Consider the following 48215-nt stretch of genomic DNA (forward strand, 5'->3'; position numbering starts at 1 on the left):
GAACGCCGTGTTGGGGTCTCCCTTTTTTCGCCGTGCTGGGGGGCCCTTCTTTGGGTTCGTCTTTTGGGGGGCGAGCACCCCCGGCCCGGGGGGCCGTGCGCACTGCCCCTCCGCACGCCGACGCGATCCCGCGTTGTGGTCGAGTGGGCGGAGAGCGGCAGAGGGCGGAGCGGGCTGGCACGTGCACCCCAGTCCCGCGCCACCCGCCAACCCAGCTCCGTCCGCCACCCTCGCTCCGCCCGACACCGCAGCTCCGCTCGCCAACCAAGCGCCACCCGCCAACCCAGCTCCGCCCGTTACCGCTGCGCCGCCCGCCAACCCTGCGCCGCCCGCCGCCCCAGCTCCGCTCGCCAACCCAGCTCCGCCCGTTACTGCCGCTCCGCCCGCCAACCCTGCGCCGCCCGCCGCCCCAGCTCCGCTCGCCAACCCCGCGCCGCCTCGCTGCTCCCTCTCCGCTTCGCTAGCGCGCGGCGAACTGGGCTGCCGAGGGGGGCTGCTTCTGGCAGCGTGTGCGCATGCGTAGCTACCATCTCCCTCCGGTCGTCCCCGTTGTCGCTCTCGTTCTCATGCCTTTCCTGCCCTTCGTCAACTCCTCCGGGCTTTGGCTCGGGTTGCCGAAGATGATGGTTTGGGGCGCCTTCTGGTGTCTCATGTTCACCCCGGCCTTGCTGCTCTCCGAACGGCTCATGGCGCGCAGCGGCGAGGAGGATTGACGATGATCCTCGCCTTTACTCTCGTCGGCATCGTGCTGATCGGCGTGCTCGGCTTCGTGGGGCGGCGTCGGCCTGCTGCGGATCTTGCGGAATGGACTGTCGGCGGCCGGAAGTTCGGCGCGTTGACCATGTGGTTCCTGCAGGCCGGTGAGGTCTTCACGACCTTCACCTTCCTCGGCATGGCCGGGTTGGCGTTCTCCGGCGGCGTGGCCGCGATGTATGCGCTTCCCTACGTGCCGATCGCTTACGTGGTCCTGTTTTTCCTCGCCAAGCGGATCTGGCGGATGGGCAAGGAGCGCGGCTACCTGACCCAGGGCGACTTCCTCGAGGACCGGTTCTCCAGCCGCGCGCTCGGCACGGTGTCGGCGATCCTCGGCGTCGTGTTCGTGCTGCCGTACCTGCAGTTGCAGATTACCGGGCTCGGGCTGATCGTCCGGCTGGTGACCGGCGATCACGCGTCGGGCACGCTCAGCATGATCGCGGGCAGCGTGCTGGTGGTGGCGTTCGTGCTGTGGGCCGGGTTGCGCGGCGTGGCGGCGACGTCGTATTTCAAGGACGCGATCATGCTCGTCGTCCTCGTGGTGCTCATCATCGCGGTGCCCGCGCATTTCGCCGGCGGCGTGTCGGGAGTGTTCCACAAGATCGACCAGCTGCATCCGGAGAAGCTGTTCGTGCACGCCGGGGCCAACGACCACACGTGGTTCATCACGAGCATGCTGGTCAGCGCGATCGGCGTCGGACTGATGACGCTGCCGCACACCTGGCCCGCGCTGATGTCGGCGCGCGATCCGAAGGTGCTGCGCCGCAACTACACCTGGATGCCGGTCTACGAGCTGTGCCTGCTGCTGCCGATGATCATCGGCTTCGCGGCGATCCTGGTGGTGCCCAAGGGAAGCGACCCGAACGGCGTGCTGCTGACGCTGAGCAAGGACGCGCTGCCGGGCTGGGTCACCGGGCTCGTGGTCGTCGCCGCGACGGCCACCGCGATGGTGCCGGCGGCCGGCATCCTGATCGGCATTTCCTCGTTGGTGGCCCGCAACATCGCCCGGGTGCGCAGCGAACGCAAGCAGTTCTGGATCAACCACGGGACGGTCGTGGTGGCCAGCGCGCTCGCCCTGGTGCTCGGCATCTTCCGGCCGGACCTGCTGGCGAACCTGCTGCTGCTCACCTATTCCGGGTCGGTGCAGCTGGCCCCGGCGAACCTGCTGGGCTTCCTGAAGAAGGTCCCGGTCGGCAAGGCTCCGGTGTTCGCCGGGTTGCTGGCGGGCGAGGTCGTGGTGATCTGGCTGACCTTTGTGGACGCCAAACTCGTCGGAACGGTGAACGTCGGGCTGGTCGGGCTGGCGGTCAACGTGGTCGTGCTCGCGATCGCGGCACTGATCGAACGGGCCGTGACCCGGTCCGGAGACGTTGTGCGGACAGGAGAACCGGTATGACGCGGACCCTTTTCACCGGCGGCACGGTGTTCGACGGGACGGGCAGCGCGCCCGCGCCGGCGGACGTCGCGGTCGAGGACGGCCGGATCGTCGGGGTCGGCACCGGCCTCGACGGCGACCGCGCGGTGGACTGCACCGGTGCGATGCTGCTGCCCGGGATGTTCGACTGCCACGTGCACGTCACGGTGTCCGATCTCGGGTTGCTGCAGCGGGTGCAGAAGCCGTTCTCGTACCAGTTCTACGAGGCGGCCCGGAACCTGTGGACCACGCTGAAACTCGGCATCACCACCGTGCGCGACGCCGCCGGGGCCGACCTCGGCATCAAACAGGCGGTCGCGGACGGCCTGATTCCCGGGCCCCGCCTGGAAATCGCGATCGGCCTGATCAGCCCGACCGGCGGGCACGGCGACGGATGGATGCCGTCCGGGCATTGCGTTCCGCTGTCGCTCCCGCACCCCGGCCGGCCGGCCGAGCGCGCTGGCCGACGGCCCGGACGAGATGCGCCGAGTCGCGCGCACTCTGCTGCGGGCCGGGGCCGACGTGCTGAAGGTCTGCACCACCGGCGGGGTGCTCTCGCCGCGGGACGATCCCCGGCATTCGCAGTTCACGCCTGAGGAACTGGACGTCCTGGTCGCCGAAGCGACCATGCAGGGGCGGGCGGTGATGGCCCACGCGCAGGGCTCGGAGGGGATCAAGAACGCCGTCCGCGCCGGGATCCGGTCGATCGAACACGGCATCTACCTCGACGACGAGGCGATCGAGCTGATGCTCGCGCGCGGCACCTGGCTCGTCCCGACGCTGGTGGCGCCGGTCAACGTCATCCGCGCGGCGGCCGCGGGCGCGGCGTTGCCGGACGCGGTGGTGCAGAAGGCGAAAGAGGTCGCGGAGGTGCACCTGGATTCGGTGCGCCGGGCAGTCGCGGCCGGGGTCCGGATCGCGATGGGCACCGACAGCGGCGTCGGCCCGCACGGGACGAACCTCGAAGAGCTGGAGCTGATGCGCTCCGCCGGGATGAGTCCGGCGGACGTGCTGGTCGCCGCCACGTCGTCGGCCGCCAGGCTGCTGGGCAAGGACGCCGAACTGGGCCGTTTGGCTCCGGGGTACCGAGCGGACCTAGTGGTCGTTTCGGGCGATATATACGATTTCCCGGCCTTGGCGGGGAACGTCCGGGAAGTGTGGCAGGACGGAGCACGCGCGGTTTGAGGTGGCGGTTTCCTGGTCACGGCATACTGTGCGCCGTGATCATGAAAACCGAGGAACGCCACGCGTCCTGGCTCGAGCTCTTCTTCGACCTGGTCGCTGTCGCCGGCGTCGCCCAGCTTTCGCACCTCGTGCGCGGAACGACCTCCTGGAGCGACGCCGGCCTGTACGTCGTGTGCTTCCTCGCGTTCTGGACCGCGTGGATGTGCTTCACCGTCTACGGCAACGTCACCGGTACCGCCGCCCGCACCATGCCGGTGCTGCTCGCGATGGCCGGGCTGGTCTTCATGGCCGGTTCGGTGCATGACCTCGGCGAGCACGCGCAGGGCTTCGCGATCGCTTACGTGGCGGTGCGCGCGCTCGCGAGCCGGGTCTGGGAAGGCCGGGAAAACACGCGGATCATCGTCGAATGGCCGGTCGTGCACGCCGGCCTGGGCGTCGTGCCGTGGGTCGTCTCGTTCTGGGTCGACGCGCCGTGGAAGTACGCGCTGTGGGCGCTCGGGCTGGGGATCGACCTGGTGGCCGGGCTGACCATGTCGGGAGAGCAGGTCGCGGCGAGGGTGGCGGAGCGGGCGGCCCAGTCCAAGAAACCGATGCCGGGACTGGCTTTCGCGCATTTGGACCTCGTGCATTTCGGCGAGCGGCTGGGGCTTTTCACGATCATCGTGCTGGGCGAGGGCGTTCTGACGGTCACCGACGCGATGACGGAGATCCCGGACTGGGACTGGTCGTTGCTCTCGACCGTTCTCGGGGTTTTGGCGCTGCTGGCGGCTTTGTGGGGAGCGGCGCTGTACCAGGGGTTCGGCGGGATTCCCTATTTGTCCCAGCCCGCTTGGGGTCCCCGGCTCTTGCTGCCGATGCATTGTCTGGTGGCGGGATTGCTGGCCGCGTCGGCGGCGGGGTTCGGGGATGTCGTCGAGTCTGTCGCGCACGGGCACGTCGCCGCGGGGACGCGGTGGTTGCTGTGCGGGTGCGTCGTGGCGTTCACCGCGGTGGGGGTGGTCGCGCGGGTGGCTTCCGGGAGGTGGACGCGGTGGGATTTCGTCGCGGTGCTCGCCGGGGCGGGGATTCCGGCTGTCCTCGGCACGGTCGGCGGGGAGCTGACTCCGGCGCGGTTCTTGTGGTTGCTGCTCTTGGCGATTGTCCCGGGCTTGGTGCGGGAGTTTCCGTGGCGGAAGCGGGCCGCCGCTCCGGCCGCGTTACGGCCGTGAGGGGAACCCTGAGGGAATCAGAGTCCCTGAGGGTTCCCCTCACGGCTTTCAGACGCTGGCGAGGAGATCCTTCAGCGCGGCAGCGAATTTGGCCGGATTGCGTTGCGGCGCCAGGTGCGCGCCCGGAGTCTCGGTGAACGGCAGCCCCAGTTCGAGCGCGAGGATTTTGGCGGGCTGGTAGTGGTACCAGCCTCGGCTGCCTTCCCCGGCGACCGGCATGATCTCGGTGTTCGTCCGGCGCAGCGCGCGCAAGTCCGGCAGATAGTCGAAGAACTCGGTCAGCTCGCGGTCGAACAGCCGGAGCCAGTCGCTCTCGTTCGGCAGCCGCAGGTGCGGCAGATCCGGCAGGGCGGCGCCGGCGATGCCGTCCGCGAACCGCGTGACCGCGCCCATGAGATCGCCCGAGCGGGCCAGCCGGACCTGCGCCGCGGCGGCTTCCAGAATCCCGGCGGCGTCCGGCATCAGCTGGATCGCGGGCGGTTCGTGCGCGACGAACGCGGCCACCCGGTCCGGATACCGCGCGACGAGATCGAGCCCGATCAGCGCACCGGCACTGGTGCCGAACACCGAAACCGGCCCGCTCCCGCCGACGTGGTCGAGGACGGCGAGCGCGTCGTCCGCCTGCCGGGACACCGGGACGGGCCCGGTCGTCGTGTCCGTGCTGGCGAAATGCCCGCGACGGTCGTAGGCGACCACGGTGAAATCCGTGCGCAGGAGCTTGACCAGCGCCCGGAACGAGTCCGCCGCCCCGGTCCCGCCGGGGACCAGCAACAGCAGCGGTCCCTCGCCGGTCGTGCGGACGGCCAGTTCGCCGCCCTCGACCGGACAACGATGCTCGGCAGTCTCCGCATCACCCGCGATCATGCCGAGAAGTCAAGCACAACCCGAGTCACCCGACGGCTCCCGGGACGCCGGTTTTTGTCGGTGGTGGGTGCGAGACTCCGGTGATGACGAGTTGGGATGAGTTCAGTGCCGCCGCCCCGTCGCTGGCCTCGCGCGTACGAGCCCGTTTCGCCGCCGCGGACTCGCACGTACTGGCCACCCTCCGGCGCGACGGTTCGCCGCGGGTGAGCGGCTCGGAGATCGACTTCCGCGACGGCGAGGCGTACGTCGGGTCGATGCTCGACGCGCTCAAGGCCCGCGACCTCCAGCGCGACAATCGCTTCGCCCTGCACGCCTTCCCCGGCATCGAGGAAGGCGGCGACGCGAAAATCGCCGGCCGCGCGGTGGAGATCACCGATCCGGCGGAGGTAGCGCGGATTCAGGAGGGACAGGAGAGCCACCTGTTCCGGCTGGACCTGCGGGAGGCGGTGGTGACGTGGGTGGAGGAGAACACGCTGTGGATCGAATCGTGGCACCCGGGAAGCTGGGTGCGCTTCGCGAGGCCGGACAACGGTCCCGCGGTGCGGACGGAGCTGGAGCTGGGGTGAGGGGGGCGATCGGGTGAGGCGGGTCGGCCGGGTCGCGGGGTGAGGCGAGGCGTGGTCGCGGGGTGAGGCGAGGCGTGGTCGCGGGGGAAGGCGAGGCGCGGTCGCGGGGGAAGGGAGCGCTGGGCTGCCGGAATAGCGTTGGGCAGCTGGTGTGGCGTTGGGCTGCCGGAGTGGTGCTGGGCAGCGGAGTGGCGTTGGGTTGCCGGAATAGCACTGGGCAGCGGAGTAGCGCTGGGTTGCCGGAATAGCACTGGGCAGCGGAGTGGCGCTGGGCAGCCGGAATAGCGCGGGGCAGCCGGAGCACGGGCTGGAGGGAGGAGGCAGCGGGAACGGCGATCCGGGAAGCTCGAGAGCGGCCTGGCTGAGATGAGGGGCCGTCGGAGGGTGCACCGGAGAAGCGTGGAGCGACCGGGCGCGAAGCCCCTAGCCTGGGCTGATGAAACTCACGTCCACCGTGCTCGACGCGCCCGGACCCCGGGCGCTGGCCGAGTTCTACCGGGAGCTGCTCGGGTGGCCGATCGGCGCTGACGAACCGGAGCGGGTCACCTTGCGCCCGCCCAGCGGCGGGCCGGGGTTGTCGTTCCAGCTGGAGGCGCAGTACGTGCCGCCGGTGTGGCCAGCCGGTCCCGGGGAACAGCAGATGCAGCTGCACCTGGACTTCGAGGTCGACGGTCGCGCGGCGCTGGAGGCCGCGGTCGCGAAGGCGGTCGCCGCGGGGGCTCGGGTGGCGGAGTTCCAGCCGCAGCGGGACGTGCGGGTGTTGCTGGACCCAGCCGGGCATCCGTTCTGCTTCTGGACTGACGACCGGCCCTGACGAAGCCCGGCAAAAACTGGCCCGGGCCGGAGAAGACCCGGGCCAGCAGTTCAGATCCGTTCGAGAATCGTCGCCGTAGCCATCGCGCCGCCCGCGCACATCGACACCAGCGCTGTGGTCTTGTCCTGGCGCTCCAGCTCATGCAACGCCGTCGTCAACAGCCGAGCCCCGGTGCTTCCCACCGGGTGCCCCAGCGCGATCGCCCCGCCATTGACGTTCACCCGCGACTCGTCCGGATTGTGCGTGCGCTGCCACGAAAGCACGACCGACGCGAACGCCTCGTTCACCTCGAACAGGTCGACGTCGCCGATCTTCATCCCGGCCGCGTCGAGAACCCGCGTCGTGGCCTGGACCGGACCGTCCAAGTGATAGTACGGCTCCGCTCCGACCAGCGCCTGCCGCCGGATTCGCGCACGCGGGCGCAGGCCCAGCGAACGGGCCAAAGAAGCGTCCATAATCAACACGGCCGCGGCGCCGTCGGAGATTTGGGACGACGAACCGGCCGTGTGGATTCCGTCCGGTACCACCGGCTTCAGCCGCGCCAGACCCTCCATTGTGGTCTCTCGCAACCCCTGGTCCCGGTCCACCACACCGGCTTCCGTGGTGACCGGCACGATTTCCCGGGAGAAATGTCCGGCGGCCCAAGCCGCCGCGGCATTGGTCTGCGACCGCACTCCGAAAGCGTCGACGTCTTCGCGCGTGATGCCTCGCCGGGCCGCGATCCGTTCTGCCGCACCGTATTGGTCTGGCATGTCGATCGACCACGCGTCCGGTTTGGGGGAGCCGACGCCCTCGCCGCGGTTCGCGCCGAGCGGCACCCGGCTCATCGCCTCGGCCCCGCACGCCACGCCGACACTGATCGCGTCCGCCGCGATCAATCCGGCGACCAGGTGCGCGGCTTGTTGCGCCGAACCGCATTGCGCGTCGATCGTCGTGGCCCCGGTCGATTCCGGCAGGCCCGCGTGCAGCCACGCGGTGCGGGTCAGGTTGCCGCACTGCTCGCCCGCCTGCGTGACCGCTCCGCCGATCACCTGCTCCACCTGGGCCGGGTCGATGCCGGCCCGGTCGACCACGCCGCGCACGGCCGCGCCCAGCAGTTCGGCCGCGTGCAGGCCGGACAGCCAGCCGCCGCGCTTGCCGATCGGCGTGCGTGCCGCGGCCACGATCACCGGTTCGCCCACGAGTGTCCCCTTCCCGAGCTCCGTACCCTCGCAAAACTAGAACACGTTCCTATTCAGCACAAGCAGGCCCACGAAAAAGCGGAAGTCGATCACACAAGTCTGAGCAAGCGCTCACCTGCGTCAACCGGATCTGGAACGGTAAAGTAAACAGGTTTCACTCAAGTGGGTTCCGCTGGTTAACACCGTATGCTCTACTGGGGTCATAGAACGCGTTGCAGTTGGGTATCACCGCCGATCCCGCGCAGGAGGCCAAGCCGTGGCAGCCCCGCTTTTGCCCGCCGGTTTCGACTTCACCGATCCGGACCTCTACGCCAGCCGGCTGCCCCTGGAGGAGTTCGCCGAACTCCGCCGCACGGCGCCCGTCTGGTGGAACCCGCAGCCGCACAACACCGCCGGATTCGGCGACGACGGCTACTGGGTCGTCACGCGACACGCCGACGTCAAAGCGGTCTCGCGCGACAGCGAGCTCTATTCGTCAGGCGAGAAGACCGCGATCATCCGGTTCGACGACCAGATGACCCAGGAAGGCCTCGACGCCAACCGGCTGGTCCTGCTGAACATGGACGCGCCGCAGCACACCAAGCTCCGCCGCATCGTGTCGAAGGGGTTCACCCCGCGCTCGATCTCGAAGCTCGAGGACACTTTGCGCGACCGCGCCGAGCGGATCGTGTCCGAGGCCAGGAAAAAGGGCTCCGGCGATTTCGTCCTCGACGTCGCGTGCGAGCTGCCGCTGCAGGCGATCGCCGAGCTGATCGGCGTGCCGCAGGAGGACCGGCTCAAGATCTTCGACTGGTCCAACCAGATGATCGCCTACGACGATCCCGAGTACGACGTCGAGCCGCTCGCCGCCTCCGCCGAGATCGTCGGCTACGCCTGGAACATGGCCGAGGACCGCCGCCGCTGCCCGATGGACGACATCGTCACGAAGCTCGTCCAGGCCGACGTCGACGGAGAATCGCTCGGCTCCGACGAGTTCGCCTTCTTCGTGATCCTGCTGGCCGTCGCGGGCAACGAGACCACCCGCAACGCCATCACACACGGCATGAAGGCGTTCCTCGACCACCCGGACCAGTGGGACCTCTTCAAGGAGCAGCGCCCGAAGACCGCGCCGGACGAGATCGTCCGCTGGGCGACGCCGGTCGTCGCGTTCCAGCGCACCGCGACCCGCGACACCGAACTGGGCGGCGCGCGGATCCGCAAGGGCGACCGCGTCGGGATGTTCTACAGCTCGGCCAACTTCGACCCCGAGGTGTTCGACGAGCCCGGCAAGTTCGACATCACGCGCGAGGACAACCAGCACGTCGGCTTCGGCGGCACCGGTTCGCACTACTGCATCGGCGCGAACCTGGCCAGGCTGGAGATCGACCTGATCTTCAACGCGATCGCCGACGTGATGCCGGACATCGCCGAGGCCGCCCCGCCCGAGCGGCTGCGGTCCAGCTGGCTCAACGGGATCAAGCACTACCAGGTCCGCTACGCCTGAGCGGACGAAACGCCCGGGTACCCGACCTGATCGGCAAGGGGCACGGCACACCGGCATGATGGCCCCGTGCGCACAACGGTTGACGTGGAATTCGGCGTCCGGGTGACGAAACCCGGTCTCGCCGCGATCTCGGTCGCCGCCGTGCGCGCGGACGCCGGGGAACTGACGGTGTCCGACGCCGGTTCCGCGCGCACCGCCGAGTTCGAACACGGCACCCGTGCGGAGGTCTACGACCTCGCCGAGGGCGAGCATCGCGTCGCCTATCACGGCGAACGCGTGCTGCACCGCGGCAACGCCGAACCCGTCACGCTCGCCGATGTCGCGCGCTACACGCGGCCCAGCCGGTACTGCCCGTCCGACCGGATGGGCGGGTTGCTGCCGCTGGGCATCGGGGACCTGGCCACTTCGCGGGAGCGAGTGCAGGCGATCGTCGACCACGTACACCGCAGGCTCGCGTACGTCGTCGGCTCCGGCAGTCCGACCCACGACGCCATCGACACGCTTCTCGCCGGCGAAGGCGTGTGCCGCGACTTCGCGCACGTATGCGTCGCGCTGTGCCGACTCGTGGATGTCCCCGCGCGCTACACCTCGGTGTACGCGCCGGGTTTGCAGCCGATGGACTTCCACGCCGTCTTCGAAGCAGGCATCGACGGCCGCTGGTACGTCTTCGACGCCACCCGGTTGGCCCCGCGCCAGAGCATGCTCCGCATCGCGACCGGACGCGACGCCGCCGACACCCCGTTCCTCGCGACGCTGGGGTGCGAGCTCGACTTCCTCGGCGCGACCGTCTTCGCTACGACCGACGAGCCGCTGCCGCGTGACGACGGGCACGCCCCGGTCGTACTGGCCTGAATGCGTGTCTTTTGCGACAAACAGTGCGTCCGCTGGGTAGACAGTGACAGTGAAGCGTTCCCGCAAGACCCCTGGGCCGAGCAGATGGGCCCGCGCGCGTGCCCGGTATCGATGGCTGGACCACATCGCCCGCGCCACCAACCGGTACATCGACTACGGCGGTTACCACTACGTCGCGTCGATCACCTACTTCAGCCTGCTCTCGCTGGTGCCGATCCTGATGCTGTCGTCGTCGGCGGCCGGGTTCGTGCTCGCGACGCAGCCGCATCTGCTCGACGCGCTGGTACGCGGCATTTCCGGTTCCCTGCCCGGCCCGATCGGCACGCAGGTGTCGTCGATCCTGACCGGGTTCGTGGAACAGCGCACCGGGGTCGGGGTCGCCGGTCTGGTCGTGGGCCTGTACTCCGGCTGGAACTGGATGAACGCGCTGCGGGACGCGCTCACCGCGATGTACGGGCAGAACCGGTCCGAGGGGCCGCTGCTGCGCACGATCCTGATGGACGTCCTGGCGTTGCTCGGCCTCGCCGCGGCGCTGCTGGTGTCGTTCGGGATCTCGGTGTCCGGCACGGCGGTCGGCCGCTCGCTGCTGGGGCTGGTCGGCGTCGAGGACACGAGCTGGGGGCACAACCTGCTGTCGTTCGTCTCGGTGCCGCTGGCGCTGCTGGCCGACTGGATGGTGTTCCTGTGGGTGCTCACCCGGCTGCCGCGCGAACGCGTCGGCTGGCGCAGCGCGATGCGCGGAGCGGTCGCGGCGGCGGTGGGGTTCGAACTGCTCAAGCTGGCCGGCGGGTTCTACCTGAACTTGATCAGCAAATCGCCGTCCGGGGTGGCGTTCGGTTCGGTGATCGGTCTGCTGTTCTTCATCTCGCTGATCGCGCGGATGCTCGTGTACATCACCGCCTGGACCGCCACCGCCCGCGACGCCCCGCGCAAACCGGTCCAGCCCCCGGCGGCGACACAGCTGCGCCCGATCATCGCGCCCAAGCAGAACAGCGCGAAGGCTGCGGTGCTGGGCGCGATGGTCGGGGCGCTGGGGACGTTGTTCGCGTTGCGCGGGCGGCGAAGGGGCTAGGGCTTTTCCGACCCGACGACCCACATGCTGAAGTACTGCGAGCCGCCGCCGTAGGCGTGTCCTAACGCGACTCGGGCACCGTCCACTTGGTAGTCGCCCGCGCGGCCCATTACTTGCTTCGCCGCTTCGGAGAACCGCAGCATTCCGGACGCGCCAATGGGATTCGACGACAGCACGCCGCCGGACGGGTTCACCGGCAGCCGTCCGCCGATCGCGGTGTCACCGGCTTCGGTGATCTTCCAGCCCTCGCCTTCGGCGGCGAAACCGAGGTTCTCCAGCCACATCGGCTCGAACCAGGAGAAGGGCACGTAGATCTCCGCGACGTCCACTTCGGACAGTGGATCGGTGATGCCCGCGTCCCGCCACAACGCGGCGGCCGCGTCCCGGCCCGCTTGCGGACTGACCTGGTCGCGTCCGGCGAACGTCGTGGGCTCGGTCCGCATCGCCGTCGAGTGGATCCAGGCCGCACCGCCCGGCACCGCGTCCCCGGCGGCTTCGTCGCCGAGCACCATCGCGCAGGCGCCGTCGGAGGACGGACAGGTTTCGTCGTACCGGATCGGATCCCACAGCATCTGCGAAGCCTGCACCGACTCGACCGTGATGTCGGACTGTTGCAAGTGCGCGAACGGATTCAGCGCGCCATTGCGTCGATCCTTCGCCGCCACGATCGCGCCGATGTGCTCGGGCGCACCGGAACGGCGGATGTAGGACCGCACGTGCGGCGCGAAGTATCCACCGGCTCCCGCGCCGACCGGCATCTGGAACGGCGGCAGGATCGACAGGCCCCACATCGCGTTCGATTCGGACTGCTTCTCGAACGCCACCGTCAGCACGCGCCGGTGCACACCGGACTGGATCAGCGACGTGGCGACCAGCGCGGTCGACCCGCCCACCGAACCCGCGGTGTGCACGCGAATCAACGGTTTCCCGTTCGCGCCCAACGCGTCCGCGAGGAACAGTTCGGGCATCATGACGCCCTCGAACAGGTCCGGCGCCTTGCCGATCACGACGGCCTCGATGTCGTCCCAGCCGACCTGGGCGTCCGTCATCGCGCGGTCGATCGCTTCGCGGAGCAGACCGGCCATCGACACGTCGGTGCGCTTCGCGCGGTGGTGCGTCTGCCCGGTCCCGAGCACCGCGGCGAGCTGTTTCGTCATCGTGCCTCCAGCACGGCGAGGAAGTTCTGCTGCAGGGCGGGTCCGCTGGTCGCGTGGGCGAGTGTCTTGGCCGCCTCGCCGCGATGAATCCGCGCGGCGGCCTCGCCGATTCGCGCGAGACCCGCGGAGAACATCGGATTTCCGGTGAGCGCCCCGCCGGACGGGTTGATCCGGACGTCGCCGGCGAAACCGAGTTCGCGGCGCAGGATGAGTTCCTGGTGCGTGAACGGCGCGTGCAGTTCGGCCAGCTCGACGCCGTCGAGATCCAGCCGTGCAGCGGCTGAAGCGGTGGACGGGGAGCGCGTGAGGTCGCGTGCGCCCAGGACGGGGGAGTCGATGCGGTGCTCCAGTCCGGAGATGATCGCGGGCCGCTCCACGAGGTCGCGGGCTCGTTCTTCCGACGCCAGGATGATCACCGACGCACCGTCCGTCACCGGCGCGATGTCATGTGCGCGAAGGGGATCGGCGACATACGGGGTGTCGAGCAAATCGGCGATGTCCACGGTTCCGGACAGCTGCGCGGCTGGATTGTTCGCGGCGTCCGCGCGCGACCGGGCGGCGACTTCGGCCAAGTCCTTTTCGGACCACAGCCCGCCTTCGAGCCCCAATCGGGCCTGCAGCCCGGCGATCGCCAGCGAGTCCGGCCACAGTGGAGTGACGAGGTACGGGTCCAGTTGCATCGCCATGACGCGACGGAGCTGCCCGGCGCTGGCTTTGCCGAACCCGTACACGAGCGCGGTGTCGACCTCGCCGGTGCGGATCTTCAGCCACGCCTCATAAAGCGCCCAGGCGGCGTCCATTTCCACATGGGACTCGTTGATCGGCGGGAACGCGCCCAGCGCGTCGACCGCGGCGATGAACGAAAACGCGCGCCCGGCGAGGTAATCCGACGATCCGGAGCACCAGAACCCGATGTCTTGTTTGGACAGTCCGGTGGCGGCGAACGCCTCGGCGAGGATCGGCACGAGCATTTCCACGCCGTTGGTGGTGCCCTCGGTCTTGCGGACGTTGGGCGCCTGCGCGAAACCGGCTACGGCTACTTCAGGCATGGTTCCTCACAGATGGTGGGCGAAGGTCTCGTACGCGGCGTCCGGTTCGCCGGTGGGTTCGAAGTGGCTGATGTTCTCCAGCGACGTCCACCATTCCTCGCGCGGCCGCCAGTTGGCGCGCACGCGCATGCCCATCCGGACCTCCTCGGCGGCACAGCCGAGCACCAGGTGCAGGAAGGCGATGTCGGCCCCGTCGAGCAGGATGTACGCCGCGACGTACGGAGGTTTGATGCGCTGGCCGAGGAACGGCACGTTGACGATGCAGAACGTCGTGACGATGCCGGTGTCGGGCAATTCCACCTCGTCGGTGGTCGGCACGCCGTCCACCGGGCACGCGCCGCGCGGCGGGATGTAAACCTTGCCGCACTCGGAGCAGCGCTGGCCGAGCATCCGTCCTTCGGCGAGGCCGCGCAGATACCGGCTTTCCTCCGGCGACGCGGAATGCTGGTATTTCAGGTGCACCGGCGTGATGATCACGCTGACCGGCGCGCCGTCCTCGCGTTTCGCCACCGGCGGGGGAGCCTCGGTGGGTGTGGTGTCCGGCGCGTCCGCGGGCAGGAAGTACGCGATGTCGCGAATGTGGCCGACCGTTTCGTCGGCCCACCGCACGCGCACGCGTTGTCCGATGTGGACATTGTCCGGGGAGCCGGCGTCGAGGGCGTGCAGCAGACTGGTGTCCGCGCCGTCGAGTTTCACCAGCACCCAGGCGAACGGACGCGACAGCGGCTGGCCGTCGAGCGGATCCGCGCACCAGGACCAGGAAACGACCACGCCTTCGTCGGCGACCGGGACGAACTCCGTCAACGGGTCCGCAGTGGCCGGGTCGTACTCGACCGGCGGCACGTGCACGCGTCCGTCGCTGCCGCGCACGCCTTCGATCCGGCGCTCGCGCAGCGCGTTGACGAACCGGCCGAGCACCGGGCCGGTTGAACGGGTGTAGTCGAAGCCGACGTTGAGCGGCGCCGACAGAGGGGCATCCGAAACCGTCACGGCTCCGAGTGAAACACGTTCTCGAATCCGAGGCAAGGAACCTGTTGTGTCTAGGTGGAACGCGTTCTAGATTTGGGAGCTATGGACCTGGGACTGTGGACCATCGCCGCGGCCGAGCCCGCCCGGGTGGCGCTGGTGGATCCGGACGGGCGGGAAATCTCCTACGGCGAACTGACGGCGAAAGCCAACCGGTACGCCTCGGGCTTGCGAGAGCTGGGCCTCGGCGTCGGCGATTCGGTGGTGCTGCTGCTGCCGAACGGCGACGACCTGGTCGCGGCGTACTTCGCGGCGATCCAGACCGGGCTGTACGTGGTGGTGGTGAACTGGCATCTCGTCGGGCCGGAAGTCGCGTACATCCTTTCCGACAGCGGGGCTAAGGCGTTCCTGGCGCACGAGCGGTTCGCCGACGTCGCGGTGGCTGCCGCCGATGAGGCCGGGTTGCCTGCGCCGGCGAGATTCTCGGTCGGTTCCGTGCCTGGCTTCCATCGGGTTGAGGAGCTGGGCGCGGGGCTCGGCGACGGACGGCCGGAGAACCGGACTGCCGGGTCGCCGATGCTCTACACGTCGGGAACGACCGGGCGGCCCAAGGGCGTCAAGCGGCCGCTGACCGGGGCTGACCCGGATCAGGTGCCTGCCGCGTCGACGTGGTTCTTCGGGGTGTTCGGGCTGCGGCCGTTCGATGATCACGTGCATTTGTGCGGGTCGCCGCTGTATCACACGGCGGTGCTCAACTTCGTGGCTATTTCGCTGCAATTGGGGCATGCCGCGGTGCTGATGGATCGTTGGGACGCCGAGGAAATGCTGCGGTTGATCGAGCGGCATCGGGTCACGCACAGCCATATGGTGCCGACGCAGTTCCGCCGGTTGCTGGGCTTGCCGGACGATGTGCGCGCGAAATACGACCTCAGCTCGCTGCGGGTGATGATTCACGGTGCGGCGCCGTGTCCGCTGGAAGTCAAGCGGCAGATGCTCGAGTGGTGGGGGCCGGTCGTTACCGAGTACTACGCGGCGACCGAGGGCGGCGGGACGGTGATCTCCGGCGAGGACTGGTTGCGCAAGCCGGGGTCGGTCGGGTTGCCGTGGCCGGGGTCGACGATCCGGATTCTGGACGACGCCGGGAACGAGGTGCCGACGGGCGAGACCGGCGCGGTGTACATGAAGATGGGCGACTCGAAGTTCGAGTACCACCGGGACAAGGCCAAGACGGAGAAGGCCCGGGTGGGGGATTTGTTCACGCTGGGCGATGTCGGGCATCTCGACGAGGACGGGTATCTGTTCCTGCACGACCGCAAGGCGGACATGATCATTTCCGGCGGGGTGAACATTTATCCGGCGGAGATCGAGGGCGAGCTGGTGATGCATCCGAAGGTGGCGGATGTCGCGGTGTTCGGGATTCCGCACGAGGATTGGGGCGAGGAGATCAAGGCGGTGGTGCAGCCCGCGGACGGGGTCGAGGGGTCTTCGGAATTGACCGCTGAGCTGCTCGCGTATGCGGAGACCCGGTTGGCGCGGTTCAAGTTGCCTCGGTCGGTGGATTATCTGCCGGAGCTGCCTCGGGATCCGAATGGGAAGCTTTACAAGCGGAAGTTGCGGGAGCGGTACGTGTCCTGAGGTGGGCCACCACCCCTCAGCCTGAGTGTGACTACGGCGCGGAGGTGCTTGTCAAGGCGGGAAAGATGGCTCTATGAGCACCCCCGCGGCGGGTTTTTGGGTTCTTCCCGGGGTTGTGGGGGCGTGGGTGCCTTGATGGGCTGGGTGAAGTCCGTGAGGGGAACCCTGAGGGAATCAGATTCCCTCAGGGTTCCCCTCACGGACCTTGGGCACAGGTGTGGGTCAGCGGCCCTGGAAGTTGGGTTTGCGCTTTTCGGTGAAGGCTTTCGGGCCTTCCTTCGCGTCGGCGGAGGCGAAGACTTCGATGCCGTACTTGGCGTCCAGTTTGAAGGCTTCCTCCTCGTGCATGCCCTCGGTGTCGCGGATGGTCTTGAGGATCGCGCGTATCGCGAGGGGGCCGTTGTCGTTGATCAGTTCAGCGAGTTCCAGCGCGCGAGCCAGCGCTTGACCGTCGGGGACGACGTGGCCTACCAGGCCGATGTCGCGCGCCTCGGCAGCGGTGATGTGCCGGCCGGTGAGGAGGAGGTCGGCGGCGACGGTGTACGGGATCTGCCTGGGCAGCCGCACGGCCGAGCCGCCCATCGGGAACAGGCCCCAGCGGGGTTCGGAGACGCCGAACTTCGCGCTTTCCGCGGCCACCCGGATGTCGGTGCCCTGCAGGATTTCCGTGCCGCCCGCGATGGCTGGGCCTTCGACGGCGGCGATGAGCGGTTTCGTGAGACGCCGGCCCTTCAGCAGGCCCTCGATGCGGCTCGGGTCGAAGGAACCGTTCGAAAACGACTTGCCGGGAGCGTTGCGGGACATGGACTTCAGGTCCGCGCCCGCGCAGAACGCGCCGCCAGCGCCGGTCAGGACGCAGCTGCGCACCTGGTCGTCGGAATCCGCCCGGTCCCATGCCTCGACCATGATCGAAAGCATCTCGCCGGTGAGGGCGTTGCGGGCTTCCGGGCGGTTCATCGTCACCACGAGCGTGTGGCCTTCGAGGCTGACGAGTGCGTGGGGTTCGGCCACCGGGGCCTCCTTATTCACGGGCCGGGGTCATTGCCCAGAACGATAACATGTTCTACTTTGGGTGCGTGGCACTCAACATCGCGGATCTACTCGAGCACGCCGTCGACGCCGTGCCGGAACGCGTCGCGGTCGTGTGCGGCGGACGCCAGGTCACCTTCGCGCAACTGGAGAAGCGCGCGAACCGGCTGGCGCACCATCTGGCCGCGCACGGCGTGGGACCCGGCTCCCACATCGGTGTCTATTCCCGGAACTCCATCGAGGCACTGGAAGTCATGTTCGCCGCGTACAAACTGCGCGCGATCGCGGTGAACGTGAACTACCGCTACGTCCACGGAGAACTCCGCTACCTGTTCACCAATGCCGACCTGGTGGCGCTGGTGCACGAGCGGCGCTACTCCGACCGGGTGGCGGCAGTGCTCCCGGAAACGCCAAAACTGAAACACGTTGTAGTCGTCGAGGACGGTTCGGGCACCCCGTACGAGACGGGCGTCGAGTACGAAGCGGCGCTCGCGGGCGAGTCGGACGAACGCGACTTCGGCGAGCGCAGCGCCGACGATCTGTACATCCTCTACACCGGCGGCACCACAGGTTATCCCAAGGGCGTGCTGTGGCGGCACGAGGACATCTGGCGCGCGCTCGGCGGCGGCATCAACTTCGTCACCGGCGAGTACGTGCCCGACGAGTGGACGCTCAGCGAACAAGGCAAATCCGGTTCGCTCGTGCGCCTGCCTGCCGCGCCGCTGATCCATGGCGCGGCGCAGTGGGCCGCGTTCGGCGCGCTGTTCACCGGCAGCCCGGTGGTGTTCGTCCCGCAGTTCGACGCGCACGACGTGTGGCGCGCGGTGCAGGAACACAAGGTGCAGGTGCTGACGATCGTCGGCGACGCGATGGCGCGGCCGCTCGTGGACGCGTACCGCTCCGGCGATTACGACGCGTCGTCGCTGGTCGCGGTGTCGAGCCACGCGGCACTGTTCTCGCATTCGGTGAAGCAGGAATTCCTGGAGATGCTGCCGAACGTCGTGATCACCGACGCGATCGGTTCGTCGGAAAGCGGCTTCACCGGAATCGGCATGGTGGGCAAGGATTCCGACCATTCCGCGGGCCCGCGCGTGAACTTCGGCAAGGACGCCATCCTGCTCGACGACGACGGCAAGCTGGTCGAACCGGAACCCGGTGCGATCGGGCTGATCGGCCGCCGCGGCCACGTCCCGCTCGGCTATTACGGCGACCCGGAGAAGAGCCGCACCATCTTCACCGAGATCGACGGTGTCCGTTACGTCGTGCCCGGCGACTACGCGCGCTACGAGGAAGACGGCACGGTTACGTTGCTGGGCCGTGGATCGCAGTGCGTGAACACCGGCGGCGAAAAGGTGTATCCGGAAGAAGTCGAGGGCGCGTTGAAATCGCACCCGGACGTTTTCGACGCACTTGTCATCGGCATCCCGGACGACCGGCTCGGCCAGCGCGTCGCCGCCGTCGTCCAGCCGCGTCCCGGGGTGCGGCCGGATCTGGCCGCCCTGGAAGCGCACGTGCGGACCGAGGTCGCCGGGTACAAGGTTCCGCGCACCGTATGGCTGGCCGAGGAAATCGGCCGCTCGCCGAGCGGCAAGCCGGACTATCCGTGGGCCCAGCGGTACGCCGCCGAACACGAACCCGCCTAGGAGGGCGCATGCGCACATCGTTGTGCGACCGGTTCGGCATCGAGGTGCCGATCTTCGGATTCACCCCGTCGGAGCACGTCGCCGCCGCGATCAGCCGGGCGGGCGGCATGGGCGTGCTGGGCTGCGTCCGGTTCAACGACGCCGCCGAGCTTGACTCGGTGCTGTCCTGGATGGACGAAAACACCGACGGAAAACCTTACGGCGTCGACATTGTGATGCCGGCGAAGATCCCTTCCGAAGGCACCCAGACCGACCTGAACGAGCTGATCCCGCCGGGCCACCGCGCGTTTGTCGATAAAGTGCTGAAGGACCTCGCGGTCCCGCCGCTGCCCGACGACACCGACGAACGCGCGGGTGTCCTCGGCTGGCTGCACTCAGTCGCCCGGTCCCATGTGGACGTCGCGCTGAACCACCGGATCAGCCTGATCGCCAACGCCCTTGGCTCGCCTCCGACCGACGTCATCACCCGCGCCCACGACGCGGGCGTCCCGGTGGCTGCGCTGGCGGGCAAGGGCTCGCACGCCGCCCGCCACGTCGACAACGGCGTGGATCTGGTTGTCGCGCAAGGACATGAGGCAGGCGGCCACACCGGCGAAATCGCGACCATGGTGCTGGTCCCGGAAATCGTGGACGCCGTCGGCGACCGCGCCCCAGTGCTGGCGGCCGGCGGAATCGGCTCCGGCCGCCAGGTCGCCGCCGCACTGGCGTTGGGCGCTTCGGGCGCGTGGATGGGCTCGTACTGGCTCGCGACGCAGGAATACCTCCAAACGATGCCCGAATCGGAGGCGATGCAGAACGCACTGGTGGAAGCGACCTCCGCGGACACCGTGCGGACCCGGATCTACACGGGCAAACCCGCTCGCCTGCTGAAGACCCGCTGGACGGAGGCGTGGGCGGCGCCGGGCGCGCCGGAACCGCTGCCGATGCCGTTGCAGAACCTGCTGGTTTCCCACGCGCACAACCGGATCCACGCCGCCGCGGACCCGTCGGTGGTGTCGATGCCGGTGGGCCAGATCGTCGGCAGGATGAACCGGGTCCGCCCAGTGGCCGAGGTGATGGCGGACCTGGTGCAGGGGTTCGAGGAGACGGTTTCCCGGCTGGACAAGATCCGCTGAGTCAGAGCGACGTTGCCACCTCCCAGACGGCGGTGACGCCCGCGACTGCCAGCGGGTGCACCGTCGCCGCGGCTTCGGCCAGTGATCGAAGCAGCAGCACGACGCTGCGGTCTCCGAGGCTGGCTAGATGGACGATCCCGTCGCCGTAGGTATAGGCGAACGAAGCTGGTGCCGTGCCGTCACGGCGGCGGGATCGGCTGAGCCAGTACTCCGGCAACAGGAGCAGGGCGGCGGTCAAGGAAACGCAGCTGCGGGCCGGCTCCACGAGAAGCTTCAGCGCGACGGGAAGGACGAACCGGACCGCGAGACAGGCAGAAGCCATGACCAGTGCAGCAGTGCCGAGTCCGTGGAAGAACGCCGATCCCATCAGGTGTCGCTTGGTTCAGCGGATGAGGTCCCGTGCGGAGCTTCGCCGTTCTGCTGCGGGTCGAACGGCAGCTGACGAGCGGTATCAGTACCGGTCAAGACCCTCTTGACGGTGGTCTGCATCCACTGCATCGCGACCCGGACCTGATCGTCGAGCTGCCAGCGGTCCAGCGCCTCCGACCTGACAAGTTCGTTGATGAACTTGAGAACGTCGTTGCGGTAGGTGTCGCGTTCTGCGACCAAAGCCCGCACCACGGGTTCGACGTTCCGCGGATTCTGTGCCAGTTGCAACGCGAACTGGTTGATGTCCCCATTCTCGATGAGCTTCTTGAACGCACGCACCTCGGCTTCGAGCCGCACGTTGCGCTCGGTCTGCGCGTCCATGCGAAGACGGACGTGGACGGACGTCCAGATACCGCAGTCGTCCAGGAAACGCTTGGAGTCGAAGGCGGAGTTGACCGCTTTTTCGGCGGTCTCGACATCTGTGGCGGCTAATGCTCGACTCGCTTGTCTGAGGTCGGCCAACAGTCGCGGGACCAGCAGCCGGCGGATGTCGCGGATTCCCGCCGTCACCACCGCTTTCGGGTCCTTGACCTGCCATTGCACATCCGCTTCGGTGCGGAAGACGAACGCATCGCCGGCGCTGGGCAGGGTGATGTCCAGCGTGAGGTTGCGCAGCGATACGTCGACGTCGTACACCGACCGGTACCCGCCCCACACCAGCTCCCCGGTCGTCGGCTGCGCCGGCCAGGAGAAAGAGTCGAGGCTGCCGTTGCCTTTCACGAACACTCGGGCGACCCAAGGCCGGTGGACCGCTCGTTTCCGGGTGAGGCCGAGGCGACTGACTCGCTCGGCTCCGGTGATCGGCGCGTAAGCGGAACTCGACAGGGTCCGGACCGTCGGGGCGTGGTTCTCCTCAGCTGCTTCGAGCCAGCCGGAGTCCGGCGTCGACGTAGCTGAGGCGTCTTTCGCGGGGCGTTCCTGATTTTCGGTCATGCCACCCTCGTTCGTTCGCTTTTCTCGATTTCCGTGCTCAGTCGCGCTGCGACTTCCAGGCTGAGCGGATCTGCCCAGTCTTCGACCAATCTTCTGATCAGGTGCTTCAAACGCGGAGCGTCGCCTTCGCAGATCACCAAGCGGCCCAGGAACACGGCGAGCACCTCTAGCAGTGCCGCATCGTCCTCGGCCGACCTGACCCATCGGGCCAGCGCGACCTTGGTCAAGCGATCGCTCGACCGGGTCCGCAGAGCTCTGCCGAGCAGCTCGGCGACTTGCCGTGCGACGTCGGCGTTCTGTGCGCACAAGGCCGGGAGCAGCGGCCAGCGTTCCGAGTCGGGCGGCAGCTCCGGCCGGTCGTCCCCGAGAGAGACCCAAGGATGATCGAGTTCGTAGGCGTAGAAGAGGGTGAGGTGCGCGACGCTGACCAGGGCGAGCCGCCGCAGGCTGCTTCGCCTGCTCGCTTGCCATGCCCGGAGGCAGTCGAGCACTTCCGCCGCCATTCCGAAAGCGAACAGTTTGGCTACGCTGTAGCCCGCGGTCAAGACGATCTTCTCGGCGTCGTCCGAGTCGAACGGGGTGGCACGTTCAAACGGGGTGCCCAATACCCGAAGCTCCTCGAGCGCGTCGAGGATCCTCTTGCGCCCCAAAGCGTACCCGTAGGTCGCCGCAGCCGTTTGCCACTGCTCCAACGTGCCGTGGCGCCGCCAATGCTGCAGCCGCTCGAGAACCGCGGGCTCGACGCTTTCATCGCGCGCTGCCTGGTCCAACGCGATGGCCGCCGAACGGTGCCGGACGGAGTCCCACCCAGTCTCCTCGTCCGATTCGGAGTCCGGCTCGATCATTTTCGTGTACACGTCGCCGAAATCGAGACGGCCGAGATACCCGATGACTTGCGCGGCGCGGACCCACAGCATCGTCCGGCTGTCCTTGCCGAGTTCTTGGAGCCAAGGGCCGAGCGCGTTTCGCAGCCTGTGGTGGTGCTGCCACACATGATTGAGGATCGCCCTGGGATAGCGCGGATCCTCGAACTCCACTATCTCCATGGGGATCAGCTCGTGCTTGAAGGTCGCGCAGCCTTCGAAAGTCTTCGCGCGCAACGCGGGCAGCCGGCTGGCCGGATCGTCCGCGAACAGCGACAGGTCCTGCTCGCGCTTCTCCTTCGGCTCTTCCCCGCCCGCGGAGAAACGGCGGCTCAGCAGGTCGGCGGCCTCGGCTGCCAACGAGTAGGGAGACCTGTTGAGCACCGCCAGCGCGATCCGGAAGGCGGCAAGCCGCAACGCTTCCTTCAGTTCCGTGCCCGGCCCGAGCCCGACGAGGTCGCCGAACCATTCGGCGACCTGGATGTCTACGGCTTGCCGACCACCTTCTCGCACGTCTTCCTCGGTGATGATGCCCCGCGCATGTTGCGTGAGCAGTCTCGCCATCCAGACCGATTCGGTCGGGGTCGGACACGGTCCCAGTGCTGCGGAGACCCAGGTCTTCTCGCACAACCGAAGCAGTTTCTCTTCGAGATCCGCAGGATCGTCCGAAATGACCTCGTGCCGGATGTGATTCCTGAGGAGGTCGGCGGGATCTGGTGCCTGGTGATCGAAGGCGTACCCGCCGAACGAGCGGACGTGTCGCGGATCTCCGGCGGCGACCAGAACACAGCAGGACCGGGACTTGGCGAGTTTGCTCCGGAGCTGATCGAGGATCACCTCGGTCAGCCCGCCGCTGACCCTGGCGGGCAGTTCCACCAGGTAACCCGCATCGTCCTCCGTGAAGGTGCCGCCGGGGAGTGATTTCGCGGTTTTGCCGCACTCCCAACGGAAAACCCGGCTCGGCACGAGCCTGTCGAGCAGATGCAGCGCGGTGGTGACCCGGCCGGTTCCCGGCTGGCCGCGCAGCAGGAGTACGCGCCGGGTCTTGAGAACTTCGGCCAGATCCTGGTACGACGTGACGGAGACGTAGCGTTCCCGGACCCAGCGGAGCAGTTCCTCCGGAACAGCTCCAACGGTCTGCGCCACCTTCTGCCCGATGACGATGTCGTACCGGTCGCCGACGTGCATGGTGCCGATGGAGGCTTCTCCGATGTTGGAGGTCGGCCCGCGCCGGGCGCGCTCTGGCGAGAGGAATTCTTCTCCGGCGTGGAGGGCGGCGTTCACCTCGCGCCCGTTCTCGCTGGAGAGGAGTTTCTCGCCCTCCGCCCCGGTATTCGGCTTTGCCGGGGTCGGTGGCTTGTCGGTGGTGGACGGCTTGGCAGGTGTCGGAGGGGGCGTCGGTGCGGGGTTGTCGTCGGTCATCACATCCGCCCGTCCCGGTAGACGTTCCCCGTGATGTGGTCCCCGTGGATCGTGGCGTGGCCGATGTGGGAAACCGGTCCGCTGGACGGCGCGGCGGCAGGCGTCCAGGCAGGCGCGGGCGATGGGCGGTCCGCGCGAGGTTCCGGCGGGACTGAGTACCCGGGAACGCGGAGCCATGATCCCGGTTCCGAGCCAACGCGCCGGAAGCTTTCGGGGGCCACCATCCGGGCCGACGACCCGGCGACGAACCGCTCGTGCACTCCGTCGGACACGATCAATACCGCGCGTGCGTCGCCGACTCCGGCGAGGATCGCGGCGGCCTCTGAACAGGCGGCCAGCTGCCGCGCGGCTTCGACGTCGCTGCCGAGCTCGATTCCGATGGACATCGGAGGGCATCCGGTGCCCGCGAGAGCTCGGAGAAGCCGGTCCACCCACACGCCGAGGACGAGGCCTCCGGTGTCCGGTGCTGGCAGCGGCACGACGAAGTCGTTGTCCCAGCTGGAGATTTTCTCGACGTCGGAGATCCCGGCGGCGTCGAAACAAGCGAGCGCTGCGCGGCCGACCGAATTCGCGAGCGCGGCGGGAAGCTCGGGCCGCTGCACGCAGACGGCGAGTGTCTTAGGACTGGTCAACGTGGACAACTGCTCGGCACTGGCCCCGGGAACCCGGACCCACGCCGTGGCCCGGAATCCTTTGCCCGGCGTGTCGACGAGGACTTCGGTGAAGTCCTCCGGGGACAGGTCGGTGAACCGTTGTCCTACCGAGTCGTTGTAGATGGATTCCGAGACGACTTGCACCAGGTTCGCGTCGGGAACGGCGTCCAGAGCAGCCCGAACGGGAGCCGCGTCGAGGAGGCGGCCCACCACGACGGGACCATTTGAGGCGTAGCCGCAGGCCGCGGGCATCATGCTGCCGTGATGGATCGCCATCCGGAGCCGGAGCCGACTCTCCGGGCGTCGAGCGTAGTTGAAGTGCGCGAGCCAGGCGTTCAACTCCCGGACGAACGGGTCGACGAGGGCGAGTTCGGCTTTGCTGTCGTGGACGAGGGCCAGGAACCCGTCGCCGCTGTCTTGTCTTTCCCACGCCGCAGGATCGAGGCCGGCGGCTTCCGCGGCCGAGCCCACCGCAGAGACAAGAGCCTCCTGGAGCTCCGCCTGCTGACGCCCGTCGCGGCAGCCGTACTGCCATGCGTCGATGGCGACGAACAACACCCTCGAGAATTCCCTGTTGTCCGGCAACCTGTCCTCCTTGACCGCCCAGCGAGCCAGTTCTGTGACTCTGAGTTCTCAACTGTGCGGCAATTCGGGGTCGCAGATCCCGTATTGAGACGGGTTCTGCCGCTCGAGTACTCCGAACCGGGTCAGCCGGGCGAGATCGCCGACTACGATCCGTCGGGATCTGTGCCGGACGAGACCGGATCGACGCAGCCGGCGCAGGGCCTTCTCGCACGTGGTGAGTGCGACACCGGCCAGCGACGCGATCTCGGGTTGTGTCAACGCCGCCCGCAGCTCCCATCCGTCCGGGGTGCGCACCCCGTGTGCGGCGGCGATTTCGGCGAGGACCTGGCTGACTCGCGCTGACGCCGGACAAGCGACGAATTCCGCACGGCGAGCGTCGGCCGCGTGCAACTGCGCGTTCAGCCGGCCAGCCACGGCAGCCCAGCCGTCCGGATTCCGGTGGAAGAAGTCGCGCAGTTGCACGCTGCTGATCGATTTCGCGAGAGCGGGGGTGCAGGTCACCACGTTCGCCGCGTGCCGGGGTTCGAGCAGTTCGCCGAGCAGGTCCCCGCGGCCCCGCAACGCCAGGACCACCGGTCTGCCGAATTCCGTGTGGACGACGATCTTCGTCAGGCCGTCGAGCAGCAGCAGAACGCGGTGGCTTTCCTCACCCTGCCGGAAGACCTGCTGTCGGGCGCGGTAGGTCACGGAGGTACCCAATTCGAGAAGGCCCTCCCTGGCCCGGGCCGGCATCCGGCCGAGCAGGCTGTCGGCGGGCCAAGACTGCTCGTTCAGCGCCACTCCTTCGCCGAGCCGGGCGGGCCATCGGCCCGGCCGGGTACCGGTCAACGTCTCCACGGTCGTCGCCGGGTGCCGGTCCGCACCCCGTCGTGGGATGGGTTTCGGCCGGGAAACCAGCGCGGTGCCAAGAAACCGCCATACGACGGGGTCTTAGCTCCGGACGAACCGCATGATCGGGAAAACCGTGAGGAGTGCAACGATGCGAGGTTCCATGAGAAAGCTGCCGGCGGGTTTGCCCGCGCGGACGCATGCAGAACTCGGCACCGTGCTGACGACTGTTTCGTCGTTCCAAGGCGCTGTTCAACACGCCGACGACAAGGCGCGGACGCTGGTGGCCGTGCTCGCGATGATCACCGCGATGACGACCGCTCAGCTCGGCTTGCTCAGCGCCGCGCACCCGCCTGCTGTGCCGCAGTTCGCGGTGGCGGCCGTCTTGATCTGCTTCGCGGCGGCGTACGTCTTCTCCGCGGTACATCTCGTCCAGGCCATCTGGCCGAGGACGAATCCGCCGGCGCGCGACAATCAGTTCGCGTTCCCGAGCGTCGCTGTCGGCACGGCGGAGGTCGGACAGTGTTCTGCGCGCGATCAGCGTGTTCAGGCCGGAGAGCTGGCTCTGCTGCTGGCGAGGCTGGCGATGCGCAAGCACCGGCACGTTCGATCCGCGCTGGCGGGGATTTGCGTACTGCTTTCGAGCGGCCCGGGACTTCTGCTGCTCGCCGCGCTGAGGTGACCTGCTGATCAACCCTCGGCGAGGGCGGCGAGCCGAGACTGGTCATGGATGCGCAGACGTCGGTACCCGGTCTCGACGACGTTCTCCCGTCGGAGCTGAGCGAGCGCGCGATGCACGGTCGGCTCGGCGGCGCCGACGAGCGCTGCCAGTTCGGGCTGCGTCAGCGACACACCGAGCTCTAGGTCGTCGCCCGCCGGGATTCCGTATGACGAGGACAGTTCGACCAGGACCCGCGCCAGTCGGATCCGGACCTCCCTGCTGCCGAAGTCGATGCGGCGGCGGGTGGCCCAGCGCAGTTTCGCTCCCACGCTGGTGGTCACGGCGAGCGCGACTTCGGGCACCTGGCTGAGGAACCGGCGGAACTCGGCCTGGGAGAAGATCCGCGCCCGGACTGGCCCGGCCGTGATCACGGTCGCGGTCCTCGGCTGGCTGTCCATCGCCGCGAGCTCGCCGATCAGGTCCCCGCCGACCCGGATCGCGAGGAGCGCCAACTGGCCTTCGGGCGTCGTGCCCGTGACCTTCACGCAGCCGTTGAGCAGGAGGCAGACATGAGTGGTCGGTTCGCCTTCGCGGACAAGCACGGTTTCGGCGGGGAATTCCCGCGCGGTGCCGAGTTCCAGGAAGGCAGACCGGGTCCTGGGCGGCAGCCCTGCCAAGAAGCTCCCTTTCGGGAAACGGACGTCTGGCTCGCTCACCGTGATTCCCCCCCCTCGCCCCAAGCGGATCCTATGGCGCGAGAGGAGCCGAACCAAGCCGGACGATGTCGATGAGTGATGAGCTAGTGCTGTGGTGGTACGGGTAATGCTTGAGATTCACCGCAACCGTTGGCTGATGAAGAGGGCGGCCCGGTCAAGGGCTTGTCCTGCTTCGTCGAGGGTGTCGGTGAAGGTTGGGAAGACGTGCGGGACGTCGGCGGTGATGTCGAGGATCACGTCGACGTCCGCGTCGCGCGCGCGTTCCGCCAGCCGGACTGAGTCGTCCAGCAGGATTTCGTTCCCGCCGACCTGCAGCAGGATCGGCGGGAAGCCGGTCAGGTCCGCGTGGACTGCCGGGGCTAGCAGCGGCTGGGCGGGATCCGCGCCGGCCAGGTACAGCTCGCCGGTGTGGCCCATGCTTTCCCTGGTGAAGAAGGGATCGGCTTCCTCCTTCGTCACCATGGACGCCCCGGAGCGGGTGTGGTCGAGTCCCGGCGAGAACGCGACGATCCCGGCGGGCAGCGGCAGTCCCGCGTCGCGGGCGGCGAGGGTGGTGGTCACGCTGAGACCGCCGCCCGCGGAGTCGCCGGCGAAGACGATCGAGGACGGGTCGGTGTCCTCCAGCAGGGTTCGGTAGGCGGCTAGGCAGTCTTCGATCCCGGCTGGGAACGGGTGCTCGGGCGCGAGCCGGTAGTCCAGCGACAGTGCGCGGATTCCGGTGCGCTGCACCAGGTTCGCCGTCAGCGACATCGCCGTGTGCGGCGAGCCCAGCGAGAACGATCCGCCGTGGAAGTACAGGATCGTGCCCGGTCGCGGCTCTCCCTGCGGCTCGACGAGGACGGCCGGCCGCCCGGCGAGCGTGGCTTTGCTTTGCCGCGGCTCGGCCGGGACGGGGAATTGGCTCATCATCGCGGCGAACCCGGCCCGCATCTGCTCGACCGACAACGGCTCGGACCCCTGCGGCGCCTGCCGCAGCTGCTCGTCCAGCGCGCGACGTTGGTTCCGGCTCATCTGCTCTCCCTGAAGATTCTGTGGAAGTATATTCCTAGGCATGTAATGCTAGACTATATGCCGTGGAAGGTACTTCGGCAAACGAGCAGCTCTTCGACCATCTGGTGCGGTGCGAGACCCGGATCTACAACGCTCTGGGGGAGCGGCTCAAGGCCGAGCACGGGATCGTCGCGTCGCAGTTCGAGTTCCTGCGGTACCTGGAGCGGCATCCGCAGTCGCGGGTCGCGGACATCGCGGTGAACTTCGCCATCGGGATCGGGGCGACGAGCAAGGGCATCGACCGGCTCGAAACGCGCGGCTGGGTGCGGCGGGTGCCGAATCCGGAGGACCGGCGGTCGTCGCTGGTCGAGCTGACGCCGAGCGGGCGCGATCTGGCCGGGGCGGCGGAGGAGACTTTCCAGGCGCAGCTCGAGGAGTTGATCGGCTCGGTGGTGGGCGAGGATCAGGTCGCGGCGGTGATTTCGGTGCTGGCTGCGCTGCGGGGGGCGTTGGAGGAACGGAACGTCGGGCTTCCGGCGGGTTAGGCGCTTGGCCGCGCGGGTTCTGGCGGCGGGATCCTGAGCTGAGCGGTCCTTGCCGCGCTCGGGCGCGCTGGGGACCGGAACGCGACGGCGTCCAGCGGCCTGGCCTGGCGACGCGCCCCAGCCGTGCGGCCAGCGGTGCGGCCCGGTGGTGCGGCCCGGCGACGCGGCTCCGCGGTGCGGCCCGGCGACGCGGCTCCGCGGTGCGGCCCGGCGACGCGGCTCCGCGGTGCGGCCCGGCGACGCGGCCCGGTGGTTGCAAGCCCGGTGGTGCGGCGTCGCGGGCTCCCGGGCGCCCTCAGCCCGCGTCCCGGGAGAATGTCCGCGAGGCACGTGTTCGCGCGCGGCGTGCTCCGGCCCGCTCTCCGGAGGTGCCGGAAAAGCCGCACGAAGCCGGGTGCGGAACCCCAGCGGAGTCCCGCACCCGGCTCGGCAACGCGGTCAGATCTTCCCGGCCGCCGCGGCGATGTCCGAGGCGAACGAGCTCACCTCGGTGTACACGCCGGGCGCGTGGGCCCGGGCGCAGCCGTCGCCCCAGCTGACGATGCCCACCTGGATCCATTCGCCCGCTCCGTCGCGGCGGAACATCGGGCCGCCGGAGTCGCCCTGGCACGTGTCGACGCCGCCGGTGTCGAGCTTGCCCGCGCACAGTTCCGCGTCCGGCTTCAGGCCCGCGTAGTCGCCGCCTTGGGACTGGCACGTCGAGTCGTCCACGAACGGGACCTCGGCCTTCAGCAGGTAACGCTGCTGCGCGCCGCCTTCCTGGGCCGCTCCCCAGCCGGCGATGGTGAACGTGCCGGAGTTGCTGTCGGCGTTCTTCGCGATCGGCAGCGTCGGGATGCCGCTCACCGGGCTCGCCAGCTTGATCAGCGCCCAGTCGCCGCCGGTGGAGTCGTAGGTCGGGGAGCGGTAGACGTAGGTCGAGCGCACCTTTTTCGCGCTCGAACTCTGCAGATCGACCACGCCGAGCGTCGCGGTGATCGACGAGTCCGCTCCGGTGCGGTCGACGCAGTGCGCGGCGGTCAGCACGAGCTGATCGGTGTACAGCGCGCCGCCGCAGCCCATCGAAAGCCGGACCATCCACGGGAATTCCCCCTGGCTGGCGCGGGTTCCGCCGACGACCTGAGGCTCCGCGCCCGGCGACGGCGACGGCGTCGACGCCACGGCCGGCGTCGCGAGCCCGGCGGCGGCCGCGAGTGCTGCCGCGCCTGCCAGGACTCGCGTGAGCATGCTGAAGTTTTTCTTGTCGGCCAAGGGGATTGTCCTTCCGGTGTCCACTGTGGAGCTTCCGCTCCCGGGGCGGGGAGGTGTCGTGCGGTGACGAATCGACTACACCAGAGCGGCGGTAAGTGGACAACCAACTTTCTTCGGATCTTTCGGATTCTTCACCGGATCCGGCAGATTTAGGTACCGTGGACGACGGTAAAAGCGGCCCTGACCTGGGGATCGGTGAATATCGGAGTAACCGGGCGGAGGCGGAGCGAGGGGGACTTTCGCGCACCGGACGCACCCGGACGCACCCGGACGCAGCGGCGCGGGCCGGAACCCGTGCCAGAGAACAAAAACTCAGCGCACGATCCCCCGGCGGCGCACCAAATACGCCACCACGCCCAGCCCCAGCACCAAACACCCGCTGAGCACCGAAGCGATCGGCAAGCTGAACGCCAGCACCGCGCACCCCGCCAACCCGCCGGCCGCGACCACCTTCGGCGCGGCCCCCTCGTCCCGGCGCAGCGTCAACGCGGAAGCGTTCGCCACCGCGTAATACGCGAGCACCGCGAACGACGAAAACCCGATCGCACCACGCAAATCCATCGTCGTGGCCAGCGCCGCGACCACCACGCCGACCGTCAGCTCAGCCCGATGCGGCACCGAAAACCGAGGATGCACCGCAGCCAAAAACCGCGGCAGATGCCCGTCCCGCGCCATCGCGAGCGTCGTCCGCGAAACGCCCAGCACCAACGCCAGCAAAGAGCCCAACGCGGCCACTACCGCGCCGACACGAACCACCGGTGACAGCCACGGCACGGCGGAAGCGAGCGGATCGGGACTCGCGCCGATCCCGGCTGGCCCCAATGTCACCAGCAGCACCACCGCCACCACGGCGTACACCACGAGAGTCAGTCCTAAAGCGAGCGGAATCGCCCGCGGAATCGTGCGGGCCGGATCGCGGACTTCCTCCCCAAGAGTGGCCAATCGGGCGTAACCGGCGAACGCGAAGAACAGCAATCCGGCCGCTTCGAGCACTCCGCCGCCATGGAACGGAGTCCACGGGGAAACGTGCGTGCCGGAAAAACCGAAAACCGCGACCAGGGTAAGCACCACGAGGGTGAGGCAAACGATCACCCGGGTAGCCAAAGCGGACCGGTGCACCCCGAGATAGTTCACGCCGGTGACCAAGCCGATCACGCCCACCGCGAGCAAACTCCGCCAAGGCTGCCCGAGTCCGGGCGCGGCGTACGCGACAACGGTCAGCGTCATCGCCGCACAGCTCGCCGTTTTCCCGGCGACGAAGCCCCAACCCGCGATGTATCCCCAAAATTCACCCAGCCGAGCGCGCCCGTACACATAGGTGCCCCCGGATTCCGGATACAGCGCGGCAAGCCGGGCCGAAGAAGTCGCGTTGCAGTAGGCGACTAACGCGGCAATGGCAAGAGCGGGCAGCAATCCCGCACCCGCGGCACGCGCGGCCGGGGCGAACGCGGCGAAAACACCGGCGCCGATCATCGAACCGAGTCCGATGAACACAGCGTCAGCGAGGCCGAGCCGGCGGGCCAAAGGCATTGCGGGGTCCTCCTGTTGGGTCAGTTCGCGAGACAGCGAACCACGCGCCGCGCGTCTGGCATAGGCTCGGGTCTCGTGCCCACGTCTTCGCCGCTGTCCCGCCTGTCCGCCGACGGACCGGTCCGCGACGGCATCCCGGATCACGGCCGAGTGCCGCGCTACTACGCCGTGAAGGTCGAACTGCTGGCCGTCATCGCCGAATTGGGCGAAGGCAGTGCGCTGCCAACGGAACGCGAACTGTGCGAGCGGTTCGAGGTATCCCGGGCGACGGTCCGGCAGGCGGTGGGCGAGCTGGTGCTGGAAGGCAGGCTGTCGCGACGGCAGGGGAGCGGCACGTACGTCGCCGCGCCGAAGCTGGTCCAGCCGCTCGCGCTAGTGAGCTACACCGAAGGCCTGCGCCGCCAAGGCATCCGGCCCGGCCGCTCGCTGATCACGCTCGAACGCCGTGCCGCGGGTACTGGATTGGCCGCCGACCTGCAGATCGAACCGGCCGCCGAGGTGATCCACCTGGAACGCGTCCTGCTCGCCGACGACGAGCGCGTCGGCCTCGAATCGACCTTCCTCCGCGCCGACAAGTTCCCCACGCTGCCGGAGGATTTCGACCCGGAGCAGTCGCTGTACGCGTTCCTGCGCGACGAACTGGGCGTGGTCTTCGACGGGGCGGAAGAACGGGTGGAGACCGTGCTCGCGACACCCCGGGAGGCGCTGCTCATCGGCACGAACCCGGCGCTGCCGATGCTGCTGATGCACCGCGTGTCGTGGGGCCCGGACGGCGAGCCGTTCGAGCGGGTCCGGTCGCTCTACCGCGGTGACCGGCTGAGTTTCGTCACGCGACTGAATCGCGTCGAGTAGCTGTCACATCCGGTGCGGCAGGTTCGTTCCCTCAGCACCGAACGGAGGGACAACCATGGAAATCGCACTGTGGACCGCCCAGGCGGCGCTGGCCCTGCTCTTCGCCCTGTCCGGCGCGCTGAAGTCGACGATGTCGCGGGAGCGGCTGCTCGAGACCGGGCAAACCGGGGTGGCCGCGTATCCGATGCCGGTCGTGCGTTTCGCCGCGATCTGCGAACTCGTCGCGGTGGCGGGCTTGATCCTGCCGAGGCTGACCGGGATCGCCCCGGTGCTCACCGGGTGGGCGGCGGTCGGCCTGGCCGTGGTGATGGTGGGCGCGATGGCGGGGCACTCGCGGCTGGCCGTCACCGAGCACCGGCCGGCGGAGTACCGCAACGTCGCGGCCAATGTCGTGATCCTGGCGGTTTGCGTGTTCGTCGCCGCGGGCCGGCTGTGAAGATAACAGAATGGTAACTCATCTGGTCCAATATTCGAGGCTGCTTCACCTGGCGTTCCCCGTGCCGACAGGCTCCGTTGAGCGCGGGCGGCGACTGTTGCGGCCGTGCGAATCCTCATCGTTGGCGGCGGCGTGCTCGGCACCCAGCACGCCTGGCAGGCCGTGGAACGCGGCCACGAAGTCCTCCAGCTCGAACGCGAGCCGGAGGCGCGCGGAGCGTCCGTCCGCAACTTCGGACTGGTCTGGGTCGGCGGTCGCGCCGCCGGTCCCGAGCTGGAGACGGCGGTGCGCGCCCGGGAGCTGTGGGAGCGGATCGGCGAACGCGTGCCCGCGCTGGGTTTCCGGGCGAACGGCTCGCTGACGGTCGTCCGAACCGACGCCGAGCTGGCTGTCGCGCAAGAGGTCGTCGCCGGGCCGGGGGCGGCTGAGCGCGGCTTCAAACTCCTCGACGCGAACGAGACCCGGGCGCTGAACCCGGCTCTGCGCGGCAACTTCGCCGGCGCGTTGTGGTGCGAGCGCGACGCGGCGGTCGAACCGCGGACCGCGCAGCCCGCTCTCCGCGAAGCACTCAAAGCGAGCGGTCGTTACCAGTTGTTGCCGGGCCGCGAGGTGCGGAACCTGACCGAAAACGGCGTGGTCGACGACCACGGCGAGCGCCACGAAGGCGACGTCGTGGTGTTCTGCACCGGCGCGTGGCTCGGCGGGCTGGTGCGCGAGATCGCCGGCGAGATCCCGGTGCGGCGGGTCCGGCTGCAGATGGCGCAGACCGAACCGCTGGACGAGCCGTTGCCCACCAGCGTCGCGGACGGCGACAGCTTCCGGTATTACCCGGCCTACCGCGGCGCGGCGCTCGACGCGATGAACGCAGGCCAGCCGCAGAGCGAAACCGCCGCGCAGAACGCGATGCAGCTGCTGATGGTGCAGCGTCGCGACGGCTCGCTCACCATCGGCGACACGCATGAGTACGCGCAGCCGTTCTCCTTCGACGTCACCGAAGACCCGTACGAACACCTTGCCGAAGTGGCGGGCGAGCTGCTCGGCCGTCCGCTGCCACGGATCCGCCGCCGCTGGGCTGGCGTCTATGCGCAGGCCACCGACCAGGCCGCCGTCGTGTACCGGGAACGGTTGTCCGACAACGCTTTCCTCATCACCGGCCCGGGCGGCCGGGGGATGACTTGCTCGCCCGCAATCGCCGAAGACACCGCAAAGGAGCTGGACTGGTGACCACCGAACTCGTCGTGCTCGACATGGCCGGAACCACCGTCGCGGACGACGGACTGGTCGAACGGGCTTTCACCGCCGCGATCGCCGCCGCCGGAGTGTCCGAAGAGGACGAACGCTATCCGGAGATGTTCGCCTACGTCCGGGAAACCATGGGCCAGTCGAAGATCACCGTGTTCCGCGCACTGCTCGGCGACGAGAACCTCGCCCAGCGCGCGAACGCCGAATTCGAAGGCGCGTACGGACGTCTCGTCGCGGCGGGGGAGTGCAAGCCGATCCCCGGCGCCGAGGAAACCATCCGGAACCTGCGCGAGCAGGGCGTCCGGGTCGCTCTCACCACCGGATTCGCGCTCACGACCCAGCGTGCGCTGCTGGACGCGCTCGGCTGGAACGACCTCGTCGACCTCGCAATCGCTCCCGGCGACGGCGTGCGCGGCCGGCCGTACCCCGACCTTGTCCTCGCTGTGGCGCTGAAGCTGCAGGTCGCCGACGTCCGCAACATCGCGGTCGTCGGCGACACCCCCACCGATGTCCGCACCGGCCTCGCCGCCGGTGCCGGATTCGTCGCCGGAGTGCTCACCGGCGCCAGCAATCGCACCGACCTGGAAGCCGCCGGTGCCACGCACGTTCTCGACTCCGTCTCCGAACTCCCCGCCGTGCTCGATCTCGAAGGAGCCAGCCAGTCATGAGAATCCGGAAAGCGACCGTCGTCGCTCTCGTCGCGACCCTCGCCGGTTTGCTGTCCGCGTGCGGAGGAACGGCGGGCGGCGCGTCCGGCGACCAGACCGTCACCGTGTACACCGCGGACGGGCTCGAGGACTGGTACAACGCCCGGTTCGCCGAGTTCAAGCAGCAGACCGGGATCACCGTCCAGGCGGTCACCGCCGGTTCGGCCGAGGTGGTTTCGCGCGTGGGCAAGGAAAAGGCCAACACCCAGGCCGACGTCCTCGTGACGCTCCCGCCGTTCGTGCAGCAGGCGGCGAAGGAAGGCCTGCTCGCGGCGTCCGCACCGAAGGGCGTCGACCAGGTTCCGGCCGCGCAGAAGGACCCGCAGGGCCGCTACTACGCGATGATGAACAACTACCTCAGCTTCATCTGCAACCCGCAGCGGGCGAACCCGGCTCCGAAGAGCTGGAACGACCTGCTCGACCCGAAGTACAAGGGCAAGCTCCAGTATTCGACGCCCGGCGAGGCGGGCGACGGCACCGCGGTGCTGCTGCAGGCCCAGCACGTGTTCGGCGACCAGGGCGCGCTCGAATACCTCGGCAAACTGCAGGCGAACAACGTCGGGCCGTCGTCGTCCACCGGCAAGCTGCAGCCGAAGGTCGCGAAGGGCGAGGTGCTCGTCGCGAACGGAGACCTGCAGATGAACCTCGCCGAGATCGACAAGAGCGGCGGGTTCTCGGTGTTCTTCCCGGCCGACGCACAGGGGAAACGCTCCACCTTCGCGCTTCCCTACTTCGCCGGTCTGGTCAACAACGCGCCGCATTCGGACAACGCCCGCAAGCTGCTCGACTTCCTGTTCTCGCCGGAAACCCAGGCCAAGGCCAGTGACGCGTACGGCATCCCGGCCCGCTCCGACGTCAAACCGCAGGGCCCGAAGGCGGAGAAGATCACCGCCGCGATGTCCGGAGTGGACGTGTGGACCCCGGACTGGAACACCGTCCTCGGCCGTCTCGACGCCGACCTCGCCGCGTACCGGAAGGCCACCGGGCAGTGACTCCGGCAGTAGAGTTCCGCGGCGTATCCGTCCACTTCGGAGCGACGCAAGCGCTTGCCCCGCTGGATCTTTCCGTGGCGCGCGGCGAAACGCTCGCGCTGCTGGGACCGTCCGGCTCCGGCAAGTCGACCGCGCTCAAGGCGCTCGCCGGGTTCCTCCGGCCGAGCGCCGGACGGGTGCTGCTCGACGGCCAGGACGTCACCGACCTGCCGCCGCACCGGCGTGGTCTCGGCGTGGTGGTGCAGAGCTATGCGCTCTTCCCGCACCAGCGCGTCGCCGACAATGTCGCGTTTGGACTGAAGGCGCGGAAGATGCGTCGCGCGGACGTGACGAAACGTGTCGGTGAAGTGTTGGAACTGGTCGGGATGAGCGAATACGCGCGCCGCTATCCCCGCGAGCTGTCCGGCGGGCAGCAGCAGCGGGTCGCGTTGGCGCGTGCGCTGGCGATCCGGCCGAACGTGCTGCTGCTCGACGAGCCACTGTCCGCATTGGACGCCGCGTTGCGCGAGGACATGGTCGCGGAACTGCTGCGGCTGCGTGCCGAATTGCCGGACACGACCTTGATCTACGTCACTCACGATCAGAGCGAAGCTCTCGCGCTCGCCGACCGGATCGCGGTGCTGCGCGACTCCCGGCTCGTCGAGCTCGGTCCGTGCGAACAGCTTTACCGCCGCCCGGCCACCGAGTTCACCGCGAGCTTCCTCGGCGCGGCGAACCTCATCCCAGTCGAGCTGGTGCGCGCGGACGGCTCGGTCGCGACAGTCCGGCTGGCTGGCCGTGAGCTGTCCGCCGAACCGTCTGGCACGCTCCAGCCGGAGCGACCGGTGGCGCTCGGCGTGCGGCCGCACCGGATTTCGGTCGGCGAACCCGGACCGGACACCTTCCCGGCGCTCGTGCGCGGCGTGCAGTGGCGCGGCTCCGGGTACCGGCTCGACCTGCGGCTTACCGACGAGGTCTGCGACATCCGCGCGGAGGTGCCCGACAGTCCGGTGCTGCCCGCGGTCGGCGACCGCGTCGGAGTGTCCATTCCGGACGGTTGCCCGCTGATGGGGGTGGGCGGATGACCGGCCTCGCACTCGGCACCGCCGCGCTCGCCCCGTCGCGCGGGCGCCGCACGCGGCCCCGCCGGTACCGGATCGGCTGGCTGCTTCCGCCCGCGATCGTGGTCGCCGGATTCTTCGGTTATCCGCTCGTGCTGGTGATCCTGCAGTCGTTCACCGCGCAGGACGGCAGTTTCGGGCTTTCGGTGTGGACGCAAGTGCTGTCGTCGCCGGAATTCGGCCGCGCGGTGTGGCAGACGGTGTTGCTGGCCTTGGGTTCCACTGTCGGTTGCGTACTGCTCGGCGGATTTCTCGCGCTGGTTGTCGCGTTCGTCCCGTTCCCCGGCGCGACGCTGCTGGCCCGGCTGGTGGATACGGTGCTGGCGTTCCCGTCGTTCCTGATCGCGCTGGCCTTCACGTTCCTCTACGGTGGCGCGGGAGTCTTTGGTACCGCTGGGTTTCTGTACTCGCCGTGGGGTGTGTTGCTCGCTGAGATCACCTTCTACACGCCGTTCGTGATGCGCCCGGCGCTCGCGGCGTTCAGCCAAGTTCCCTCAGCACAACTGGAAGTGGCGGCGAGTCTCGGTGCGCGGCCGGGCCGGGTGCTGTGGCGGGTCGTGCTGCCGGAAGCGTTGCCGTCGCTCGCGTCCGGTGCGTGTCTGGTGCTGCTGTTGACGATGAACGAGTTCGGCATCGTGCTGTTCCTCGGCGCCAAGGGCGTCTCGACGTTGCCGATGCTGGTGTACGGCAAGGGGATCGTCACGTTCGACTTCCCGGCCGCGTCCGTGGTCGCGGTGGTGAACGTGGTGCTGTCGCTGGTGCTCTACGGGGTTTACCGGCGAGTGGTCGGGAGAGGAGGCCGTCGTGCTGCTGTGGACGCGGCGTAGCCGGTTGCTGGTGTGGCTGGTGTTCGGCGTGGTTTTCCTCGGCGTGGTGGCCGCGCCGCTGGTGATGATCGTGCTGGCGTCGTTCGCCGGGAGCTGGACGGGCGTGCTGCCCAGCGGGCTCACCGGGGCGCATTACGCCGAGGCGCTGTCCGGCGAGACGTTCGCGAGCCTGTCGGTGAGCATCCAGACCGGAGTGATCACGTCGCTCGTCTCGGTGGTGATCGGCACCTGGGCCGCATTGGCCGTCGACCACGCCCCGCCGCGGCTGCGCCGGATCGCGGATTCGCTGTTCCACCTGCCGATCGCGGTGCCGTCGGTGGTGCTGGGGCTGGCGTTGCTGATCGCGTTCAGCCGTCCGCCGGTGGCGTTCAACGGCACGCGCTGGATCGTCCTGGCCGGACACCTGATGATCCTGCTGCCGTTCGCCTACAGCACGGTTTCCGCCGCGCTGCAACGCGTTGACCCGCTGCTCGCGCAGGCCGCGGCGAGTCTCGGCGCGCGTCCGCTGCGGGTGTTGCTGCGAGTCCGGTTGCCGGTGCTGCTGCCCGCGATGTCGGCTTCGGCCGGTTTGGCACTGGCGATGTCGATGGGCGAATTGGGTGCGACGATGATGTTGTACCCACCGGACTGGCGGACGCTCCCGGCGACCATTTTCTCCCTTACCGACCGGGGACAGGTGTTTCTCGCGTCGGCGAGCACGGTGCTGTTGCTGGTGGTGACACTGGCCGGAGTGGTGCTGCTGGGGCTGGTGCGAGGGAAGGCTTCCGCTCGGTGAAGTAGGTTTTCGCGCGCGGATGCAACCTTCGGGGCCTCGATTCCGTCCGCGATGCATGCGGACAACAGGGAAAATCGTGGGAGCGAGCGCGCTGCTGCTGACGGTCGCGGCGTGCGGGAGCAACGGGACTACAGCCGCGCCGGTTTCCTCCGGCCCGGCGTCTAGTCCGGTGTCGGGTTCCTCGCCGCCGCCACCGCCGTCTTCTTCTTCGCCGTCGGTCGCGCCGCCGCCGGCGTCCGGCCCGCCGAAGAGCCGTCCGACGCAGGGTGTGCCGCCCGGGGATACCGCACCGGCTGCTGGGCAGGTCAATGCTTCAGCCCTTCCGGCCGGATATCCGCACGACGTCACGCTCGCTGAGGGCGGCTCGGTCGTCGTGATCCAGGCCGAGGAAGGCGGGTGCGACAAGCTCAGCGCGAAGGCGGGGGAGCAGACGGCTGCCCAGGTTGTCGTGCTGGTGACGATTACCAAGGCGCCGCACGGGCAGATGTGCCCGATGCATGTTCGGGAGATTTCGTTGCCAGTGCGGCTCGCCGCGCCGCTCGGCGGGCGTGAATTGGTGTTGAAACCGGGTCCGTGAAGATCGGGTGCAACCCCTCGGGGTGGTCGATCCGTCTAGGGATCATGAGGTACTCGACGAAGCTGATCGGAACGACACGACTGGCGGGCGCGGCACTGGTGCTCACGATGGCGGCGGCGTGCGGCAGTCCGACGAGCATGGCGAACGCACCGGCGTCCGGGACCGAGACTGCGCCGCCGAGCGGCAGCGCCAGCACCTCGACCTCGGTGCCGCCGCCGGGCAAACCCCAGTTCGACCCGCCGCGAGGGGCGGCGCGGGTGCCGGACAACCGGGTGGACGGGGCCGCGTTGCCCAAGACGTTCCCCAAGGAGGTCTATTCGGACAACGGCGGGACGGTGCTGGTGGTGCGGGCTGAGGAAGGGGGGTGCGGGCATGCGCTCGGGGAGGCTGTTGAGCAGGGTGCCCAGAAGGTCGTGGTGGATTTGAGCGAGACCAAGGCGCAGACCGGGCAGATGTGCACTATGGATTTGCGGCATCCGGTGATTTCGGTGGCGCTGAGTTCGCCGATCGGGGAGAGGACTGTGGTTTTGAAGCAGTCTCCGCCTCGGTAGCGGGGTGGCCGGATGGCTTCGTCGGGGGGTCATTCGGCGGGGCGGCTCGTCGCCTGGCGGCGACATTGCTCCTCGTTGTTGTGTGGGGGCACCCCGAAGCTGATTGTGACTACGGCGCGGAGGTGCTTGTCAAGGCGGGAAAGATGCCTTGACAAGCACCTCCGCGCCGTGTTTTTGGCTTCGTATCGGGGTGCGGGGGTGGTGTGGGTGCGTTGGTGGGTTGGGTGCGCTGGCTGCGGTTTGGGTGGGGCGGGTGGCGGTGGGTCGTGAGGGGAACCCTGAGGGAATCAGGTTCTGTGAGGGTTCCCCTCACGGAACTGTCGCTGTGTAGTCCACAGTGGACGTAGCGGCGAGGGGTCGTCGATGGCCTTCGAGCCTGCGCGGCCCTAGGCTCTCGTTATGGGAACTCGCCAGGTTTCGCGCAGTGCTGTTGTCGCTGCTGCGCCGGAACGGATTTTCGCGTTGCTTGCCGATCCGGCTCAGCATCCGCTTATCGATGGGTCCGGCACGGTGCGCGCCAGTCGCGGGGCGGCGCCGGATCGGTTGTCGTTGGGGGCGCAGTTCGGCATGGAGATGCGGATGGGTGCGCCGTATCGGATTCAGAACACCGTCGTCGAGTTCGAGGAGAATCGGCTGATTGCCTGGCGGCACTTCTCCGGGCATCGGTGGCGCTGGCTGCTTGCGCCGGCGGGGGACGGGCGCACCGAGGTCACCGAGACGTTCGACTGGTCTACCGCACGCTCGCCGCTCGCGATTCGGTTGCTGGGGTTTCCCAAGCGCAACGCCGAGGCCATCGAGAAGACTCTCGCCCGGTTGGGCGGGATGTTTCCCGGATGAGCTCGGCGTCGCCCGGGGTCAGCGGAAGCTGATCTGCAGGACCGGTTCGCTGGTTTCGGAGAAGAAGTCGTTGCCCTTGTCGTCGATGACGATGAACGCGGGGAACTCTTCGACCTCGATTTTCCAGACTGCTTCCATGCCTAGTTCGGCGTACTCGAGGACGTCGACCTTCTTGATGCAGTCCTTCGCCAGCCGTGCGGCCGGGCCGCCGATCGAGCCGAGGTAGAAGCCGCCGTGTTCCTTGCACGCGGCGGTGACCTGCTTCGAGCGGTTGCCCTTCGCCAGCATCACCAGTGAGCCGCCCGCTGCCTGGAACTGGGCGACGTACGAGTCCATCCGGCCGGCGGTCGTCGGGCCGAACGAGCCGGACGCGTAGCCGTCGGGGGTCTTCGCCGGGCCCGCGTAGTAGACCGGGTGGTCGCGGAGGTACTGCGGCATCTCCTCGCCGGCGTCCAGGCGCTCGGCGATCTTGGCGTGTGCGATGTCTCGCGCGACGACCAGCGGGCCGGTCAGCGACAGGCGCGTCTTCACCGGCAGTTGCGCCAGCTGTGCGCGGATCTGGTCCATCGGCTGGTTGAGATCGACCGACACGACCTCGTCGGACAGGTCGTCCTCGGTGACGTCCGGGAGGAAGCGGGCCGGGTCGCGTTCGAGTTGTTCGATGAACACGCCCTCTTCGGTGATCTTCGCCTTCGCCTGGCGGTCGGCCGAGCAGGACACCGCGACGCCGACCGGGCAGCTCGCGCCGTGCCGGGGGAGGCGGATCACCCGGACGTCGTGGCAGAAGTACTTGCCGCCGAACTGGGCGCCGATGCCGAACTGGCGCGTCATCTCCAGCACCTGCTGCTCGAGGTCGCGGTCGCGGAACGCGTGGCCCAGCTCGGAACCCTCGGCAGGCAGGTTGTCGAGGTAGCGCGCGGAGGCGAGCTTCGCGACCTTGAGGTTGAACTCGGCCGACATGCCGCCGACGACGATCGCCAGGTGGTACGGCGGGCACGCGGCGGTGCCCAGGCTGCGCAGCTTCTCGTCCAGGAACCGGGCGAGGCGCTTCGGGTTGAGCACCGCCTTGGTTTCCTGGTACAGGAACGTTTTGTTGGCGCTGCCGCCGCCCTTGGCCATGAACAGGAACTCGTACGAGGGTTCAACGGAGTCGGAGCCAGCGTTGTCTTTGTGGTAGAGCTCGACCTGCGCGGGGAGGTTCGTGCCGGTGTTGCGCTCTTCCCAGAAATTGATCGGGGCCATCTGCGAGTACCGCAGGTTCAGCTGCTGATAGGCGTCGAAAATGCCCTGCGAAAGCGCGCGCTCGTCGTCGCCGCCGGACAGCACGCCTTCGGTGCGCTTGCCGATGACGATCGCGGTCCCGGTGTCCTGGCACATCGGCAGCACGCCACCAGCCGAGATGGCCGCGTTGCGGAGCAGGTCCATCGCGACGAACCGGTCGTTGCCGCTGGCTTCGGGGTCGTCGACGATCGCGCGCAGCTGCTGCAGGTGTGACGTACGCAACAGGTGCTGGATGTCGGTGATCGCCGTGCGCGCGAGCGTCGTCAGCGCCTCCGGATCGACCTTCAGAAACTTCCGCCCGGCGGCTTCGACGGTCTCGACGCCGTCGGCGGTGACCAGCCGGTACTCGGTGGTGGTGTCCTTGCCGAGCGGCAGGACTTCGGTGTGCTGGAACGTGGTGGGCGGCACAGCGAGGCTCCTTTGCCCTGATCGGGATTGGCTCACGGTACTCAGCGGGTTCCGCCCGGTCGCACGGGTGCGGGGACGCTGTGGGATAGCGCACGCCGACGGTGCTCGCCGCGGGTTTCGGGCAGGCATGGTCGGGAGGCCGGGCCCACCCCGACGGACCCGACCTCCCGGGGAAAGCGGACCGGATGCGCACACATCCGCCCCGCGTGACTAACGGGACCCCCGCCGGCGCGTTGACCGGACGCCGCACAGCGGGGGTCGCGAACGCTTGCTACCCACTGCCCAGAACCGCCAAACGCGAACGAGAGGCGAATTCCACGATCGGGTGCACAGAGTGGTGATGGGATTGCGGTGGGTGTTGGTAGGAATCGGATGAATGGGAGGAATCCGGGCACGGGAGGAGGATCGTGCGCTCTGCTGGGGCTCCAGGGGCTGGTGGGGCTCAAGGGGTGGGTGAGGCTGGTGGTGTTGATGAGGCGACTTGTCGGCAATTGCCAGGCGGTCGCCGGGGCGGCCAAGCCGGGCGAAATCCGGGACTGGCACGGCAAACCCCGCGGGTCGCAGGACGGGCCTGGACACGGCAAGACCGGGATCGCACGGCGGGCCGGACACGACAGGACCGGGGTCGCAGGAGGGGCTGGACACGACAAAACCCCCGCTCACAGGCCCGGCCTGGACGCGACAAAACCCCGTCGCACGACGAGCCTGGGCACGACAAGACCGGGTCTCAAGACCGGTCTGGGCGCGGCAAGCCCCCTTGGTCGCGGGACGGGCCTGGGCACGGCAAGACTGCGGGTCGCGGGACGGGCCTGGGCACGGCAAGACTGCGGGTCGCGGGACGGGCTCGGCCACGGCAAGACTGCGGGTCGCGGGACTGGTTCTGGACCCGGCAAGACCCCGGTTCGCAAGACCGGCCCGCACACGACAAAACCCCCGGTCCGGATAACGAACCGAGGGTTCTGCGCAACCAGCGGCACCACCCGCTGCCCACCGAAATAGTGATCCGGCCGAAGATTCCCGTCCCGCCCGGCCGGGCCCCACCCGGTCCCCGACGGAAAACCCCGACCTGCCCGCCCGCGTGCTCGCCGCGATCCGGCTCACCGGACCCCACGCCCGGTCAGCCCGCCGCGGCAGCCCGAATCAGCTCGCCGGCAGGCTTCTCCGCCCTCTCCGGGACCCGGGGACCCAAACCCCGAACCCCCGGCCCCGGAGAGGGAAGAAACTCAGCTGGCGTACGCCCGCAGCCGGTCGGCCCGCTCGCCCTGGCGCAGCTTCGCCATGACCTCGCGCTCGATCTGCCGCACGCGCTCGCGGGACAGGCCGAAGTGCTTGCCGATCTGGTCGAGCGTGCGCGGCTGGCCGTCGTCGAGGCCGTAGCGGAGCCGGATGACGTGCTGTTCGCGGTCGTCCAGCGTCGCCAGTACCCGGCGGAGGTCGTCCTGCAGCAGGCCGGAGATCACGGCGCTCTCGGCGTCGGTCGCCTCCGAGTCCTCGATGAAGTCGCCCAGCGGGGCGTCCTCCTCGGCGCCCACCGGCATGTCGAGGCTCACCGGGTCGCGGGACTGGTCGAGCAGGTCCGAGATCTTGTGCACCGGAATGCCCGATTCGGCGCTCAGTTCCTCGTGCGTCGCGTCGCGGCCCAGCTGCTGGTGCAGGTCGCGGCGGATCCGGGCCAGCTTGTTCACCTGTTCGACCAGGTGGACCGGCAGCCGGATGGTGCGGCCCTGGTCCGCCATGCCGCGGGTGATGGCCTGGCGGATCCACCACGTGGCGTACGTGGAGAACTTGAATCCCTTGGAGTAGTCGAACTTCTCCACCGCGCGGATCAGCCCCAGGTTCCCCTCCTGGATCAGATCGAGCAGCGGCATGCCCCGTCCGGTGTAGCGCTTCGCGAGCGACACCACGAGCCGGAGGTTGGCCTCCAGCAGGTGGTTCTTCGCGACGTGGCCGTCGCGGATCAGCGCGCGCAGCTCCTTGCGGCGCTGCGCCGTGAGGTCCTCGACGGTGTCGAGCATGTGCTGGGCGAAGACCCCGGCTTCGATCCGCTTCGCCAGCTCGACCTCGTCGGCCGCGGTGAGCAGCGCGGTCTTGCCGATGCCGTTCAGGTACACGCGCACCAGGTCGGCGGCGGGGCTCTGGGCGTCGAGGTCGGCGTCGGTGAGCGCCCCCACGCTCATTCGCTCCCGCTCCTCGCTCTGCTGTGCTGGAATCCCGCGCTCGCGAATCCCGCGCGCTTCGCGTTCGAGAGTCTGGACTGACATTCTGCCTCCCCGGTCACGGGCTGAACGTGTCTCGCCGGCGCCTGCGGGACGGGGCCTGTGGAATCCCGTGTCCGCGGGCCCAGCCGGCTTGGCTGGACACCGGTCTCAACGCTCCGGGAAGGTGAAACGTTCCCGGCTCGCTGAAAAGAGGACGGGCGTACCCGCCTCGCGGTTGCTCCACCAAAACTGAGGTTTTGCTGAGAACCGCTCCGCTCCGGGAAATGCGGGCGAATCGCGCGCCGCGCCTTCGATGTTACGCGCGCCGATCCACTGTGGTCTAGACCTCAATGAGAACGGTGAACGGGCCGTCGTTCACGCTTTCCACCGCCATCTCCGCGCCGAACCGTCCGGTCGAGACGGTCGCGCCGCGGCCGCGCAGTTCCGCGACCACGGCGTCCACCAGCGGTTCGGCGATTTCCGGCCGGGCGGCGGCGGTCCACGACGGGCGACGGCCCTTGCGGGTGTCGCCGTAGAGCGTGAACTGCGACACCACCAGCAGCGGCGCGCCGGTCGTCGCGCAGGATTCCTCGTCGCGCAGCAACCGGAGTTCGTGCAGTTTGCGAGCCATCGTTTCGGCTTTCCCGAGATCGTCGTCACGGTGCACGCCCAGCAGCACGAGCAGGCCCGGTTCCTTGATCTCCCCGGCGATCTCCCCCGCGACGGTCACGCTCGCGCGGGTGACCCGCGCCGCAACCGCCCTCACTGCGGCGAACCGGGCACGAGCATGCCGTGCCGCACGAGTTCGCGGACGATCGGCAACGCCGCGGCGGTCAGTTCGGCGGAATCGAGGCCCTGTGCCGCGGACAGCAGGTCCAGCAGATCCGACAACGGCAGCGCGCCGCGGCAACCCGCGAGAAGCCGCGTAGTGAGTTCGTCGACCTCGTGCTGCCAACCCGGTCCGTCAGTGCGGTGCAACCGGCGGACGGTCGTTTCCCAGCCTTCGTCGCCGGGCGAATCGACGCGTTCGAGCAGCACCGTTTCAGGTACCCGAAACGCTACGTCCAACACATTGTCGCCGTGTGTGCGCAGCCACTCGACGCGGTCGAGCCAGTTCGCTGCTTCGGGGCCCAGCGGGTCGTCGTAAGCCTGTCGCAGGTCTTCGCAGACGACAGTCGGCGTCTGACCGTTCGCGCGCCGCAGCGTCACGAAGCCGAAACCGATGCCCTGTACGTCGTTTTCGGTGAACCAGTCGAGCCACGCCGCGGCTTTGGCACGGCCTTCGAGCGAGCGCGGATCGATGCCTTCGTCGCGCAGCCAGGTACCGACGTACAGGCCCGGGTCGGCAACGTCGCGCTGTACGAACCAGGCGTCGGTCTCCGGCGGCAGCCAGCGCGCGACGCGGTCTCCCCAGTCTTCGCCGCGTCGGTGCAGCCACGACGCGAGGAGCTGACCGGTGCCGCTGTCGTTGAGGAAGCTCGGCAGCTGACGGACGACCAGCGCGCTCGCGTCGTCGCCTGCCAGACCGGAGTCGCGGTAGGTGTAGTCGACGCGCGGCGGGCCGACCACGAAGGGCGGATTGCACACCACCTGGTCGAACCGGCGGCGCGCGACCGGCGCGAACCATTCGCCGCGCAGCAGTTCGACGTCCAGTTCGTTCAGCCGGAACGTGCCCGCGGCCAGGGCGAGCGCGCGGGCCGACACGTCGGTCGCGGTCACTCGCTGCGCGTGCCGGGTCGCGTGCAGCGCCTGGACGCCGTTGCCGGTGCCCAGGTCGAGCAGGGTGCCGACGGGGCGGCGGCTGGTCGCGCGAATCAGGCTCAGCGACGCGTGCCCGACACCGAGCACGTGGTCCTCGGGCACGACGTGGCCGAGCATGTCGGCGTCGAGGTCGGAGACGACCCACCACGAGCCCTCCTCGTCGCCGTGCGGGCGGATGTCGAGCGCGGCGCGGAACTCGTCCCCGACGGTCCGCAGGATGCCCGCGGCCACCGCGTCGTCCGCGCTGAGCGGCGCGAACGCCGACGAGACGGTCTTCGCCGGCTCGGCGAGACCGAGCAGGAACAGCCGGATGAAGACGCCGAGGTCCCCGGCGTCGAGGCTCGCGCGGCGGGCGGGTTCGGGCTCGCCGCGGCCGAGCGCCGTGTGTGCTGCGCCGCCGAGCGCGTCGACGACGCCGTCAGCGTCGTAGCCGGTGCGTCGGAACGCTTCGCGCAGCCGCGCGCAGACGTCGTCGGAAAGGTCAGGAAGAGGCGTGTTCGTGCTCACGGTGGGTAAGCCTGCCACGATGAGCATCGTGACCACCGAGACCACCGAGCGTGTCCTGGCTCCGCTTGAAGCGGCACTGCCGGAGCTTGAAGCGCTGTACGTCGATCTGCACCGTCATCCCGAGTTGGCGTTCACCGAGACCCGTACGGCAGCGGAGCTGGCCCGACGGCTGACCGAAGACGGCTTCGAAGTGCACACCGGCATCGGCCGCACCGGCGTTGTCGGCGTCCTGCGCAACGGCGAAGGGCCGACTGTGCTGCTTCGCGCGGACATCGACGCGTTGCCGGTCGAGGAGCAGACGGGGCTCTCGTACGCGAGCACTGCGCGCGGCGTCGACTCCGAAGGACGCGACGTGCCGCTGATGCATGCCTGTGGCCACGACATGCACGCGACGTGGCTCTCCGGTGCCGCGCATCTTCTCGCGGCTTCGCGGGACGAGTGGTCCGGCACGTTGCTTGCGGTGTTCCAGCCTGGCGAGGAGGCCGGGGACGGTGCCGCCGGGATGGTCCGCGACGGTCTCTTTGAGCAGGCCGGCCGTCCCGACGTCGTCTTCGGTCAGCACATCGTGCCTGGTCCGGCCGGGTGGGTGCTTACTCGTCCCGGGGTGATCATGGCGGCGACGGACACGCTGCGGATCACCTTGCACGGGCGCGGCGGGCATGGGTCGCGGCCGGAAACCACTGTTGACCCGGCGGTGCTTGCCGCGTCTGTGGTGCTGAAGCTGCAGACGATCGTGTCGCGGGAGACTGCCGCGACTGAGCCTGCGGTGGTGACTGTTGGCTCGATGCATGTCGGGACCGCGGCGAATGTGATTGCCGATCATGCGGTCTTGGAGGTCAACACTCGAGCCTTCGACGACGCTGTGCTGGTGCGGCTGCGCAAGGCGATCGAGCGGATCGTTAACGGGGAAGCGGCGGCTGCGGGGGCGCCTAAGCCTCCTACGGTGGAGGTCGTCGCGTCGTATCCGGTCACTGCGAACGACGCTGCTGCGTCGGATGAGCTGACTGAGGTGTTCCGGGGGCACTTCGGGGCGGAAGCGACGATGCCTGCGCCGTTGGTCACCGGCAGCGAGGACTTCAGCGAGTTCGGCCGGGCGGCTGGGGTGCCGTCTGTGTTTTGGCTGGTCGGCGGGTTCGACGCGCAGCAGGTGATCACGGCGATGACCGAGGGGCGCTTTGAGACCGACGTGCCGTCGAATCATTCGTCCAGGTTCGCGCCGGTGCTGCATCCGACGTTGCGGACCGGGGTCGAAACGCTCGTCGTCGCGGCTTTGTCCCGGTTCGCTCGTCCGGGTGTCGCGGAAGGGCGGTGAGTGAGACGATGGAACGCGGAGGTGGTGCTGTGAACGCACCCCACGGACCGGATCCCCGCCCCGAGCCTGTGCTGATCACCGAGGCCGAGCCGTCGCTGGACGATCAGCTGGCGGCGCGGAAGCGGAAGTACGTCATTATGATGGTGTGCCGGATTCCTTGTTTGGTGCTGGCCGGGCTGACTTATCATACGTGGTGGCTGGCTATTCTGTTTTTGGTTATTTCTATTCCGTTGCCTTGGATCGCGGTGTTGATTGCCAATGATCGGCCGCCGCGGAAATCGGAGAAGGTCAATCGGTATGCGCGGGATGCTCAGCAGATTGAGGGGCGGAAGCATCGGGTGATTGACGGGTGAGGCTCGGGGCTCGGCTCGTCGCCTGGCGGCGACATTGCTGTGGGGGTTGCGTGGGGGCACCCCGAAGCTGAGTGTGACTACGGCGCGGAGGTGCTTGTCAAGGCGGG

45 protein-coding genes and 1 pseudogene are annotated in these 48215 nt (G+C 68.7%); 27 read left to right on the plus strand and 19 right to left on the minus strand.

Annotated features, from left to right (window positions below):
* Positions 1-566 precede the first annotated feature (566 nt).
* The 4 genes and pseudogenes from ACZ7SW_RS45190 to ACZ7SW_RS45205 all read left to right on the plus strand — a co-directional run bounded on the left by ACZ7SW_RS45190 (position 567) and on the right by ACZ7SW_RS45205 (position 4560).
* Positions 567-713, plus strand: coding sequence for a hypothetical protein (locus ACZ7SW_RS45190; protein WP_470236544.1), 147 nt, complete (start codon positions 567-569; stop codon positions 711-713).
* Positions 714-715: 2 nt separating this feature from the next.
* Positions 716-2149 carry a sodium:solute symporter family protein gene (locus tag ACZ7SW_RS45195; RefSeq protein WP_470236545.1) on the plus strand — a complete coding sequence of 478 codons (1434 nt, stop codon included), beginning with the start codon at positions 716-718 and terminating at the stop codon, positions 2147-2149.
* A pseudogene (locus ACZ7SW_RS45200) lies at positions 2146-3352 on the plus strand (metal-dependent hydrolase family protein). The gene ACZ7SW_RS45195 and the pseudogene ACZ7SW_RS45200 overlap by 4 nt, the downstream one beginning before the upstream one ends.
* 41 nt (positions 3353-3393) lie before the next feature.
* Positions 3394-4560, plus strand: a complete 1167-nt coding sequence (locus ACZ7SW_RS45205) for a low temperature requirement protein A (RefSeq protein ID WP_470236584.1) — start codon at positions 3394-3396, stop codon at positions 4558-4560.
* A 48-nt stretch (positions 4561-4608) separates the two neighbouring features.
* Here the strand turns inward: ACZ7SW_RS45205 and ACZ7SW_RS45210 are convergent, their stop codons facing one another.
* Entirely contained in the window at positions 4609-5424 is an 816-nt protein-coding gene (locus tag ACZ7SW_RS45210; RefSeq protein ID WP_470236546.1) for an alpha/beta fold hydrolase, read from the minus strand.
* Positions 5425-5507: 83 nt separating this feature from the next.
* Between ACZ7SW_RS45210 and ACZ7SW_RS45215 the strand changes: the two genes are divergently transcribed.
* The gene (locus ACZ7SW_RS45215) at positions 5508-5990 is read left to right on the plus strand and encodes a pyridoxamine 5'-phosphate oxidase family protein (RefSeq protein ID WP_470236547.1); all 483 of its coding nucleotides are present in this window, start codon (positions 5508-5510) and stop codon (positions 5988-5990) included.
* A gap of 436 nt (positions 5991-6426) precedes the next feature.
* Positions 6427-6804 (plus strand): VOC family protein, encoded by a 378-nt coding sequence (locus ACZ7SW_RS45220; protein ID WP_470236548.1) that lies wholly within the window; start codon positions 6427-6429, stop codon positions 6802-6804.
* Between the two features lie 50 nt (positions 6805-6854).
* Here the strand turns inward: ACZ7SW_RS45220 and ACZ7SW_RS45225 are convergent, their stop codons facing one another.
* Positions 6855-7985, minus strand: a complete 1131-nt coding sequence (locus tag ACZ7SW_RS45225) for a steroid 3-ketoacyl-CoA thiolase (protein WP_470236549.1) — start codon at positions 7983-7985, stop codon at positions 6855-6857.
* 256 nt (positions 7986-8241) lie between these two features.
* Here ACZ7SW_RS45225 and ACZ7SW_RS45230 point away from each other — a divergent pair, with 256 nt between their 5' ends.
* From ACZ7SW_RS45230 to ACZ7SW_RS45240, 3 genes are all read left to right on the plus strand, one after another.
* The gene (locus ACZ7SW_RS45230; protein ID WP_470236550.1) at positions 8242-9468 is read left to right on the plus strand and encodes a cytochrome P450; all 1227 of its coding nucleotides are present in this window, start codon (positions 8242-8244) and stop codon (positions 9466-9468) included.
* A gap of 66 nt (positions 9469-9534) precedes the next feature.
* A complete protein-coding gene (locus ACZ7SW_RS45235) occupies positions 9535-10320 on the plus strand; it encodes a transglutaminase-like domain-containing protein (RefSeq protein ID WP_470236551.1) in 786 nt (261 codons plus the stop codon).
* Between the two features lie 43 nt (positions 10321-10363).
* A complete protein-coding gene (locus tag ACZ7SW_RS45240; protein WP_470236552.1) occupies positions 10364-11392 on the plus strand; it encodes a YhjD/YihY/BrkB family envelope integrity protein in 1029 nt (342 codons plus the stop codon).
* Here ACZ7SW_RS45240 and ACZ7SW_RS45245 read toward each other — a convergent pair.
* Genes ACZ7SW_RS45245 through ACZ7SW_RS45255 form a run of 3 tightly spaced genes read right to left on the minus strand, consistent with a single transcriptional unit; the run spans position 11389 to position 14588 of the window.
* A complete protein-coding gene (locus ACZ7SW_RS45245) occupies positions 11389-12549 on the minus strand; it encodes a thiolase domain-containing protein (RefSeq protein ID WP_470236553.1) in 1161 nt (386 codons plus the stop codon). The two genes, ACZ7SW_RS45240 and ACZ7SW_RS45245, sit on opposite strands and share 4 nt — an antisense overlap.
* The gene (locus ACZ7SW_RS45250; RefSeq protein ID WP_470236554.1) at positions 12546-13598 is read right to left on the minus strand and encodes a thiolase domain-containing protein; all 1053 of its coding nucleotides are present in this window, start codon (positions 13596-13598) and stop codon (positions 12546-12548) included. The genes ACZ7SW_RS45245 and ACZ7SW_RS45250 overlap by 4 nt, the downstream gene beginning before the upstream one ends.
* A gap of 6 nt (positions 13599-13604) precedes the next feature.
* Positions 13605-14588, minus strand: coding sequence for a Zn-ribbon domain-containing OB-fold protein (locus tag ACZ7SW_RS45255; RefSeq protein WP_470236555.1), 984 nt, complete (start codon positions 14586-14588; stop codon positions 13605-13607).
* Between the two features lie 81 nt (positions 14589-14669).
* Here ACZ7SW_RS45255 and ACZ7SW_RS45260 point away from each other — a divergent pair, with 81 nt between their 5' ends.
* Entirely contained in the window at positions 14670-16199 is a 1530-nt protein-coding gene (locus tag ACZ7SW_RS45260) for an acyl-CoA synthetase (protein WP_470236556.1), read from the plus strand.
* A 222-nt stretch (positions 16200-16421) separates the two neighbouring features.
* On the opposite strand, the gene ACZ7SW_RS45265 is transcribed toward ACZ7SW_RS45260, so the two are convergent.
* A complete protein-coding gene (locus tag ACZ7SW_RS45265; RefSeq protein ID WP_470236557.1) occupies positions 16422-17210 on the minus strand; it encodes a crotonase/enoyl-CoA hydratase family protein in 789 nt (262 codons plus the stop codon).
* Between the two features lie 65 nt (positions 17211-17275).
* Between ACZ7SW_RS45265 and ACZ7SW_RS45270 the strand changes: the two genes are divergently transcribed.
* Positions 17276-18871, plus strand: coding sequence for an acyl-CoA synthetase (locus ACZ7SW_RS45270; RefSeq protein ID WP_470236558.1), 1596 nt, complete (start codon positions 17276-17278; stop codon positions 18869-18871).
* Positions 18872-18879: 8 nt separating this feature from the next.
* Positions 18880-19986, plus strand: a complete 1107-nt coding sequence (locus tag ACZ7SW_RS45275) for an NAD(P)H-dependent flavin oxidoreductase (RefSeq protein WP_470236559.1) — start codon at positions 18880-18882, stop codon at positions 19984-19986.
* Between the two features lies 1 nt (position 19987).
* Here the strand turns inward: ACZ7SW_RS45275 and ACZ7SW_RS45280 are convergent, their stop codons facing one another.
* The 5 genes from ACZ7SW_RS45280 to ACZ7SW_RS45300 all read right to left on the minus strand — a co-directional run bounded on the left by ACZ7SW_RS45280 (position 19988) and on the right by ACZ7SW_RS45300 (position 25699).
* Positions 19988-20353: a hypothetical protein gene (locus tag ACZ7SW_RS45280; protein WP_470236560.1), complete on the minus strand. Its 366-nt coding sequence runs from the start codon at positions 20351-20353 to the stop codon at positions 19988-19990.
* A complete protein-coding gene (locus ACZ7SW_RS45285; protein ID WP_470236561.1) occupies positions 20353-21051 on the minus strand; it encodes a hypothetical protein in 699 nt (232 codons plus the stop codon). The genes ACZ7SW_RS45280 and ACZ7SW_RS45285 overlap by 1 nt, the downstream gene beginning before the upstream one ends.
* Positions 21052-21344: 293 nt before the next feature.
* Positions 21345-23633, minus strand: a complete 2289-nt coding sequence (locus ACZ7SW_RS45290; protein WP_470236562.1) for a hypothetical protein — start codon at positions 23631-23633, stop codon at positions 21345-21347.
* Complete coding sequence (locus tag ACZ7SW_RS45295) at positions 23633-24871, minus strand: hypothetical protein (RefSeq protein WP_470236563.1); 1239 nt, start codon at positions 24869-24871, stop codon at positions 23633-23635. The genes ACZ7SW_RS45290 and ACZ7SW_RS45295 overlap by 1 nt, the downstream gene beginning before the upstream one ends.
* 48 nt (positions 24872-24919) lie before the next feature.
* The gene (locus ACZ7SW_RS45300) at positions 24920-25699 is read right to left on the minus strand and encodes a Crp/Fnr family transcriptional regulator (RefSeq protein ID WP_470236564.1); all 780 of its coding nucleotides are present in this window, start codon (positions 25697-25699) and stop codon (positions 24920-24922) included.
* A 163-nt stretch (positions 25700-25862) separates the two neighbouring features.
* Here ACZ7SW_RS45300 and ACZ7SW_RS45305 point away from each other — a divergent pair, with 163 nt between their 5' ends.
* Entirely contained in the window at positions 25863-26381 is a 519-nt protein-coding gene (locus tag ACZ7SW_RS45305; protein WP_470236565.1) for a Pycsar system effector family protein, read from the plus strand.
* Between the two features lie 8 nt (positions 26382-26389).
* Here ACZ7SW_RS45305 and ACZ7SW_RS45310 read toward each other — a convergent pair whose 3' ends face one another.
* Together ACZ7SW_RS45310 and ACZ7SW_RS45315 are read right to left on the minus strand one after the other, a co-directional pair.
* Complete coding sequence (locus ACZ7SW_RS45310) at positions 26390-27076, minus strand: Crp/Fnr family transcriptional regulator (RefSeq protein ID WP_470236566.1); 687 nt, start codon at positions 27074-27076, stop codon at positions 26390-26392.
* Between the two features lie 117 nt (positions 27077-27193).
* Complete coding sequence (locus ACZ7SW_RS45315; protein WP_470236567.1) at positions 27194-28087, minus strand: alpha/beta hydrolase; 894 nt, start codon at positions 28085-28087, stop codon at positions 27194-27196.
* A gap of 62 nt (positions 28088-28149) precedes the next feature.
* Here ACZ7SW_RS45315 and ACZ7SW_RS45320 point away from each other — a divergent pair, with 62 nt between their 5' ends.
* Positions 28150-28611: a MarR family winged helix-turn-helix transcriptional regulator gene (locus ACZ7SW_RS45320; protein ID WP_470236568.1), complete on the plus strand. Its 462-nt coding sequence runs from the start codon at positions 28150-28152 to the stop codon at positions 28609-28611.
* A 438-nt stretch (positions 28612-29049) separates the two neighbouring features.
* Here the strand turns inward: ACZ7SW_RS45320 and ACZ7SW_RS45325 are convergent, their stop codons facing one another.
* The gene (locus ACZ7SW_RS45325) at positions 29050-29838 is read right to left on the minus strand and encodes a S1 family peptidase (RefSeq protein ID WP_470236585.1); all 789 of its coding nucleotides are present in this window, start codon (positions 29836-29838) and stop codon (positions 29050-29052) included.
* 336 nt (positions 29839-30174) lie between these two features.
* A complete protein-coding gene (locus ACZ7SW_RS45330) occupies positions 30175-31392 on the minus strand; it encodes an APC family permease (RefSeq protein ID WP_470236569.1) in 1218 nt (405 codons plus the stop codon).
* Positions 31393-31467: 75 nt separating this feature from the next.
* Here ACZ7SW_RS45330 and ACZ7SW_RS45335 point away from each other — a divergent pair, with 75 nt between their 5' ends.
* The 11 genes from ACZ7SW_RS45335 (at position 31468) to ACZ7SW_RS45385 (ending at position 40288) form a co-directional block, all read left to right on the plus strand.
* Complete coding sequence (locus ACZ7SW_RS45335; RefSeq protein WP_470236570.1) at positions 31468-32244, plus strand: GntR family transcriptional regulator; 777 nt, start codon at positions 31468-31470, stop codon at positions 32242-32244.
* A 55-nt stretch (positions 32245-32299) separates the two neighbouring features.
* Complete coding sequence (locus ACZ7SW_RS45340) at positions 32300-32680, plus strand: DoxX family protein (protein WP_470236571.1); 381 nt, start codon at positions 32300-32302, stop codon at positions 32678-32680.
* Positions 32681-32785: 105 nt separating this feature from the next.
* Positions 32786-33904, plus strand: a complete 1119-nt coding sequence (locus ACZ7SW_RS45345; RefSeq protein WP_470236572.1) for a TIGR03364 family FAD-dependent oxidoreductase — start codon at positions 32786-32788, stop codon at positions 33902-33904.
* Positions 33898-34590, plus strand: coding sequence for a phosphonatase-like hydrolase (locus ACZ7SW_RS45350; protein ID WP_470236586.1), 693 nt, complete (start codon positions 33898-33900; stop codon positions 34588-34590). The genes ACZ7SW_RS45345 and ACZ7SW_RS45350 overlap by 7 nt, the downstream gene beginning before the upstream one ends.
* The gene (locus ACZ7SW_RS45355; protein ID WP_470236573.1) at positions 34587-35621 is read left to right on the plus strand and encodes a 2-aminoethylphosphonate ABC transporter substrate-binding protein; all 1035 of its coding nucleotides are present in this window, start codon (positions 34587-34589) and stop codon (positions 35619-35621) included. Before ACZ7SW_RS45350 ends, ACZ7SW_RS45355 begins: the two co-directional genes overlap by 4 nt.
* On the plus strand, positions 35618-36685 hold the full coding sequence (locus ACZ7SW_RS45360; RefSeq protein ID WP_470236574.1) for an ABC transporter ATP-binding protein: 1068 nt from the start codon (positions 35618-35620) through the stop codon (positions 36683-36685). Before ACZ7SW_RS45355 ends, ACZ7SW_RS45360 begins: the two co-directional genes overlap by 4 nt.
* Positions 36682-37548: a 2-aminoethylphosphonate ABC transporter permease subunit gene (locus ACZ7SW_RS45365; protein WP_470236575.1), complete on the plus strand. Its 867-nt coding sequence runs from the start codon at positions 36682-36684 to the stop codon at positions 37546-37548. The genes ACZ7SW_RS45360 and ACZ7SW_RS45365 overlap by 4 nt, the downstream gene beginning before the upstream one ends.
* Positions 37526-38323 carry an ABC transporter permease gene (locus ACZ7SW_RS45370; protein ID WP_470236576.1) on the plus strand — a complete coding sequence of 266 codons (798 nt, stop codon included), beginning with the start codon at positions 37526-37528 and terminating at the stop codon, positions 38321-38323. Before ACZ7SW_RS45365 ends, ACZ7SW_RS45370 begins: the two co-directional genes overlap by 23 nt.
* Before the next feature lie 76 nt (positions 38324-38399).
* Positions 38400-38900, plus strand: a complete 501-nt coding sequence (locus ACZ7SW_RS45375; RefSeq protein ID WP_470236577.1) for a hypothetical protein — start codon at positions 38400-38402, stop codon at positions 38898-38900.
* 44 nt (positions 38901-38944) lie between these two features.
* Positions 38945-39451: a hypothetical protein gene (locus ACZ7SW_RS45380; RefSeq protein WP_470236578.1), complete on the plus strand. Its 507-nt coding sequence runs from the start codon at positions 38945-38947 to the stop codon at positions 39449-39451.
* Positions 39452-39850: 399 nt separating this feature from the next.
* A complete protein-coding gene (locus ACZ7SW_RS45385) occupies positions 39851-40288 on the plus strand; it encodes an SRPBCC family protein (RefSeq protein ID WP_470236579.1) in 438 nt (145 codons plus the stop codon).
* 18 nt (positions 40289-40306) lie between these two features.
* Here ACZ7SW_RS45385 and ACZ7SW_RS45390 read toward each other — a convergent pair whose 3' ends face one another.
* The 4 genes from ACZ7SW_RS45390 to ACZ7SW_RS45405 form a co-directional block, all read right to left on the minus strand.
* A complete protein-coding gene (locus ACZ7SW_RS45390; protein WP_470236580.1) occupies positions 40307-41977 on the minus strand; it encodes a fumarate hydratase in 1671 nt (556 codons plus the stop codon).
* A gap of 1223 nt (positions 41978-43200) precedes the next feature.
* Positions 43201-44238 (minus strand): sigma-70 family RNA polymerase sigma factor, encoded by a 1038-nt coding sequence (locus ACZ7SW_RS45395; RefSeq protein ID WP_470236581.1) that lies wholly within the window; start codon positions 44236-44238, stop codon positions 43201-43203.
* A gap of 277 nt (positions 44239-44515) precedes the next feature.
* Positions 44516-44941, minus strand: a complete 426-nt coding sequence (dtd, locus tag ACZ7SW_RS45400; RefSeq protein ID WP_344267634.1) for a D-aminoacyl-tRNA deacylase — start codon at positions 44939-44941, stop codon at positions 44516-44518.
* Entirely contained in the window at positions 44938-46443 is a 1506-nt protein-coding gene (locus tag ACZ7SW_RS45405; protein WP_470236582.1) for a DUF7782 domain-containing protein, read from the minus strand. Before ACZ7SW_RS45405 ends, dtd begins: the two co-directional genes overlap by 4 nt.
* 19 nt (positions 46444-46462) lie before the next feature.
* On the opposite strand from ACZ7SW_RS45405, the gene ACZ7SW_RS45410 reads away from it, so the two are divergent.
* Together ACZ7SW_RS45410 and ACZ7SW_RS45415 are read left to right on the plus strand one after the other, a co-directional pair.
* Entirely contained in the window at positions 46463-47755 is a 1293-nt protein-coding gene (locus tag ACZ7SW_RS45410; protein ID WP_470236583.1) for an amidohydrolase, read from the plus strand.
* Between the two features lie 8 nt (positions 47756-47763).
* A complete protein-coding gene (locus ACZ7SW_RS45415; protein ID WP_470236587.1) occupies positions 47764-48108 on the plus strand; it encodes a DUF3099 domain-containing protein in 345 nt (114 codons plus the stop codon).
* Positions 48109-48215: the final 107 nt, after the last annotated feature.

The sequence above is a fragment of the Amycolatopsis sp. NPDC114484 genome (assembly GCF_055633755.1).

Bases quoted from the DNA above. Each gene is read 5' to 3' on its own strand.
- ACZ7SW_RS45190 (WP_470236544.1), top strand. From the start codon at position 567: ATGCCTTTCCTGCCCTTCGTCAACTCCTCCGGGCTTTGGCTCGGGTTG.
- ACZ7SW_RS45195 (WP_470236545.1), top strand. From the start codon at position 716: ATGATCCTCGCCTTTACTCTCGTCGGCATCGTGCTGATCGGCGTGCTC.
- ACZ7SW_RS45205 (WP_470236584.1), top strand. From the start codon at position 3,394: ATGAAAACCGAGGAACGCCACGCGTCCTGGCTCGAGCTCTTCTTCGAC.
- ACZ7SW_RS45210 (WP_470236546.1), bottom strand. From the start codon at position 5,424: ATGATCGCGGGTGATGCGGAGACTGCCGAGCATCGTTGTCCGGTCGAG.
- ACZ7SW_RS45215 (WP_470236547.1), top strand. From the start codon at position 5,508: ATGACGAGTTGGGATGAGTTCAGTGCCGCCGCCCCGTCGCTGGCCTCG.
- ACZ7SW_RS45220 (WP_470236548.1), top strand. From the start codon at position 6,427: ATGAAACTCACGTCCACCGTGCTCGACGCGCCCGGACCCCGGGCGCTG.
- ACZ7SW_RS45245 (WP_470236553.1), bottom strand. From the start codon at position 12,549: ATGACGAAACAGCTCGCCGCGGTGCTCGGGACCGGGCAGACGCACCAC.
- ACZ7SW_RS45250 (WP_470236554.1), bottom strand. From the start codon at position 13,598: ATGCCTGAAGTAGCCGTAGCCGGTTTCGCGCAGGCGCCCAACGTCCGC.
- ACZ7SW_RS45260 (WP_470236556.1), top strand. From the start codon at position 14,670: ATGGACCTGGGACTGTGGACCATCGCCGCGGCCGAGCCCGCCCGGGTG.
- ACZ7SW_RS45275 (WP_470236559.1), top strand. From the start codon at position 18,880: ATGCGCACATCGTTGTGCGACCGGTTCGGCATCGAGGTGCCGATCTTC.
- ACZ7SW_RS45280 (WP_470236560.1), bottom strand. From the start codon at position 20,353: ATGGGATCGGCGTTCTTCCACGGACTCGGCACTGCTGCACTGGTCATG.
- ACZ7SW_RS45290 (WP_470236562.1), bottom strand. From the start codon at position 23,633: ATGACCGACGACAACCCCGCACCGACGCCCCCTCCGACACCTGCCAAG.
- ACZ7SW_RS45305 (WP_470236565.1), top strand. From the start codon at position 25,863: ATGAGAAAGCTGCCGGCGGGTTTGCCCGCGCGGACGCATGCAGAACTC.
- ACZ7SW_RS45315 (WP_470236567.1), bottom strand. From the start codon at position 28,087: ATGAGCCGGAACCAACGTCGCGCGCTGGACGAGCAGCTGCGGCAGGCG.
- ACZ7SW_RS45325 (WP_470236585.1), bottom strand. From the start codon at position 29,838: ATGCTCACGCGAGTCCTGGCAGGCGCGGCAGCACTCGCGGCCGCCGCC.
- ACZ7SW_RS45330 (WP_470236569.1), bottom strand. From the start codon at position 31,392: ATGCCTTTGGCCCGCCGGCTCGGCCTCGCTGACGCTGTGTTCATCGGA.
- ACZ7SW_RS45340 (WP_470236571.1), top strand. From the start codon at position 32,300: ATGGAAATCGCACTGTGGACCGCCCAGGCGGCGCTGGCCCTGCTCTTC.
- ACZ7SW_RS45355 (WP_470236573.1), top strand. From the start codon at position 34,587: ATGAGAATCCGGAAAGCGACCGTCGTCGCTCTCGTCGCGACCCTCGCC.
- ACZ7SW_RS45365 (WP_470236575.1), top strand. From the start codon at position 36,682: ATGACCGGCCTCGCACTCGGCACCGCCGCGCTCGCCCCGTCGCGCGGG.
- ACZ7SW_RS45380 (WP_470236578.1), top strand. From the start codon at position 38,945: ATGAGGTACTCGACGAAGCTGATCGGAACGACACGACTGGCGGGCGCG.
- ACZ7SW_RS45385 (WP_470236579.1), top strand. From the start codon at position 39,851: ATGGGAACTCGCCAGGTTTCGCGCAGTGCTGTTGTCGCTGCTGCGCCG.
- ACZ7SW_RS45395 (WP_470236581.1), bottom strand. From the start codon at position 44,238: ATGTCAGTCCAGACTCTCGAACGCGAAGCGCGCGGGATTCGCGAGCGC.
- ACZ7SW_RS45410 (WP_470236583.1), top strand. From the start codon at position 46,463: ATGAGCATCGTGACCACCGAGACCACCGAGCGTGTCCTGGCTCCGCTT.
- ACZ7SW_RS45415 (WP_470236587.1), top strand. From the start codon at position 47,764: ATGGAACGCGGAGGTGGTGCTGTGAACGCACCCCACGGACCGGATCCC.